The following is a 56,186-nucleotide window of genomic DNA, read 5'->3' on the forward strand; positions in this document are numbered from 1 at the left end:
CGCATGAACCCGTCAGTGATCCGTGAGATCCTGAAAGTGACCGAGCGCCCCGGCATCATCAGTTTTGCCGGTGGTCTGCCGTCCAGCAAAACCTTCCCGGTAGCCGAATTCGAAGCGGCTTGCGCCCAGGTGCTCAAAGACGACCCGGCAGGCGCCCTGCAATACGCCGCCAGCGAAGGCTACGCCCCGCTGCGCCAGATGGTGGCCGAACAACTGCGGACCAAGGCCGCTGCAGCGGGTCAGACCTGGAACGTGGACCCGGCGCAGGTGCTGATCACCACCGGCAGCCAGCAGGGGCTGGACCTGGTAGCCAAGGTACTGGTGGATGCGGGCAGCAAGATTTTGGTGGAGTCGCCGACCTACCTGGGGGCGGTGTCGGCCTTTATCCCGATGGAACCGGACGTGGTGAGTGTGGCCAGCGATGAGCAAGGTGTGGACATCAGCGACCTGCGGACCAAGGCCGCCGGGGCGCGTTTCCTCTACGTGTTGCCCAACTTTCAGAACCCCACCGGCAACACCATGAGCGAGGCCCGACGCGCCGCGCTCAGCACAGTCGCCGCCGAACTGAACCTGCCGCTGATCGAGGACAACCCCTATGGCGACCTGTGGTTTGACACCCCGCCACCCGCGCCCCTGACCGCCCGCAACCCGGACGGCTGCATCTACCTGGGCTCGTTCTCCAAAGTGCTGGCACCCGGACTGCGCCTGGGCTTTCTGGTGGCGCCCAAAGCCGTTTTCCCCAAGCTGCTGGAGGCCAAGCAGGCCGCCGATTTACACAGCCCGGGCTTCAACCAGCGCATGATCGCCCAGGTGATGCAAGGCGGTTTTCTGGATCGCCATGTGCCCAAAATCCGTGCGCTCTACAAGGCCCAGCGCGATGCGATGCTGGAGGCGCTGGCGCAGCACTTTGGCCCGATGCCAGCCCAAGCCGACGCGGCCATGCTGGACAGCCGCCTCACCTGGAACTGCCCGGCCGGTGGCATGTTCTTGTGGGCACGCCTGCCCCAGGGCCAACGTGCTGTGGACCTGCTGCCCATCGCGGTGGAGCAAGGCGTGGCCTTTGTGCCGGGCGCGCCGTTTTACGCCGATCACGGCGACGAACGCACACTGCGCCTGAGTTTTGTGACACCCAGTGTCGAAGAGATCCATCGTGGGGTGGCCGCTCTGGCGCGCGCCATGCAAGAACAGGCAGGGGTTTGAACATGCTGCACATCTGGGGGCGATTGAGCTCCATCAACGTACGCAAGGTGGTCTGGGCCGCGCAGGAAACCGGTGTGCACTTCACCCGCACCGATGCGGGCCTGACTTTTGGGGTGGTGAAAACCTTTGACTACCTGCGCCTGAACCCCAACGCCCAGGTGCCCACGCTGCAGGACGGTGAGCTGGTGTTGTGGGAGTCCAATGTGATCGTGCGTTACCTGTGTGCACGTTACGCCCCGGCCTTGTACCCGCAGGAGCTGGCCGCGCGTTTTGATACCGAGCGCTGGATGGACTGGCAACAAACCAGCCTCAACCCCGCCGGCAGCCAGGCCTTCATCCAGTGGTTTCGCACCGCGCCAGAGCAGCGCGACCAAAGTGTGATCACCAAGTCGGTGGCCACCATGACACCGCTGCTGATACTGCTGGACCAGCATCTGTCACAACGCGCCTACATGGGGGGTGACAGCTTCGGCATGGCAGACATCCCGGTGGCCTGCGACGTGCACCGCTGGTTTGGTTTGCCGCAAACCCGCCCAGAGTTGCCCAACCTGGAACGCTGGTATGCCCAGATCCTGGCCCGTCCGGCGACTCGGGGGGTGCTGGATCTGCCCCTGGCTTGACACCTTGGAGTTGTGCCCATGATCACCAGAGCCTTCACACAAGTCGACGTTTTCACCGACACCGCCTACCTCGGCAACCCGCTGGCCGTGGTGTTGGACGGTACGGGTTTGTCCAGCGCCGACATGCAGCACTTTGCGCGCTGGACCAACCTGTCCGAGACCACTTTTTTGCTGCCACCCACGCCAGAAGCTGCGGTACAAGGTGCCGACTACCAGGTGCGCATCTTCACGCCCGGCGGTGAGTTGCCGTTTGCCGGCCACCCGACACTGGGCAGCTGCCACGCCTGGCTGCAGGCCGGTGGTCAGCCCAAGGCGCCCGAGTGCATCGTGCAGGAATGTGGCCAGGGGCTGGTGCGCATCCGCCGCGACGGCACACACCTGGTTTTTGCCGCACCGCCGCTGCAACGCAGTCTGCCCAGTGCCCAACTGCTGGCCGATGTCAGCGCCGCGCTGGGCATGGCGCCGCAACACGTTCTGGCCAGCCAACTGCTCAACAACGGGCCACTGTGGTTGGGCCTCTTGCTCGATGACGAGGAGCTGCTTCTGGCGCTGGAGCCTGACCACGCCGCGCTCAAGGCTTTGGGGCAAAAAGTGGGTTTAGCCCATATAGATCAAGGGTCAACAGCTACACCACTGATAGCGCGCTCCAACCGCGAGGCCCGCGCCTTTGGTCCACGCACCAGCACACCCGGCGCAGCCCCGGGTGTGGCCCAGGCCCAAGTGCGCGCTTTTGCAGCGCCCATCGGTGTCAACGAAGACCCGGTCACGGGCAGCCTCAACGCCAGCTTGGCCCAGTGGCTGATCGCCGACGGGCTGGCCCCCAGTAGCTACATCGCCACCCAGGGCACCTGCCTGGGGCGCCACGGCCAGGTGATGGTGTCACAAGACGACCAAGGCCAGGTCTGGGTGGGGGGTGATGTGGTGACCTGTATCGCCGGGGCGGTGACGCTGTAGAGCCACACGCCGCCCGCGCCCGGATGACCCGGGCGCGGGCATTTTTCAGGTGGCAGCCACCAAAAATTGACCCCAAGCGCATCACAAGGGTGCAAAATCAAATTGTCTGACTGGCAGTGTGCGCGACACACTTCAGCACCGTGCTTGGCGCTAGCTGCTGGTCATGGAAAGCACTCGGAGCACGACCAACATGGACTACCAAGAACGATTTACCGACCGCGATTTGGAAAAAATCGTTGATGAAGGCCTGATTTACATGTGCGCCTGCCCGGCGCAGGTGGCCGATGCCATCCGCAAACTGCGTGGCCTTTACCGCTACCAGTACCACTGCATCAACGACCCGGACAACCAGTCCGAGGTGCACCAGACCATTGCCCAAAGCGCGATCCACGCCCATGCCCACCTGCAGGACTGTCTGGACCAGATCCTGACCCTCGAAAAATGGGACCGCAGCACGTTGACCATGCCCGCCAACCTGCGTGTCAGGCAGGCCAAGGCACTGCTCTCGGAATAAGCCCAGCGACACGGCGCCTGCATCAGACACAAAAAAAGCACCCGAAGGTGCTTTTTTTGTGTCCACATGGACCGGCAGGCGCGCGGCCTGCGGCACATCAGGCCTTTTTGCTGACCGCAGCGGCAGCGCTAAGGGCGTGTTCGGTCACCGCAGCGACATTGCTTTCAGCTAGGGCGAGTGCCTTTTTGGCGGTACTTTGGGCTGACTCGATGGCGTTCTGGCTGGATGCCAGAGCGCTCTTGAGCACAGCCACGGCCGACTCGGTGCCAGCCGGTGCGTTCTTGCTCAGGCTGTCCATCGCCTTGGTCATGGTCTTTTGGCTCTCTGCGGCCTGCGCTTCAAATGCCTTGGTGAACTCGGCACTGGTCTCCACGGTGATGCCGTACACATGGCGGCTGTAAGCAGCGGCTTTTTCAGCGGCCGGGCCCACCAAGCCAGTTTGCAAAGTCATGACTTGTTGCAGGTCTTTGGCAGCCAGCAGGCTTTGGGCGTGGTGGAAGGACTCGGTCAACACCGCTTTGGCAGCGGCCAGATTGAGTTCAACCAGTTTTTCGAAGCCAGAGAAGGCTTTGGTGGACAGGCCGGTGAACGCGTCCAGATTGGTCTTGTTGGCGGCGGTGATTTGGTCAGCGGTGATAAACATGGCGGTGTCTTTCAGGAAGAGGTTGATGAACCAGGGATGCTTTGCAAACTTATGTTGCAGTGCAGCATGACTGAATTATAGGAACACCTGACGTGAAAACAAGCACTTTTTGCTGCACCGCAACAAATAAGCTAGGTGACAAGCTCTAAAACCGTGGTCAGCGCCAGAGCAACAGCCCAGTGCCCACCACCGTCATCAGCGCCCCCAGCCAGGCACCCGGTGCTGGCGCACGTTTGAGCTGGAACCACAACAAGGGCAACACCAGAATCGGTGACACCGAGGACAGGATGGCCACCATGCCAATGTCACCCTTCTCCAGGGCCAGCAGCACCAGCGTCATGCCCACCCCCATGGCGACAAAACCGTTGAGCCCTGTCTGCACCAACACCCGCCATGTAGGCGCCGTGCTGGCCCGAGCAGCGCGAAAACCAGACATCAGCAAGACACCGTGCGCGACAGTGGCCACCGTCACGCGCACGGCCGAGGCCATCACCGGGTCCACCCCCAAGACCATCACCGGCTTGGCTGTCAGCGAACCCACCGCCTGGCACAACGCGGCCAGCAAGGCCAGCGCCACACCCAGCCCAACATGACCTTGATCGGCCTCCCAGGCGTGGTTTTCGTCCTTGTGGCGGCCCAACGCCATCGCGGTCATCACCCCGGCCAGTGTCAACACTGCACCCACAAACGCCTGCAAACTCATGCGCTCAGTGAACAACCAGAAGCCCAGCGCCGCACTGAAAGCCGCGTGGGTGGCAAACAACACCCCGGCGCGGCGCGGCCCCAGGCGGTTCATGGCCGAAAACAGCGCGGTATCACCGATAAAGATGCCCACCAGCCCGCTGACCGCCATGGCACCAAAGTAGCTGGTCTCAAAACCACGCCAGCTGCCAGTCACTGCCACCACCGACCACAACATCACCGCCACCATGGCCATGCGCCAGCGCGTGAAGGCAAACGCACCGAGGTGGCGCGAGGGTGTGACCGACATCACACTGCCCATCGCCCAGCAACCGGCGGCGCCCAGCGCCAACAAATCGTAAGCAAGCATTGGGGAACTAGCTCCGCGCAGTCCGGTTTGTCAGGGTGTCAGCGGGAAGCTGGTCGACTTCAGCCAGCAGCTGCGCCAAGGCACGGCCAGCTGCCTCTACCAGGGCATGGCCCTTGTCGGCTGTGGCCGCAGCGGCGTTGCCGACCGCACCAGCCGGGTTGTAGTCCTGCATCTGCCAACCGAGCTTGGCGCTTTTTCCGTTGCCAAGAATCGCAAACTGTTCAGCACGGGTTTGCGAGGTGGAGGCAAATTTCTGCGCCTGATCCATGGCCACATGCGCTGGGTCCAGCGCCAGCATCATCGAGGTTTCGATGTCACCGGCGTGGATGCCAAAGCGGTGTTCATCGGCAGAAAACAAAGCATTCACGTCCTGCCCTTGGGCATCGAACAGCGGCAGGTTGAACCAGCTCACGCTGTACACCAGCATATCCAGCCGTGCACGCAGGTCACGCGCCACCAGGTCCATCACCCCGACATGGCCACCATGGGTGTTGAACAGCACCAGCTTGTGGATGCCGCTGGCGGCGACAGACTCACCGATGTCGGTCCACAGCCGCAAGATGGTCTCGTTCTTGAGCGTCAGCGTGCCAGGAAAACGGGCATGTTCGGGGCTCAAGCCCACGGCCTGGGTGGGCAAAAACAGCACGGACAGGTCTGGTGCCAGGTGCGGCAAGCTGGCCGCTACGATGCCATTGACCAGCACCGTGTCCACACTGACCGGCAAATGCGGACCATGCTGCTCGGTGGCGGCCACCGGCAACACCGCGATGGTGCGCGCCGCCTCGCCACTGGCCGACAAGGCGGCAAAGTCACGGGTGCTTAGGTCGGCCCAGTAGCGTGATGGACTGCTCATGGTGCGTTTTGGAGGGTGGGGGCTTGCTCGACTCAGGCCTTTTTCATGAACTCGGCTTTGAGCATAAAGGCGCCCTGGTCGGTCTTGCAATCGACTTCGTGGTCACCCGCGCCTTCGGGCAGGCGGATGCCTTTGATCTTGGTACCTTTTTTGAGCACGATGGACGAGCCTTTGACCTTCAGGTCTTTGATCAGGATCACCGTGTCACCAGTGGCCAAGGGGTTGCCGTTGGCATCCACCACCGGGCCGCTGGCGGCATCGCCCTCTTCCGCCGCAGCGGTTTGCGGCCACTCAAAGCCACAGTCCGGGCAGATGTAGTTGCCATCGTCTGGATAAGTGTTTTCTAGGGTGCATTGGGGGCAAGCGGGAAACTGGGGCATGGTGAAAGTGCAAAAAAATGGTGGGGTCAACCCAAGGGTGACAAGTGTACGAGGCCTATCCGGCTACGGGCAGCGTGGATCACGCTTCAGTATCATGTGCGGATGACACAAGACCTCTTCCGCACCGACGCTTATCTGCTTGACACCACCGCCACGGTGACTGCTATCACACCGCAAGGCATTGTGCTGGACCGCACCGTGTTTTACCCGCTGGGCGGTGGCCAGGCCGGGGACAGTGGTGTGCTGGTGCTGGCCGATGGCACCGACATCGCCATCGTGGACACCCGCAAGGGCAAGGCCGAGGATGGCAGTTTTACACATGAAATATGCCACTTGCCTTCGTCAGACGTGCTTGAGCAGCTATTAACTCCAGAGCAAACCCAGCTCGCCGTGGGTGCCACGGTCACAGCCCGCATCGACTGGGCGCGACGCCACCGGATGATGCGTTTTCACACCGCCACCCATTTGTTGTGCCACATCGTGCCGCAGTTGGTGAACGGCTGCTCGATCACGCCCGACTACGCGCGGCTGGACTTCAACATGACCGACGCGCTGGACAAAGAGGTTTTGACAGCCGAAATTGCCAAGCTGGTGGGCGCCGCCCACCCGGTGACGGTGGGAGCCATCACCGATGCTGAACTCGACGCCAACCCCGCGCTGGTGAAAAGCATGTCGGTGCAACCACCACGCGGCAGCGGGCAGATCCGCACGATACGGATCGGCGACGAGACCTTGATCGACCTGCAACCCTGCGGCGGCACCCATGTGGCCAACACAGCTGAGATTGGGGCCATCATCGTCACCAAGATCGAGAAGAAGTCTGCCAGCACCCGCCGTGTGGTGCTGGGTTTTGCGCCATGAGCCGGGGCCAGATCAAAAACATCACCGGCGACTCCTTTTTTGCCTGGGACGGCGATGTCCTGGTGGTCAACATCCTGGGCAAACCCAGTGCCAGCAAAGACGCGATTGGCAAACCACACGGCACCCAGCTCAAGGTCAGCGTGACCGCCAAACCGCTGGGTGGCAAAGCCACTGACCACATGGTGCGTTTTCTGGCGCCACTGTTTGGGGTCAGTGTGTCGGCCATCGAGGTGGTGTTTGGCCAGGAAAACGTCAACAAGCAGCTGCGCATCACCGCGCCCACCAAATTGCCGGCGGTATTTACCCAGGACGCATCAGACTGAGCCGAATGGTGCGCCGCCCGGAACGCTCAGACGCGGGCTATTTGAGTTTACCCAGAGATACCCGGATCGCCTCCAGCCGCGCCTCGTAGTCAGTCGCATCACCGTAGTCCAGAAACTGGCTGTAGCGGGCATGCGTGCCCATCACTTTTTTGGCGTGTTTGATCGGGCAAAAATAGGCTTCGGTGCGCGCCAGAATCTCGCGCCAATAACCCACCAGCCCGTTGCCGTATTCGCAGTAGGTGCAGTGAAACTTCTCGATGAAGTTCAGATACTGCAGCTGGCGGCGGTCAAACACCAGGTAGTCGGCGCGGCGCACCTTGGTGATGCCGTAAATCGGAAAACAGCTCCACTGGTAGAAGCTGACGCACAAGTCCAGCAGCACCAGCGGAACAATCATGCCGTAGATGATCGGCCCGGTGATCAGGTTTTGTGGGCGAAAACTCACCAGCCATCTGAAAAAATTCATCTTGAGCTTGCGGTGTGCGGCTTTGACCGAGCTCTCAAACTCCACCCGTTTGCCCTTGATCTGGAAAAACATCCGACTTTGCTGCTCGTGCATCGCGGTAACGAGTTCGGCCTCCAGGGTCGCCATTTGGGCCAGTAGCTGGCTGATGCGTTCGTTCATGGTGTCCTTTCTGGTGCGGGAGCTTGGTTCAAAGCTTGTCCGGCCAATATACGCCCACGCAAGTCAGACCCCAGGCCAGACAGCAGGCACCCATGGGACAATCCGGCGCATGCACCTATTATTTGAAGAAACCGGCAAATTCCTCGCTGGCCGGATCCTGTCCGAGGCCGACGCCTCGGCGCAGGTCGAACTCGACAGCGGCAAACGTGTCAAGGTCAAAGCGGCCAACATCCTGCTCAAGTTTGAGAAGCCCGAACCAGCCCAGCTGATGGCGGCCGCCCAGGCCGTGGCCAGCGGCATTGAGCTGGACATGGCCTGGGAATTTGCCCCCGAAGACGAGTTTGGTTTTGCCGACCTCGCACGCGACTATTTCTCGGAACAAGCCACCCTCAGTGAACAGGCTGGCATGCTGCTGGCGTTGTTTGAGGCGCCGCACTATTTCCGCCGCGCAGGCAAAGGGCGTTTTCGCAAAGCCAGCAAAGAGATCCTGGCACAAGCCCTGGCCGCCATCGAGAAAAAGAAACAGATTGCGCTGCAGATCGAGGAGTGGGTCAAGGAGCTGAGCGCGGGCACCTGCCCGGCCGCGATCCGCGAGCAGCTCTACAAAATCCTGTTCAAACCCGACAAAAACGCGCCCGAGTACAAGGCGGTGGTGGAGGCCTCACGCGCCACCCATCTGGGCCCGCTCGAGCTGCTGATCAAAGCGGGAGCGATTGACTCGCCCTACCAGTTCCACTGGAAACGCTTCTTGCTGGAGAACTTTCCCAAAGGCACGGCGTTTCCCAAACTCGAAGCACCACGCATCACCGACGAGCTGCCGCTCTCAAGCGCCCGCGCCTTCTCAATCGACGACTCGGCCACCACCGAAATTGACGACGCCTTGTCGGTACAAGGCCTGGGCAGTGGCACGGTGCTGCTGGGCATCCACATCGCGGCACCGGGCTTGGCGATCCAGCCCGGCAGCGCGATTGACCAGCTGGGCCGCGCCCGCCTGTCCACCGTCTACATGCCCGGTTACAAGATCACCATGTTGCCCGACGAGGTGGTGCAGGCCTACACCCTGATGGAAGGCCAAGACTGCCCGGCAGTGTCGCTCTACGTCACGCTCGACGAAGCCACGCTCGAGATCAAAAGCAGCGAAACCAAGTTGGAGCGCGTGTTCATCGAAGCCAACCTGCGCCACGACCAGCTCGACGCGGTGGTCACCACCGACTGGCTGGAAAACCCGGCCTTTGAGCATGAAATCGACCCTAAGCCCTTATGGGATAAGCGCGAGCAGCTCTCTTTTTTACACCGTCTGGCCAAAGACCTCAAAGCCAAGCGCGAGGTGGTGCGTGGCAAACCCGAGACATTCAACCGGCCCGACTACAACTACCGCCTGGTCGGTAACAACGGCGCCGAGCCCAAGGGTGATGAACAGGTCGAGATCAGTGTGCGCCAGCGTGGTGCGCCGCTCGATTTGATCGTCTCCGAGGCGATGATCCTGGCCAACAGCAGCTGGGGCAGCTGGATGGCCGAACTAGGTGTGCCCGGCATCTACCGTAGCCAGGCCAGCCTGGCGCCGGGTGTGAAAGTGCGCATGGGCACCAAGGCGCTGCCGCATGCCGGTATTGGTGTGAAAAGTTACGCCTGGAGCAGCTCGCCGCTGCGCCGTTACACCGACCTGGTGAACCAGTGGCAGATCATCGCCTGCGCCCGCCACGGCAACACCGCCGCGTTGGCCGCGCCGTTCAAACCCAAGGACGCCGAGCTGTTTTCGATCATCTCGAGCTTTGATGCCACCTACGCCGCTTACAACGGCTTCCAGAACGCGATGGAGCGTTTCTGGGTGCTCAAATATGTGCAGCAACAAGGCATCACCGAGCTGCCCGCCTCGCTGTTCAAAGACAACCTGGTGCGCGCCGATCATCTGCCGCTGGTATTGCCGGTGGCCGGGGCTCAGGGTCTGCCGCGCTGGGCGCAGGTGATGGTGCGCCTGGGCGACATCGACGAGGTCTCGCTCGACATCCACGGCACCGTGACCGCGCGGCTCGACGGTGGCCCGGACGACAAAAGCGCAGGCGAATCGGCCGAGGCGCCAGACGACGAGTCCGACGACGACACCCTGGCCGGCCCGATTGCGATTGCGGTGGACCTGGGCGAAGGCGACCCGGCACCCGGCGATAATTCCGCCCCGTGAAACTGCGGTCTTTCAGCACCCTCCAACTCGCCCTGGGCGTGTCCATTGCCGTGCACGCAGCGCTGCTGACGGTGCGGGTGGTCGACCCCGAGGCCTTCAACCGGGTGTTTGAAGACACCCCGCTGGAGGTGATCCTGGTCAACGCCCAGACCAACGAAAAACCGAGCAAGGCACGCGCCATCGCCCAAGCCAACATGGCCGGTGGTGGTGATGCGGCCAAGGGCCGTGCCACCAGCCCGCTGCCGCCCGCCCTGGTGGCCATGCCCGGTGAGGCCAGCGAACACGACCGCGAACGCCAGGTGCGCGAGATGCAGGAGCAGCAGAGGGTGCTGCTGTCCAAGGTCAAATCGGTGCTGGCCGCCATGCCACCGACCGACCCGCTGCAGCAAAAACTCAACCCCGACGATATCCAGCGCGAGGAAAAACGCCGCCAGCTGATTGACCTGCTGGCCGAAATCGAGCGGCGTATCCAGATGGAAAACGAGCGCCCGAAAAAGCGCTACATCAGCCCGGCCACGCGTGAAGCGGTTTACGCCATCTACTACGACCGGCTGCGCCGCGCCATCGAGGACAAAGGCACCGAAAACTTTCCCGAGGCCAATGGCCAGAAGCTCTATGGTGAGCTGACCATGATCGTCACCGTCAATCACGATGGCAAAGTGTTGGCCACCGAGGTGGTGCAAAGCTCGGGCAACAAGCTGCTGGACCGGCGCGCCCAGGCCATTGCCAAAAGCGCCGGGCCGTTTGGCAACTTCAACCGCGAAATGCGCCGCCAGGCCGACCAGATTGCGGTGGTGTCACGCTTCAAGTTCACCCGCGACGACACCCTGCAAACCCGGCTCAATGCCCCTTGAGACACCGTCTCCCTCAAGAAAGACCTCCACCATGAGCACCGACCTCTACTGCGTGATGGGCCACCCGGTGGCGCACAGCCAGTCGCCCTGGATCCACACCCGCTTTGCCGAACTCACAGGGCAGGACATGCTCTACACCAAACGTGAGATCCCGCTGGACCACTTCCCCGGCAGTGTGCAGGCCTTCATCGACGAAGGTGGGCACGGCTGCAACGTCACCGTGCCTTTCAAGTTTGAGGCGGCCTTGCTGGCCACCCACACCAGCGAACGCGCCAAGCTGGCCCAGGCCTGCAACCACCTCACCTTCAAGCCCGGGCAGATCCTGGCCGACAACACCGACGGCATCGGCCTGGTGCACGACTTGCTGCACGGTGCCGGTGTGGTGCTGGCGGGCCAGCGCGTGCTGTTGATGGGGGCCGGTGGTGGCGCCGCAGGTGTGCTGGGCCCGCTGATCCAGGCCAAACCCGCCCAGATCTGCGTGGCCAATCGCACCCTGCCCAAGGCCGAGCAGCTGGTGGCGCGCCACCTGCCCCTCGCCGCGCTACACAATGTAGAGCTGTCAGCCCATGATTTACAAGGTCTAGAAGCACAATTTGACATCATCATCAACGGCACGGCGAGCAGCCTGGGTGGCCAGGGGGTACCGGTGAGCGCGCATGTGCTGGCGCCCGGCGCACTGGCCTACGACATGATGTATGGCGCTGCCGCCAAACCCTTCCTGGACTGGGCACACAACCACGGCGCAGTGCCGCGCGACGGCCTGGGCATGCTGGTGGCGCAAGCCGCCGAGGCCTTTGCGCTCTGGCGCGGTGTGATGCCGCCAGCGGCGCAGGTGCTGGCTGAACTGCGGGTACACCTGGGCCACTGAGTGGAGTGACATGAAGGCGTTGTGGCGATGGCTGTTTCTGGTGCTGCTGGCGGGTCTGCTGCTGCAGCTGTTTTTTGTGGTCCGGATCGCGGCCATGGTGGTGATCGACCCGCAGTCGACCGCGTTTGAACGCTCGGAGGCCTGGCGTCTGCTCACGGAAAAGGGTGAACTGCGCTGGCGCCAGCAATGGGTGCCCTACAGCGCCATCTCCAACCACCTCAAACGGGCGGTGATCGCCAGCGAGGACGATGGTTTTGTCAACCACGATGGCGTCGACTGGGACGCACTTGAGAAAGCCTGGCAAAAAAACGCCCTCGCTGAACAACGCCTGGCCAAGGCCCAGGAACAAGCCGCCAAGGCACAGGCCCGCTCAGCCAGCAAAAACCCGGCCCAAGCCGCCGCCACACCGCCCAAACCCGTGAAAGCGCCCAAGGTGATTGGAGGCTCCACCATCACCCAGCAGCTGGCCAAAAACCTGTTGTTGTCGGGTGAACGCACCTTGTTGCGCAAGGGCCAGGAGTTTGTGCTGACCCTGCTGCTGGAGGCGATGCTCGACAAACAACGCATCCTCGAGATCTACCTCAACAACGTCGAGTGGGGTGACGGTGTGTTTGGCGCCGAGGCCGCCGCCCAGCACTACTTTCGCAAACCTGCGGCCCAGCTCAGCAGTTACGAGGCCGCGCGGCTGGCGGTGATGTTGCCGCGCCCGAAATACTTCGAGAAGCTGCCCAACTCCAGTTATGTGGCCGGGCGCGCCCGCGTGATCGCCAACCGACTGGACAACGCCGAACTGCCCTGACCCGGCACACATCTGCGAAAACGGAAACATTGTCATGATGAAACGTGTTGTGCTCGACTGGGTGGCGGTGCTCGTGAGTTATTTCCTGCTCGGGCTGATCCGCATCCTGACCGGCTCCCAGGCGCGCTGGTGGGGCTGCCCGCCCAAGGCCTTGCAGCGCATCTATTTCGCCAACCACCAGAGCCATGCCGACCTGGTGATGATCTGGGCCGCGCTGCCCAAGGAGCTGCGCCACAACACCCGTGCGGTGGCGGCGCGCGACTACTGGACACGCACCCCGTTCAAACACTGGCTCACCAGCGCGGTGTTCAATGTGATCTACGTGTCACGTGATCGCCAGGCCAGCGAGGACCCGCTGGAGCCGCTGATCGAGGCCATGAGCCACGGCGACTCGCTGATCCTGTTTCCCGAGGGCACCCGCGGTTTTGCCGACGAACCCCAGGCCTTCAAGGCCGGGCTCTACAACCTGGCGCTCAAGTTCCCCGAGGTGGAACTGGTGCCGGCCTGGATCAACAATGTGCAGCGGGTCATGCCCAAGGGTGAGGTGGTGCCGGTGCCGGTGCTGTGTTCGGTGACCTTCGGGGTGCCGATGCAGGTCTTGCCCGGCGAAGACTGCCCAACTTTTTTGCAGCGTGCCCGCCTGGCGGTGCTGGCGCTGCGCGACGTTTGAAAGTATCAGAACCATGCATCGGGCCCTGAGAAACCTCAACCCCACCGAACAGATCGGTGCGCTGTTCATCATCGTGTTTGGCCTGCTGATGGTCGGCGGGCTGGTGATTTTTTTGCGCTCCATGCGCGAGTTTGACGACCCGCAGCAAGGCGCACAACACCGCGACGAGCTGGACCGGCTGACCCAGCTGCTCAAAACCAGCTGGCTGCTGGTGTTTGTGTTCTGGCTGGCCTGGCTGGCCGGGGACATCTCACGCCTGGTCTTGTTTGCGCTGGGTTCGTTTTTTGCGCTGCGCGAGTTTCTGACACTCTCACCCACCCGCCATGGCGACCACCGCAGCCTGGTGCTGGCGTTTTTTGTCATCCTGCCGTGCCAGTACTGGCTGGTGGGCACCGGGCAGGTGGCGCTGTTCACGGTGTTCATCCCGGTCTATGTGTTTCTGGCGCTGCCGGTGACCAGCGTGCTGGCCAACGACCCCAAACAGTTTCTGGAGCGCAACGCCAAGCTGCAGTGGGGCATCATGGTGTGTATTTACGGCATGAGCCATGTGCCGGCGCTGCTGCTGCTCAAGTTCCCGCACTACAACCACAAAAACGCGTTTCTGGTGCTGTTTCTGGTGCTGGTGGTGCAAACCTGCATGGTCACCCAGCACCTGGTGTCACACCGGCTGATGCAGCTGGGCAAACGCCCGGCGGTGCCCGCCATCAGCCAGAGTTTCATCTGGCGCGCCTGGCGGGCGGGCATGGCCGCAGGCAGCCTGATGGGGGCCTTGTTGTCGGGCATCACCCCCTTTGTGCCGGGCCAGGCGTTTGCGCTGTCTTTCATTGCGTGTGCCGCAGGCAGCATGGGGCACCTGGTGATGAAGGCCCTCAAACGCGACCGGGGTGTCCCGATGTGGCGCGGCCAGCGCACCGCCGTCACTGGCGCAGGCGGTATGCTTGACCACATCGACGCGCTGTGTTTTGCAGCGCCCGTGTTTTTCTACTCCGCCAGATGGTATTTCAAGCTCTAGCCCTTATTCAATAAGGGCATAAAGCTATATATCTTGCAGCAAACCAGAGCCCCATCACCATGAGAATCCTCGGCATTGACCCGGGCCTGCGCACCACCGGTTTTGGCCTGGTGGACAGCGACGGCGGCACGCTGAGTTATGTAGCCAGCGGCACCATCAGCACCATCCACATCGAAAAAGACCAGCTGCCCGCACGCCTGAAAGTGCTGTTTGACGGCGTGCGTGAGGTGGTGGCGCGGTACCAGCCGGATGCGGCCTCGGTCGAGATTGTGTTTGTCAACGTCAACCCGCAGTCCACCCTGCTGCTGGGCCAGGCGCGTGGCGCCATCGTGACGGCGCTGGTCTCGGCCGACCTGCCGGTGGCCGAATACACCGCCTTGCAGATGAAGCAGGCGGTGGTGGGTTATGGCCGTGCCGACAAGACCCAGATCCAGGAAATGGTGCGCCGCCTGCTGGCCTTACCCGGCCTGCCCGGGCCAGATGCAGCCGATGCCCTGGGCCTGGCCATCACCCACGCCCACGCCGCCACCTCAATGGCCCGTCTGGCCCAGGCCAAAGGCGTCGGTGGGGTGCAGCAGCAGACCCAAAAGGCGGCTTACAAGGGCGGGCGCAGCCGCTGAAGCTGCACACCGAGGTCATGCGGATGCCACACAAACGAAGCATCTGCACACCACAGCCTGTCAGGTCCCTGCCGACTCTGTCGAAAAGTAACGACGCGGCTCCATTCCCAGCGCACGCTTGAACATCGCGGTGAAAGCGCTCGCACTGCGGTAACCCAGTTTTTCGGCCACCCGCGCAACAGGCACGCCGTTGGCCAGGTGGCCGAGTGCTTCGACCAGGCGGGCCTGCTGGCGCCACTGCCGAAAACTCATCCCTGTTTCACTCTGGAATTGCCGTGCCAAAGTGCGACTGCTGACGGCTTGTTGTGCGGCCAGCGTCTCCAGCGTCTCGTGACTGTCCGGGTTGGCGACCAGCTCCTGGCACAGGCTGTGCATGCGCGTCTCACCCGGCATCGGCAGATACAACGCCGGAATTTTCAGGAAACGCAGTTCCAGCAAGATCAATTCAGCGATGCGCCCCGCCCGGCCAGCGCGCTCGTAGGCCAATGGCTCGTCAAGCAGGGCCAGGATCAAAGCCCGCAGCAGCGGGCTGACCTCGAGCAGACAACAGGTTTCGGGCAAGTCGGGGGCCGCATCGCTACGGATGTAGAGCGTGCGCATTTCCACACTGCCTAGCATGATCACGCGGTGCGTGGTGTTGGCTGGAATCCAGACGCCCCGCACCGGCGGCACCACCCAGCAGCCGACTTCGGTCTCAACGCGCATGACGCCGCTGCCCGCATAGATCAACTGGGCACGCGGATGGCTGTGCGCCGGTGTTTCGCCACCCCGGTAATTGCGCGCCTTGGCGGTGACCGGGTGCGGCAGCGTCTGGTGCTCATCGTCATGGGCCCAGCTCGCGGAATGCTTGGAAGATGTCCAATTCACGATATATTTTGTCAGGACAACATGGAATCGGTCATTCTAGACTCGCGCCTCCTCCCTGAATTGAGCGTCTCTCCATGGAAATAAAACTTGCGACGGCCAACGCCAGCTTCCCGATACCGCCCGCACCCGATGCCCTGAGCCGCACCACCTACCCGGTGATTGCGGCCATCAGCTTCTCTCACATGTTGAACGACATGATGCAGTCGGTGCTGTTGGCCATTTATCCGATGTTGAAGCTCGGCCTGCACCTGAGCTTTGGCCAGATTGGGCTGATCACGCTGGTGTACCAAATCACCGCGTCACTGCTTCAGCCGCTGATCGGCCTCTACACCGACCGCCGACCCATGCCCTACTCTCTGAGCGTTGGTATGGGCTTCACCCTGGTGGGACTGCTTTCATTGGCACATGCGAGCAGCTTTGTCTCGGTCTTGATGTCAGCCATGTTGATTGGCATGGGCTCATCGGTGTTTCACCCTGAATCCTCCCGTGTGGCACGCATGGCGGCTGGCAGTCAGCCCGGTTTGGCGCAGTCGCTGTTCCAGATTGGTGGCAACCTCGGTTCGGCCATCGGCCCGCTACTCGCCGCGTTGATCATCGTGCCGCATGGGCAAGGCAGTGCGGCCTGGTTCTCGCTGGCAGCTTTGGTCGGCATCGTTGTGCTCAGTTTTGTTGGCCATTGGTCCAAGCAACATGGGGCCAACTTCAGGAAGCGCATGCAGGCGCACACCGGCAATGGCTTGAGTCGCCGCCAGATCGGCTGGTCACTGGCGATCCTTGGCCTGCTGATGTTCTCGAAGTTCTTCTATATGACCAGCCTGAGCAGCTACTACACCTTCTACCTGATGGAGAAGTTTGGCCTGCCAATCGACGCCGCACAGCTTTACCTGTTTGCCTTTCTTTTTGCTGTAGCAGTTGGCACCGTGCTGGGCGGACCAATCGGTGACCGGATAGGACGCAAGTGGGTGATCTGGTTATCGATCCTCGGCGTTGCCCCCTTCACCCTGCTGCTGCCGCATGTCAACCTGTTCTGGACCGGTGTGCTCTCGGTGATCATCGGCGCGATTCTGGCCTCCGCCTTCTCGGCCATCCTGGTTTATGCCCAGGAACTCGTTCCGGGCAAGGTGGGCGCCATCTCTGGACTGTTTTTTGGTTTCGCCTTCGGCATGGGGGGTATTGGCGCTGCACTGCTTGGCCAACTGGCCGATGCCACCAGCATCGAAACGGTTTACCGGGTCTGCGCCTTCCTGCCACTGATCGGTCTGCTGACGGCCTTTCTGCCAACCATCAAGAAACCGTGATCCCCTGGCTGCGGCTGGCGTCCTCAACAAACTGACGCCGTTACGCCAAACGCTCCAGGATCAGCACCGCAAAAAAGCCAAACGCGGCCACCAGCGTCCATTTGAGCACTTTGAGCCCCCAGAGCCGGTAACGCTGCTGGCCAGTGCCGATGTAGAACACAAAACAGGCGACTGCCGAGAGCAGCAGCAACAGGATGGTCCAGCGAAACAGCAGCATGGTGACAGGCTAAGCGGTCTTCACCAGGCCCGGGCCAGTTTGGCAAAACCCTGTGGCGCGTTTTTCTCGTCGTCAAAACTCACCACGTCCCAGGCCTCGGGGTGGTTCAGCAACTCACGCAGCAGCAGGTTGTTGAGCCCGTGGCCGGAGCGAAACGCGCTGTAGGCTGCCAGCAGGGGTTTGCCCAGCAGGTACAAATCGCCCATCGCGTCCAGGATTTTGTGTTTGACAAACTCGTCGTCATAACGCAGACCACCGGCGTTGAGCACCTTGTAGTCGTCCATGACGATGGCGTTGTCCAGGCCGCCACCGAGCGCCAGGCCATTGGCACGCATCATCTCCACATCCTTGGTGAAGCCGAAGGTGCGCGCACGTGCGATGTCTTTGGAGTAAGAACCCGTGCCCATGTCAAACACCACACGCTGGCCGGTGGAGTCCACCGCCGGGTGGCTGAAGTCGATCTCAAAACTGAGCTGGTAGCCGTGGTAGGGCGTGAGCCGGGCCCACTTGACGTTGTTGCCCTCACCCTGGCGCACTTCCACTGGCTTGAGGATGCGTACAAACCGGCGTGGCGCGTTCTGCAACTCGATGCCCGCACTTTGCAGCAGAAACACAAACGAGGCGGCAGAGCCATCGAGGATGGGCACCTCTTCGGCGGTGATGTCGACATACAGGTTGTCCACCCCCAAGCCAGCACAGGCCGACATCAGGTGTTCCACCGTGTGCACCTTGGCCTGGCCATGCGAGATGGTCGAGGCCATACGGGTGTCGGTGACGGCCTGCGCCGACACCGCGATGTCCACCACCTGCGGCAGGTCGACCCGGCGAAACACAATGCCGGTGTCTGGCTGCGCCGGGCGCAAGGTGATTTCCACCCGCTGCCCGCTGTGCAGGCCTACACCCACGGCGCGGGTCAGGGATTTGAGAGTTCTTTGTTTCAGCACGGCTTGATTTTACGTTTGAGGGCACAGCCCCACGCCAAGTCGGGGCGACTACAAGTGCTGCGGCGCGGCCTGCTTACATGCCCAGGGAGCGCAGCAACTCCTCATGGTTGACGGCGTCTGCGTCGCTCACCGCGGTGTCCGGAGCGGTGTTGCGCCCGGCATTCACTTCAGCCAGCACATCGTCGGGGTTGACTTCCTTGGCATCAAAGTCGTGTAACTTGATAAATTCGGCGCGGTCCACCGCCAGTTCCAGGTAGAAGATGTTGTTTTTGCCGGTGTAGAAGGTCACCCGGCGGGCTTCCGGGTTGTCGAGCTGGGTGTCGACACTGAGCATCACCTGTTTGTTGAGCACCAGCATCTTGGGCTGGTTCTGGGTGATGTGGGTCTGCAATTCCCGACGCACCTTGCCGGTGAAGTCACCCACAATCTGGTTCATCAGCTCACCCATGATGTTGCTGACCTCATCAGCGGTGTGCGACATGGCCAACTCACTCTTGGGCATGCCCATGTTGATCATGTAACTCTCGTACAGCTCCATCGCGGTTTGTGAGGAGAAGTTCAGCACCACCAGGCCAGAAAAGCCGCCGTCAAACAGCACAAAACAGCCAATGTCCGGCTTCAGGCAGGTTTTGGTGATGCGCTGGACCATGCCGGAATAGTTGATCTGGCAGTTGGTGGCGACATTCAGCACACGGGTGACTGAATTGCACAAACTGATCAGCAGGTCCTCGGTGCCATAGACCACGTCACTCACTTGCTCTTGCTTGCTCATGTCAAACCTCTCGGATCAAAACAGGGACTGTACAGCAGCGTCTGCCGAACCACACGCCGGTGGCCAAGTCAATTTGGCCACCCGCAGCATGCGCTGGCGGGTGACCCGCCGGGCTCAGTCCGCCTGCTTGCGCAAAAACGCCGGGATCTCGAAGTCATCCATGCCACCGCTGGACAAGGCATCCACCTTGGCGGCGGCACTGGTGCGGTCACGCGTGCGCCAGACACTGGGGGTGGCCATCGAGCCATAGTCAGGTGCGCTGCGACCCAGCGTGGTGGAGGCCAAACCGGTGACCTGGTTGCTGCTGACCGGGTTGTCCAGCGTCGGCACATTAAACGGCACGTCATGGGTGCCGGTGCGCAACTGAACCTGCTGCTGCGGCGGTGCCACCACCAGCTTGGGACGCACACCCTGGCGGCTCAGGCCGGTGGCCACCACGGTGACCCGAATGTGGTCACCCAAGTGGTCGTCATAAGCGGTGCCGTAGATCACATGCGCGTCGGGCGAGGCGTAGGCACGGATGGTGTTCATCGCCAGCTTGGATTCACTCAGTTTGAGGGAGCCCTTGGCGGCGGTGATCAGCACCAGCACGCCCTTGGCGCCCGACAGGTCGATGCCTTCGAGCAGCGGGCAGGCCACCGCCTGTTCGGCAGCGATGCGGGCGCGGTCCGGGCCAGCGGCCACGGCGGTACCCATCATCGCCTTGCCGGGTTCACCCATGACGGTGCGCACGTCTTCAAAGTCGACGTTCACATGGCCAGGCACATTGATGATCTCGGCAATACCACCGACGGCGTTTTTCAGCACATCGTTGGCGTGGGCAAAGGCGTCGTCCTGCGTGGCGTCGTCGCCCAGCACTTCGAGCAGCTTTTCGTTGAGCACCACAATCAGGGAGTCCACATTGGCTTCGAGCTCGGTCAGGCCGCTGTCGGCGTTGGCCATGCGGCGGGCGCCTTCAAACTCGAACGGCTTGGTCACCACCCCCACGGTCAGGATGCCCATCTCACGGGCGACGCGGGCAATCACCGGTGCCGCACCGGTGCCAGTGCCACCACCCATACCGGCGGTGATGAACAACATGTGCGCGCCGTTGATGGCTTCGCGGATGTGCTCCACCGCCAGTTCAGCGGCGTCACGCGCCTTGTCGGGCTTGCTGCCTGCGCCCAGGCCGGTGCTGCCGAGCTGGATGATGCGGTGCGCGTCACTGGTGGACAGCGCTTGTGCGTCGGTGTTGGCGCAAATGAACTCAACGCCTTGCACCGCACTGGCGATCATATGGGCCACGGCGTTGCCGCCGCCACCGCCCACACCAATCACCTTGATTTGTGTGCCTTGGTTGAATGTTTCTTCGTCAATGAGTTCGATAGGCATGGTGTGCTCCTTGGGGGTGAATGCTGAAAAAGTTGTCAAAAAAATCTGGGTTGATGAAGGGGGCAGGATCGGGTGGCGGATCAGCACATCGCCATCGTCGTGACAGGCTGCCTTGCAGTTGGGAAGGGGGGTGCTTCATGCTAAAAATTACCTACAAACCAATCTTTGATGCCGCTGAACGCGGTTTTCATCGAACCGTTTTTCTGCGCCACCTTGAAACCACGCAGACGCGCCAGGCGGGCCTCTTCGAGCAGCCCCATCACGGTGGCGGCACGCGGCTGGGCCACCATGTCGGACAGAGCACCGGTGTATTTGGGAATGCCACGGCGCACCGGTTTGAGGAAGATGTCTTCACCCAGCTCGACCATGCCCGGCATGACACAGCTGCCACCGGTGAGCACAATGCCGCTGGAGAGCATTTCCTCAAAACCCGATTCGCGCATCACCTGATGCACCAGGCTGAAAATCTCTTCGACACGCGGCTCGATCACACCAGCGAGTGCCTGGCGGCTCAGCATGCGCGGGCCCCGGTCACCCAGGCCGGGCACCTCCACCTGCGCTTCGGGGTCGGCCAACAGTTGCTTGGCAAACCCGTTTTCGACCTTGATTTCTTCGGCGTCCTTGGTGGGGGTGCGCAGCGCCATCGCAATGTCACTGGTGATCAGGTCACCGGCAATCGGAATCACCGCAGTGTGGCGGATGGCGCCGTTGGTAAAAATGGCTAAATCCGTCGTGCCCGCCCCAATATCGACAAGGGCGACACCCAATTCGCGTTCGTCTTCGGTCAGCACCGACTGGCTGCTGGCCAGTGGGTTCAACATCAGTTGCTCCACCTCCAGGCCACAGCGGCGCACACATTTGATGATGTTCTCGGCAGCACTCTGAGCACCGGTGACGATGTGCACCTTGGCCTCCAAGCGGATGCCGCTCATGCCGATGGGCTCTTTCACGTCCTGGCCGTCGATGATGAATTCCTGCGGCTCCACCAGCAGCAGGCGCTGGTCGGTCGAGATGTTGATCGCCTTGGCGGTTTCCACCACCCGGGCCACGTCGGCGGCGCTGACTTCACGGTCCTTGATGGCAACCATGCCGTGGGAGTTGATGCCCCGGATGTGGCTGCCGGTGATGCCGGTGTAGACGCGTGTGATCTTGCAATCGGCCATGAACTCGGCTTCTTTCAAAGCCTGCTGGATGCTTTGCACGGTGGCGTCGATGTTGACCACCACACCGCGTTTGAGGCCGTTGCTGGGCGCCACGCCCAGACCCGCCAGTTTGAGGTGGCCGTCGGGCAACACTTCGGCCACCACCACCATCACCTTGGCGGTGCCGATGTCCAGACCAACAACCAAATCTTTGTACTCTTTTGCCATGATGTCACCTGTTGTCTTGCATTACTGTTGTTTGCTGGCCGTGCTGTCGAGGGTGGTCACCCCCTCCAGCCGCATCGCATAACCGTCTGTGTGGCGCAGATCGACCGAAGCCAGTTGCTCGGGTCGGCGCTGGTACCGTGCGGTGACCTGGGTCACGGTGGCCAGAAAACGCTCGGCACGGGCCACCAGTTCGGGGGCCTCGCCGCTGCCCAGCTCCACCTCGGTGCCGGTATCGAGTTGGGCGCGCCAGCCACCCCGGGGGGTGAGCTCCAGCGCATCAATCGTCATGTCCAGGCGCGCAAACAGCGGCTGCAGCGTCTGCTGCATGGCCAGCACCCGGGCCGACTGATCGTCTGGGCCACTCAGGCGCGGCAGGTTGTCCTGCTCGAGCTCGCCCACATTGGCGTCAAACACCTCGCCAAAACTGTTGACCATGCTCGAAGAACCCTCCGGCCCCCAGAACGCTAGGGCTTGGTGCTCCTGTAATTGCACATTCAGGCGGTTCGGGAACTCGCGCCGGACAATCGCCTGGCGCACCCACGGGATGGTCTCAAACACCTGGCGTGCCGCCGCCACATCGAGCGTGAAAAACGTGCCCTGCAGCCGCGGGATCACATTGGCACGCAAGGTGATGGCGTTGTAGTGGCTGACATCCCCGGTGACGCGCACCTCGCGGATGGCAAACGCAGGCAGTCGGGCCCCCCAGGCCAGCAGCGCGCTCAGGCCCGCCAATGCCGCAGCGGCAAACAGCAGGCTGGCCACAGCATGCATCAGGCGAACGTCCATCGGCAGGGGGGTGGTCTGGCTCATGCGAGGGCGTGGTCCAGGGTGGCGGTCTGCAGCACCTGCAGACACAGTTCGGGGTAGCTGATGCCAGCGGCCTTGGCCGACATCGGCACCAGCGAGTGGCTGGTCATGCCCGGCGAGGTGTTGATCTCCAGCAGATAGGGTTTGCGGGTGGCCGCGTCAATCATCACGTCGGCACGTGCCCAACCGCGGCAACCCAGGCTCTGGTAGGCGCGCAGCACCAAGGCCTGGATCGCGGCCTCTTCGCCCTCGGGCAAACCGGCGGGCACTAGGTAACGCGTGGTGTTGGTGTAGTACTTGGCCTGGAAGTCATAGTTGCCGTCCAGCGCCTGGATGCGGATCACCGGCAACACCCGCGCTTGGGCACCACTGCCCAGCACCGGCACGGTCACTTCATCACCCGCGATGAACTGCTCACACAGCACTTCTTCATCCATGCCCGCAGCCAGCGCATAAGCGGCGGCGCACTGGTCAACACTGGTGACCTTGCTCAGACCCAGGGTCGAACCTTCCCGCGCGGGTTTGACAATCATGGGGGCACCGGGCTGGGCCAACTCGGCATACGCGGCTTCGGTGGCCTGGGCGCTGGCCACCAGACGCCAGGCGGGTGTGGGCAGGCCGTCTGCCAACCACAGGCGTTTGGTCATGATCTTGTCGATGGCAATGCTCGATGCCATCACGCCCGGGCCGGTGTAGGGGATACCCAGCAACTCCAGCGCGCCCTGCACCGTGCCGTCTTCACCAAAACGGCCATGCAGCGCGATGAAACAGCGGGTAAAACCCTCTTTCTTGAGTTCACTCAGGTCGCGCTGACTCGGGTCAAACGCGTGGGCGTTGACACCCACCGAGCGCAAGGCCTCCAGCACACCAGCACCCGACATCAGCGACACCTCACGCTCGCCGGACTGGCCACCCAGCAGCACGGCGACTTTCTCGGTTTTTAGATCAAATTGGCTCATAGCCCTTATACCTCCTGCGCTGTTAGCTCTTGATTCGAGAGCAAATCAACCACCTTGCCACTCACCGCCCCAATGGAACCTGCGCCCATACACAACACCACATCACCGTCGCGGGCGTTGTCGGCAATGGCTTGGGGCAGGTCGGCCACCTGGTCCACAAACACCGGTTCGATCTTGCCGGCCACGCGCAGGGCGCGCGCCAGGCTGCGGCCGTCGGCGGCGACGATGGGGGCTTCACCGGCGGCATAGACCTCGGTCAACAAGACCGCGTCGGCCTGGGCGATGACCTTGACGAAGTCGTCAAAACAGTCACGGGTGCGGGTGTAGCGGTGCGGCTGGAAGGCCAGCAGCAGGCGCCGCCCAGGGAAGGCGCCGCGCGCCGCCGCCAGCGTGGCCGCCATCTCGATCGGGTGGTGGCCGTAGTCGTCGACCACGGTGAAGCTGCCACCGTTGCGCGCGGGCAGGTCGCCATAGCGCTGAAAGCGCCGACCCACCCCTTTGAACCCGGCCAAGGCACGCAGCAACGCGTCGTCGTTGATGTTGAGTTCGGTCGCCACCGCAATCGCCGACAAGGCGTTGAGCACGTTGTGGCGGCCTGCCAGGTTCAGCACCACGGGCAGGTCGGGCAGTACCTCGCCGTTGCGGCGCTGCACGGTGAAGTGCATCTGTCCGTCCACCGCGCGCACATCGACCGCGCGCACTTCGGCGCCTTCCTCAAAACCGTAGCTGGTGACCGGGCAGGTCACCTGCGGCACGATGGCACGCACCGCCGGGTCGTCGGTGCACAGGATGGCGGTGCCGTAAAACGGCATGCGGTGCAGGAAGTCGACAAAGGCCTTTTTCAAGTTTTCGAAGTTGTGGCCATAGGTTTCCATGTGGTCGGCGTCGATGTTGGTCACCACCGCCATCACCGGCAACAGGTTCAAAAACGACGCGTCCGACTCGTCGGCCTCGACCACGATGTAGTCGCCCTTGCCCAGGCGGGCGTTGGCACCCGCGCTGTTGAGGCGCCCACCGATGACAAAGGTCGGGTCCAGCCCGGCCTCGGCCAGCACACTGGCGACCAGGCTGGTGGTGGTGGTTTTGCCGTGGGTGCCAGCAATCGCAATGCCGCGTTTGAGGCGCATGAGTTCGGCCAGCATCAGCGCACGTGGCACCACCGGGATGCGGCTGTGCCGGGCCGCCAGCACCTCGGGGTTGTCGGCCTGCACCGCGGTGGAGGTGACCACCGCGTTGGCACCCTGGATATGCGCGGCATCATGGCCGATGTAGGTCTGGATACCCAGGCTGGCCAAACGCTGCAAGGTGGCGCTTTCGGCCTGGTCCGAGCCGGAAATGGTGTAGCCCAGGTTGAACAAAATTTCGGCAATGCCGGACATGCCAACCCCGCCGATGCCGACGAAGTGGATGTGTTTGATGGCGTGTTTCATAACTTCTTTTCTCCCACCACGTGGGTTGTCCTGGCCCGCTCAAGGGGGGCGTAGCGAGGGCCAGAGAAAACGGTCCGCATCAGCGTCAGCCTCGTCATGGGCTCACCTCTACACATGCGGCCACGATCTGCTCGGTGGCCTCCAGTTTTTGCAATTTTTTAGCCTCTAGCCCTTGATTCATCAGGGTAGATCGCTCCATTTTTAATAACATGTCAGCCAGCTTCTGCGGCGTCAGTTCGCGCTGCGGCACCAGCCAGCCCGCGCCCTGATCGACCAGGAAGCGGGCGTTGGCCGTCTGGTGGTCATCCACCGCATGCGGCAGCGGCACAAACAAGGCAGCGGCGCCCACGGCGGCCAGCTCGGTCACGGTGCTGGCACCGGCGCGGCAGATCACTAGGTCGGCCTCGGCAAAAGCCTGGGCGGTGTTGTCGATGAAAGGCGTCAACTCGGCAGCCACACCGGCCTGGGCGTAATTGGCACGCAGGGCGTCGATCTGCTTGGCGCCGCTTTGGTGCAGCACGCTGGGGCGTTGGTCTGCTGGCAGCAGCGCCAGCGCCTGCGGCACGATGTCGTTGAGCGCCTTGGCGCCCAGACTGCCCCCCACCACCAGCAGTTTGAGGGGCCCGCTGCGCCCGGCAAAACGCTGCTCCGGCGCAGGCAGGTTCAAAAAGGCGGCACGCAGCGGGTTGCCAACCCACCGGGCGCCCTTGAGCACCTTCGGGAACGCGGTGAAAACACGGTCTGCCACACCGGCGAGCACCTTGTTGGCCAGCCCCGCCACCGAATTCTGTTCGTGCAGGATCAGCGGTTTGCCCAGTGCCACCGCCATCAGACCGGCCGGGAAACTGATGTAGCCACCCAGGCCCACCACCACATCGGGTTGGACCCGGCGCAGCACCTGGATGCTCTGCCAGAAGGCCTTGAGCAGACGCAGAGGCAACAAGGCCACCGTGCTCAGGCCCTTGCCACGCAAGCCCCCAAATTCAATTGCCTCAAAGGCAAAGCCCTGCGGCGGCACCAACTGGCTTTCCATGCTGGGCTGGCCCGGTTGACCGCGACCACCAAGCCAGTGCACGCGCCAGCCCTGCTCGCGCAGCGCCTGAGCGACTGCCAGCCCCGGGAAGATGTGACCACCTGTGCCACCGGCCATGATCAAAGCGCACTTGCTCATACACGGCCTCCGTGCATCAACGTGCGGTTCTCTTGGTCTATTCTCAGCACCACTGCGATGGCAGCGAGGTTGATCAGGATGGCGGAGCCGCCGTAACTCATGAGGGGCAAGGTCAGGCCTTTGGTCGGCAAGGCGCCCAGATTCACACCCATGTTGATGAAGGACTGAAAGCCCATCCACACCGCCACACCCTGCGCCACCAGGCCGGCAAACACCCGCTCCAGCGCAATCGCCTGGCGGCCGATGTACATCACCCGGCGCACCATCCACAAAAACAGGCCAATCACCAGAATGACACCCACCAGGCCAAATTCTTCACCAATCACCGCGAGCAGGAAGTCGGTGTGGGCCTCGGGCAGCCAGTTAAGCTTTTCCACGCTGCCACCCAGACCCACGCCAAAAATCTCGCCGCGCCCAATGGCAATCAGCGAGTGCGTCAGCTGGTAACCCTTGGCCAGGGCATTGGTTTCGCTCCAGGGATCGAGGTAAGCAAAAATGCGTTCGCGCCGGAACTCGCTGGTTGCGATCATGGTGCCAAACGCCAGCAGCAGCACCGCCACAATCAGGAAGAACATGCGCGCATTCACGCCACCCAGGAACAGGATGCCCATGGCAATCACCGCAATCACCATGAAGGCGCCCATGTCGGGTTCGGCCAGCAGCAGCACCCCCACCACCGCCACCGCCGCGCCCATGGGCAACACCGCGCGCAGGAAGCGCTCTTTCACATCCATCTTGCGCACCATGTAGTTGGCGGCATACAGCAGCACGGTGAACTTGACCATCTCGGAGGGCTGAAAACTCAGCGGTCCCAGGCTGATCCAGCGGCGTGCGCCATACACCTTTTTGCCCACACCGGGCACCAGCACCAGGGCCAGCAGCACCAAGGACACCACAAACAGCCAAGGTGCGGCTTTTTCCCAGGTCGCCAGCGGCACCTGGTAGGCCATCAGCGCACCCACAAAGGCCATCACCAGCCACATGCTGTGCCGCACCAGAAAGTAGGTCGGTGTGTATTGGGCAAAACGCGGGTTCTCCGGCAACGCAATCGAGGCTGAATACACCATCACCAGCCCCCACAACAGCAACGCCGTGGTGACCCAGAACAGCGGCTGATCAAACCCCTGCGCCCGCACCGGTGCCGAGCCGGTGGCACCCAGGCGCACCGGCAACACATCACCGGCAGGCCCGCCCAGCGTCCACAAACGCAGACGCTGACCCAGGGGCAGGCTGCGGCTGCTCATGCGCCTGCCTCCAACATCACACCGGCGTCGCTAGCCAGTTGGGCCACCGACTGCACAAACACCTGGGCGCGGTGTTCGTAGTTGTCAAACATGTCAAAACTGGCGCACGCCGGGGACATCAACACCGCATCACCCGCTTGTGCCAGGGTACTGGCCTGGGTCACCGCATCCATCATCGAGCTGGCGTCCAACAGCGGCACACCGGTATCCAACAATGCGGCACGGATCTGTGGTGCGTCGCGCCCAATCAGCAACACAGCACGCACATAACGGCGCACCGGCTCGGCCAAAGGCGCGAAGTCCTGGCCCTTGCCCTCACCCCCCAGGATCACGACCACCTTGCGGTCGGCGCCCAGGCCCATCAAGGCGGCCACGGTCGCGCCCACATTGGTGCCTTTGCTGTCGTCAAAATACTCCACGTCGTTGACGGTGCCAATCGACTGCACGCGGTGCGGTTCACCGGTGTATTCGCGCAGGCCGTACAACATCGGCGCCAGTGCACACCCTGCCGCACTGGCCAGGGCCAGCGCCGACAAGGCGTTGATGGCGTTATGGCGGCCCCGGATGCGCAAGGCGTCAGCCGGCATCAGCCGCTGGATGAACAGCTCGTCGGCCGCTTCGCTGCGTTTGCGTTTGGTCTCGTCCGCATCCTGCGCCCGCACCAGCCAGGTCATGCCGTTGACCGACTCGATGCCAAAGTCGCCCGGGCGCCGGGGCAGATCACCACCAAACAGGATGCACGGGCGCTGCTGGGGTTTTTGTAATTTCACTTTGACCGGGGGCGGCAACATGGCCATCACGGCCTCGTCTTCACGGTTGAGCACCATCAGGCCGGTTTGGCCAAAGATGTGGGTCTTGGCCTCGGCGTAGGCGGCCATCGAACCATGCCAATCCAGATGGTCCTGGGTGATGTTGAGCACCGCGCCAGCGGTCGGCTCAAAGCCGGTTTCGCCATCGAGCTGAAAACTCGACAACTCCAGCACCCAGACCTCGGGCAGGCTGTTGCTGTCCAGATGCTGCGCCAGGGTGTCAAGCAGGGTCGGGCCGATGTTGCCCGCCAGCGCCACCGTTTTACCGGCACGCTCAACCAGCTGACCAGTCAGTGAGGTGACCGTGGTTTTGCCATTGGTGCCGGTGATCGCCAGCACAGCAGGTGTGTAGCCGCGTTCAACCTTCAACTGGGCCAGCGCCTGCGCATACAAGCCCAATTCGCCTGCAGCCCAGATACCGACTGCCTTGGCAGCTTCAAACACAGGAGCAACCTCGGCCGGGCTCAAACCCGGGCTCTTGAACACCGCACGCAGATGGGTGCCCTGCACCAGCGCCGCAGTGAAAGCACCACCCACGAACTGGACACCGGGCAGCTCGCTGTGCAGCTTGGCCAGCTGCGGCGGTGCGCTGCGGGTGTCGGCCACGGTGACCTGCGCACCACAGCGGACACACCAGCGCGCCATCGCCAGGCCAGAGGCGCCCAGGCCCAGGATCAGCACAGGCTGGTCTTGCAGCGGGTGTGGGTTGCTGGCGGGTTGCTCTGTGACGCCAGCCGCTCCTTCAATGGGCACAGCCGCCGTTGACGTGTCCGGCCCGCAGGCCATCGGCTGGCCGTCGCCCGGCTGTCCCAGAACGGCCAAAGCCCCCTCGGGGGGCAATGCGGTGATCGTGGTGTCAAGGGGTGTTGTTGTCATGGTCACCTCAGCTTCAAGGTGGACAGGCCAATCAGGCACAACAACATGGTGATGATCCAGAAACGCACCACCACCTGGGTTTCTTTCCAACCGGTTTTTTCAAAATGGTGGTGCAAGGGCGCCATCTTGAGCAGGCGTTTGCCGCTGCCAAAACGTTTTTTGGTGTACTTGAAGTACGTCACCTGCAGCATCACTGAAACCGCTTCGGCGACAAAAATGCCACCCATGATGGCCAGCACAATCTCTTGCCGAACAATCACCGCGATGGTGCCCAGAGCACCACCGAGCGCCAGCGCGCCCACGTCACCCATGAAGACCTGGGCCGGATGCGCGTTGAACCACAAAAAGGCCAGCCCGGCTCCGGCCATCGCGGCACAAAAAATCATCAGCTCACCGGCCCCGGGGATGTGCGGCAAAAACAGGTAACGGGCAAACACAGCGTTGCCGGTGACGTACGCAAAAATACCCAGGCAGGCACCGACCATCACCACCGGCATGATCGCCAGGCCGTCGAGCCCGTCGGTCAGGTTCACCGCGTTGCTGGAACCCACAATCACCAGATAGGTCAGGATCACAAAACCCAGCACACCGAGCGGGTAGCTGATTTCCTTGAAAAACGGCACCATCAGCCCGGCCTTGGGCGGCAGGCTCAGATCGAACCCCGACTGCACCCAGGTGAAGAACAGCTCCAGCACACGGTAGTTGGTGTTCTCGGAAATGCTGAACACCAGGTACAGCGCAGCGGCCAAACCAATCAGCGACTGCCACAGGTATTTTTCGCGCGAGGGCATGCCCTCGGGGTCTTTGTTGACCACCTTGCGCCAATCGTCCGACCAGCCAATGGCGCCAAAACCCAGCGTCACCAGCAACACGATCCACACGAACCGGTTGCTCCAGTCAAACCACAGCAGGGTCGAGATCGCGATGCTCAGCAAAATCAGCACCCCGCCCATGGTCGGTGTGCCACTTTTGACCAGGTGCGACTCCATGCCATAACCACGCACCGGCTGGCCGATCTTGAGTGCGGTCAGGCGACGGATCACCCAGGGACCGGCGGCAATGCCCATCAGCAGCGCGGTCATCGCGGCCATCACGGCGCGGAAGGTCTGGTACTGGAACACGCGCAAAAAGCCCAGTTCGGGCGAGAGGGTTTGCAACCATTGGGCCAGCCAGATCAGCATGTGGCCCCCTGGGACGCGTCAGCGGTCGCCACCAATGCCTCCACCACCCGCTCCATCTTCATGAAACGCGAGCCCTTGACCAGCACGCTGGCCACCTCCGGCAAGGTGCTGAGCACCGCCGCTTGTAAATCCATCATCTCGGGGTACACCTTGATCTCTTCAAACTTCATAGCTGCCTGCCCAGTCTGTATACCGGTCACAAGCACTTTTTCTATATTCTTCTGGCGAGCATGGGCCAACGCCTCGGCATGGAACTGCGGGCCCTGGTCACCCACCTCACCCATGTCACCAAGCACCAGCAGACGCGGCCCGGGCAGGGCCGCCAACACGTCGATGGCGGCACGCACCGAGTCCGGGTTGGCGTTGTAGGTGTCGTCCACCACGGTGATGGCGCGCCCCAGGTGCTGCAACTGCAGCGCCCGGCTGCGGCCTTTAACCGGTTCAAACGCACTCAAACCCTGCGCGATGGCGGCCAGCGGCACACCAGCGGCCAGCGCACAGGCCACCGCTGCGAGGGAGTTCTTGACGTTGTGGGCACCGGCGATGTGCAGGCTGTAGGACAACTCACCTGCGGGTGTGCTGGCGCTGACCTGCCAGGCGGCGTCTTGCCAATTGGCGTGCAGCGCAACCACATCGGCACCCGCTTGGGCCTGCGCCGCAAAGGTCAGCACTTTGCGCTGACGCGCCAAGGCCGCCCAGACCGGGCTGTAAGCATCATCGGCTGGGAACACCGCCACACCGTCCTCAGGCAGCGCACGGATCACCGAGCCGTTTTCCTCAGCCACAGCCTGCACCGTGTGCATAAATTCGAGGTGCTCACGCTGGGCGTTGTTGACCAGCGCCACCGTGGGCTGGGCAATGGCCGCCAGCGTGGCGATTTCGCCGGGATGGTTCATGCCCAGTTCAACCACCGCTATTGAGTGGGCAGGCGTCAGGCGCAGCACGGTGAGTGGCACGCCGATGTCGTTGTTGAAGTTGCCTTGGGTGGACAAGGCGGCATCCCCCTGGTGGGCGCGCAGGATCGCCGCGACCATCTGGGTCACCGTGGTTTTGCCATTGCTGCCGGTCACCGCGATCAGCGGCAGCACAAACTGGGCGCGGTGTTGGGTCGCCAGTTGCGCCAGCGCCAGCCGGGCATCGGGCACCACCAGGCCGGGCAAGCCCGCTTGCGCCAGTTGTGCCGCAACGCCCTCGCCCTGGCAAATGGCCGCCACCGCGCCTTTGGTCTTGGCCTCGGCCAGGAAAGCATTGGCGTCAAAGTGCTCGCCACGCAGCGCCACAAACAGGTCACCAGGCTGCAGGCTGCGGGTGTCGCTGTGCACGCGGGCAACCGCCACCAGCACAGTCGCGTCCATTCCCACGGCTTGCGCCTGATCCAGCCAGCTGGCCGCTTGTTGCAGGGTCATCAGGCTGCTCATGCGGCCACCCCGTTGGCGTTTGGGGCACGTTGCGCCAGCGCCTGGCGGACATGCGCCAAGTCCAGGAAGGGATGGCGCTGACCGGCGATCTCTTGGTAATCCTCGTGGCCTTTGCCCGCCACCAGCACCACATCCGCGGCGGCGGCTTGCGCCAGCGCCTGCGCGATGGCGCGGGCGCGGTCCGGCTCCACCATGACATCGGGCACGCCGCTCAAGCCCAGCAAAATCTGGCAGATGATGGCGTCGGGCGCCTCGCTGCGCGGGTTGTCACTGGTCACCAGCACCCGGTCGGCATGGCTGGCGGCCACCGCGCCCATCAGCGGGCGTTTGCGGGTGTCGCGGTCACCGCCGCAACCAAACACACACCAGAGCTGGCCACCCCGTTGCGCCGCCACTGGCTTCAGAGCATCGAGCGCCTTGGCCAGTGCGTCAGGGGTGTGGGCGTAGTCCACCGCCACCAGCGGCTGCCCCAGCAGGTTGACACATTCCATACGCCCCGGCACCGGGGTCAAGGCCGAGCAGGCATCCACCGCCACCGCCAGCGGCACACCCAGGCTGCGCAAAGTCGCGATCACACCTAGCAGGTTGGCCACGTTGTAGTCACCAATCAGGCCGGTGGCCAGTGGCAGCGCCTGGTCAGCTTCCACCACCGTGAAACGGGTTCCGCCCTGGCTGTAGTCAATCGCCTGCGCCTGTAGGCGCGCGCTGTTGCCCGCACCGGGCAACATCGAAACACTCCAGAGATCCAGTGCGCTGCCCGCCAGGGTGTGGGCCAGGTCGGCGCCGTAAGCATCATCTACATTGACAACCGCCGCGCGCAGGCCGGGCCAGGCAAAAAGTTTGGTCTTGGCCTGCCAATAGGCTTCCATGCTGCCGTGGTAGTCCAGGTGATCCTGCGTCAGATTGGTCAGGATCGCGGTGTGGATCTGCGTGCCGTCCAGGCGGTGTTCTTCGATGCCAATCGACGAGGCCTCAATGGCGCAGGCACCAAAGCCCTGAGCCACAAAACGCGCAAACGCCGACTGCAAGGCCACCGGGTCGGGCGTGGTCAGGCCGGTGCTCACCACATCGGGCGGCACACCAATGCCCAAAGTGCCTACCAGCCCGCATGGAATGGGCGCCACCTGCTTCAAATTCGAGAGTACCTGGGCCAACCACCAGGCGGTGGAAGTTTTTCCATTGGTGCCGGTGACAGCCAGCACGGCCAAGGCCTGGCTGGGCTGGTCAAAGTAGAGGCTGGCCAGCGGACCGCTGGCGGCCTTGAGACCGCTGTAACTGGCGATACGTGGGTCATCAAAAGCAAAGGCCTCGGCACCACTTTGTTCCACCAGACAGGCCGCCGCACCGGCTGCCAGCGCAGCCGCCACATGCTGGCGCGCGTCCACTGCAGCACCAGGCCAGGCCAGAAAACCGTCACCGGGCTGCAGTTGGCGGCTGTCGGTGCGCAAATGGCCACGCACCTGTGCGCGCAGCCAGGACACGGCCTTTTGGGGACTGGACAGATGCCGCATCAGAAGGACTCCTCGACGGTCTCGGTGACCACCTGGGGCACCACCGTCATGTCGGGTGCAATGCCCAGCACCCGCAGGGTTTGTTGCACGGTTTTGCTGAACACCGGCGCGGCCGTGTCGCCCCCGAAATATTTGCCATTGCTGGGCTCGTCAATCATCACCGCCACCACAATCCGTGGCGCGTCGATCGGTGCCAGACCGGCAAACACGCCCCGGTAACGGTGACCGGCATAACCCCGGCCCTCCTGCTTGTGGGCGGTACCGGTTTTGCCACCGACCGAATAACCCATGGTTTGCGCCTTGGAGGCGGTCCCACCGGGGCCAACCACCATGTGCAACATGGTGCGCACATCGCGTGCCACCTTGCTCTGGAACACCGGCTGGCCGCTGACCGGGTTGTCCACCTTGAGCATCGAGATCGGTGCCAGGTCGCCGTCACGGCCAAACACCGTGTAGGCATGGGCCAGCTGCATCAGGCTGACCGACAGGCCGTAGCCGTAGCTCATGGTGGCCTGCTCAATCGGCCGCCAGCCTTTGTAGGGGCGCAGGCGGCCACTCACCGCACCCGGGAACGGCACTTGCGGCTTCTGACCAAAACCCACGTTGCTGAACATCTCCCACATCTCGCGCGCGGGCATTTGCAGCGCAATCTTGGCGGTGCCGATGTTGCTGGACTTCTGGATCACCTCGCTGACACTGAGCACACCGTGAGCATGTGAGTCGGAAATGGTGGCGCTGCCAATGGTCAAACGCCCAGGTGCGGTCTGGATCGGGGTGTTGGGGGTGACGCGCCCGGTGTTGAGCGCCAGCCCGATGACAAAGGGCTTCATGGTCGAACCCGGCTCAAAACTGTCGGTCAAGGCCCGGTTGCGCAGCTGTTCACCGCTGAGGTTCTGGCGTTTGTCCGGCACAAAACTCGGGTAGTTGGCCAGCGCCAGCACCTCGCCAGTGTGCACATCGAGCACCACCACGCTGCCGGCTTTGGCCTTGTGTAACAACACCGCTTCCTTGAGGGTCTGGAAGGCAAAAAACTGCACCTTGCTGTCGATGCTGAGCTGCAGGTCACGGCCATCCACCGGGGCAATCTGCTCACCCACGGCTTCCACCACCCGGCCCATGCGGTCCTTGATGACCCGGCGCGAGCCGCTGCGCCCACCCAGGTCCTTGTTGAAGGCCAGCTCGATACCCTCCTGGCCCATGTCTTCGACACTGGTGAAGCCCACCACATGGGCGGCAGCCTCGCCTTCCGGGTACTGGCGTTTGTATTCCTTGCGCTGGTAGACGCCCTTGATGGCCAGTGCCTCGATCTCTTTGCCAACCGACTCATCGACCTGGCGCTTGAGCCAGACAAAACTCTTGTCCTCGTCTTCGAGCTTCTTGTTGAGATCGGTCATGGTCAGACCCAGCAACTTGGCCAGCTTCTTGAGCTTGACCGGATCGCGGTCCACATCCTCGGGAATCGCCCAGATGCTGGGCACCGGGATGCTGGAGGCCAGAATCACCCCATTGCGGTCCAGAATGCGTCCGCGGCTGGCCGGTAGCGCCAGCGTGCGGGCAAAACGCACCTCCCCTTGCCTCTGGAAAAAATCGTTTTCAAGCACTTGGATGTAGACCGCCCGCCCGGCCAAACCGGCAAAAGCCAGGGCAATCGCGGCCACGATGAACTTGCTGCGCCAGACCGGGGTCGGGCTGGCCAGCAAGGGGCTGGAGTTGTAGGCGATGCTGCGGCTCATCTCAGCTGCCCGCTGCTGCTGGGGTTGGCAGGTTTACCGGCGCCAGGCTGCTCGTTGGCGCCGCCTGCATAGGCCACATAGGTGGTGATGGCCGGGTTGGCCGGGCGCATCTGCAAGCGCGACTTGGCCAGCCCCTCGATCCGCGCCGAAGTGGATTGCGCGCGTTTCTCCACCTGCAGACGCTCGTTTTCAAGTTCCAGCTTGTGCGCCTGGGCACGGGCACGGTCAAGCTCAGAGAACAGATGGCGCGACTCGTACTGCACATTCACCAGGTACAGGGCACTGAGCACCACCCCCAGCAGCAACAACATGTTCAAGCGCATCATGCGTGCCCCCGGATCGGTTCAGCCGTGCGTTCGGCAACCCGCATGATCGCACTACGGGCGCGCGGGTTAGCCGCCACCTCGGCAGCACTCGGGCGACTGCGACCCAGCGCCTTGAGGTGCATCACCTGGGGTGCGGCAAACGGAGCACGGCGGTCGTACACCTCTTTTGCGTGCTGGGTGATGAACTGTTTGACGATGCGGTCTTCCAGCGAATGGAAACTGATCACCACCAACCGCCCACCGGGCTGAAGCACCTTGAGTGCGCCGTCTAACGCCTGTTGCAGCTCTTCAAGCTCGGCGTTGATGAAAATCCGAAAAGCCTGAAATGTGCGCGTTGCAGGGTTCTGACCCGGCTCGCGGGTTTTGACCGTGTCAGCCACGAGCTGGGCCAGTTCAGTGGTGGAGACAAGGGGGCCCCGAGCCTGTCGGCGCGCAACAATCGCCTTTGCAATGGGGCCAGCAAACCGTTCTTCGCCATAGTCACGAATCACCTCCGTTATTTGATCAACTTCCGCGTGGGCCAGCCATTGCGCCACCGAGGTGCCGCGGGTGGTGTCCATGCGCATATCCAGAGGACCTTCGAACCTGAAACTGAAACCCCGCGCCGGGTTGTCCACCTGCGGCGAGCTGATACCCAAATCAAGCAAAACCCCGGCCACACTGGCCTCAGGCAACTCATCCAGATGACTGAAACCCTGGTGGCGAATCGAAAAACGCGGGTCGGTGATGCTGGCCGCCTCCGCCAGGGCATCGGGGTCTTTGTCAAACGCAATCAGCCGCGCTTCTGCAGCCAATCGCGACAGAATCAGGCGGCTGTGGCCACCCCGACCAAAAGTGGCATCCACGTACACCGCTGGCGCCGGGCTGGGGCCAGTCGTGTCAGCACTGCCAAGCAAAGCGTCGACTGCTTCGCCCAACAACACGGTGGTGTGTGTCCATGCGTTGTCCACCGCCAGCCTTCAGAACGCAAAGTCTTTGAAAACATCGGGCATGCCGCCCTGCATGGCCTGGGCTTCTTTGGCATCGTAGGTCGCTTTGTCCCAGAGCTCAAAGTAGCTGCCCATGCCGAGCAACACCGCTTCCTTGGTGATGCCGGCGGCCGCGCGCAGTTCAGGCGACACCAGCACACGACCGGTGGCATCGATCTCCACATCCATGGCATTGCCCAAAAAGATACGTTTCCACCACTGTGCCGACATCGGCAACGAACCAATGCGTTCGCGGAACTTCTCCCACTCGGGCCGCGCGAAAATCATCAGGCAGCCGTCAGGGTGTTTCGTGATGGTGAGCTGGCCACTGGCGGTGGCACTCAAGACGTCACGATGCCGGGTCGGCACAGACAGCCGACCCTTTGCATCCAGACTCAATGAGGAAGCCCCTTGAAACACTTGAAATGACCTTTTTGGATAAATCAGTTGAGCAAACGCAGAGAAAAGGCACTTTCCACCACTAAATTGCACTTTTTTGCACTGTATCAGCAAAATTGTTTCCCGCAAACACACGGACTACAAATTTTTACAATGAAATCAACAACTTAGCAGCGACTTTGAAGGCGACAGCCTGACAAAATCGTTGTAAATTAAGCACTTAGAAGACGCACTGAAAGTGATGCTTGAGGATGAAAAACATCCTCAAGAAACGTGCAAAGTTACCGGATGACGGTCGGCTGCCGAATGGGAATTACAGGATGTAACGGCTCAGATCTTCGTTTTTGCTGAGTTCTGCCAGGCGAGACTCAACATAGGCGGCATCCACCTGCACCGTTTGACCGCCCAGTTGGCTGGCGTTGAAACTCACCTCATCGAGCAGGCGTTCCATCACCGTGGACAACCTGCGTGCACCAATATTCTCTGTGCGCTCATTCACATCAAAGGCGATCTGCGCGAGGCGTGTGATGCCCTCATCGGTGAACACCACAGCCACCTGTTCGGTGGCCAGCAAAGCCTGGTATTGCTTGACCAGCGAGGCGTGGGTTTGGGTCAGAATCGCGACAAAATCCGCCACCGAGAGCGACTGCAGCTCAACACGGATCGGAAAACGCCCCTGCAACTCGGGAATCAGATCGCTGGGTTTGCTCAGATGGAAAGCACCCGAGGCGATAAACAGGATGTGGTCGGTCTTGACGGTGCCGTATTTGGTCGACACCGAGGTGCCCTCCACCAGTGGCAACAGGTCGCGCTGCACGCCTTGGCGTGACACCTCGGCACTGCCACTTTCTGCGCGCGAGGTGACCTTGTCGATCTCATCAATAAACACAATGCCGTTTTGCTCCAGCATTTGCAGCGCCTGGGTCTTGATGTCGTCGTCGTTCACGAGTTTGGCGGCTTCCTCGTCAGCCAGCAGTTTGAGCGCTTCGCTGATCTTGAGCTTGCGGGTCTGTTTTTTGGCGGTGTTGAGCTGACCAAACATGCCGCGCAGCTGTTCTGCCATCTCTTCCATGCCCGCCGGGCCCATGACCTCCAGGCGAGGTGAGGCCTGGGCGACATCGAGTTCGATCTCACGGTCGTGCAACTGCCCCTCGCGCAGCTTCTTGCGAAAGGTCTGGCGTGCGGCGCTTTCGGGCTCCTGCGCTTCCATCACGCCAAATTCCTTGCGCGGCATCGGGATCAGGATGTCAAGCACGCGGTCCTCTGCAGCGTCTTCGGCGCGGGTCCGCACTTTTTGCATCTCGGCCTGGCGGGTTTGCTTGACCGCCACATCCGCCAGATCACGGATGATCGAATCCACGTCTTTGCCAACATACCCGACCTCGGTGAACTTGGTCGCTTCCACCTTGATGAACGGTGCATCGGCCAGACGTGCCAGGCGCCGCGCAATCTCGGTTTTGCCCACGCCCGTGGGGCCAATCATCAGGATGTTCTTGGGGGTGATTTCACCGCGCAGATCGCTGTGGACCTGCTGCCTGCGCCAGCGGTTGCGCAGCGCAATCGCCACGGCCCGTTTGGCCTGCTGCTGGCCAACAATGTGTTTGTCGAGTTCAGCGACGATGTCCTGGGGGGTTAAAGATGACATGGTTCAATCAGTGAAAGGTGCAGCCGTCCGGCTGCTGAGGTTCAGGCCAGTGTGCTGGCGTTCAGAGACTCTCGATGGTGTGGTTCATGTTGGTGTAGATACAAATCTCACCAGCAATTTCCAAGGATTTTTTGACCATCTCGGTGGCTGACAACTCGGTGTTGCTGAGCAAAGCGATCGCCGCAGCCTGTGCATAGGCGCCACCTGAGCCAATCGCCACAATGCCGTTTTCGGGCTCCAGCACATCACCATTGCCGGTGATGATCAGCGAGGCCTCTTTGTCGGCCACGGCCAGCATGGCCTCCAGGCGACGTAACACGCGGTCGGTACGCCAGTCCTTGGTCAGCTCGATGGCGGCTCGCACCAGATGCCCCTGATGCTTTTCCAGCTTAGCCTCAAAACGCTCGAACAGGGTGAAGGCGTCGGCCGTGGCGCCCGCAAAACCGGCCAGCACCTTGCCATGGTAGAGCTTGCGCACCTTGCGTGCCGTGCCCTTGACCACGATGTTGCCCAGGGTCACCTGCCCGTCACCACCAATCGCCACCTGGACACCGTCTGGTGTCTGGCGACGCACGCTGATGATGGTGGTTCCGTGAAATTGTTCCATAACGCGTTGTGTATCCTAGTTGCTGCGGGCGGTCACCCGCGCATGTTCGTTGATGCCGATCAGGTTGAAAAACGCCGCCACCAAATGGGGCAAACGCGCAAACTCGATCTTTTTGCCGGTCGCCTGTGCACTGGCGACCCAGTTCAGAATGCTGCCGGCGGCGGAAAAGTCGACACGCACCAGCGCGTCGCAGGTGATCAGCACATCCCCCTTGGCCAACAAGGCTTGCTGCAAGGGCTTGAGACCTGCAGCCACGCTGCCGAGAAGTTCACCGGCCAGCTCCATGCGGCTGGCATTGGCATCAACAAACGGTGTGCGCTCGGTCAGGGGATCGGCCAGCGTCGACACCTGGTTCAGTTCGTCGCGCCAGTCGAACCCCATGGTGCCCACGCTCTGAGCCAACACATGCTGACAACGCGCATCCTGCCAGGCCGGCGGCGAGATGTCGTAGGTCACGCAGTAGTCCATCGACACCAGCTCAAACTCTTCGCGCGAGCCCAGCACACGCAAGGCATGCAGGCGCAATTGCCACCAGAGCTGGGCAACTTCCCGGTCACCCAGGGGCGTGTTGGCACGCAACTGCGCGTCCAGACGGTCCAGGTTGTCAAATTGCAGGGACAAAGCTTGATCACACCACTGCCGCATCACCGCCGCCAAAGCGACCGCCGCGTCCGGGCTGATGTTTTCCAGCAGACGCCAGTCCAGCCGGTGAAGGTTGCCCCCCGTTGTGACACTGGCTTGCAAATGCGCGACGGCCAGCTTGTCGAGCATCGCGGGCGACTGCCACCGTGCCACTGCGGGGCTGCGCTGGGCTTGAACCTGCGCCAGTCGCTCGTACAGGGCGACCTGGCCGGTGGATCGGTACAGGTCCTGCAAGGCGGTGGTCCACACCGCCTTGGCACTTGGATCGGCGGCTTCCCCTTTGAGCGCCAGCGTCAGCACCGACTCGGCACCGGCGTCATCGCTGTTGGCAAAACGGATGGCCGCATCTTCGATCACCGGATCAGAGGACACCTGCCCCATCTCGACCGAGACCATGTTGGAGCAGGAAAAGTCGCTGTAATCGGTGGGCTCAAAACTGGCCACACCGACCGGCATAGTGAGCTTGGCGCGCGACTTGGCCGACCACGCCTGATCCTGAGCAGCGCTGATGGGCAGCTGCGGCGTCAAGGCCTCCAGACTGGTCGGCATGGTCGGTGCAAATGCCAGACGGGTGTCGATCTGCGACTCTACCCCCGCTGTGCTGGAGAGGCTGCTCCCGGTGGCAAGCGCTGGCGTACGCGCCACGGAGGAGGCTGAGGTTGTTGATGGGATGGTGCTGGGTGGTGCCGTTGCTGCGGGTTCCCCCTGCTTGCGCTGCTGGCCGTTCCACCACTGCCTGGACATCTGGGCTTCGATCTCGTCGATCTTCTTGAGGGTCGAGGCACGTGTTTCAGACTCTGGAAACCCCGAACTGTCTTGGTAGAACGAGGCGCGCGCCGCCATCTCAGACAAGGCCGACGGCGACACTTCGCGCAATTTGCGCAGCTGGCTGAACTCGCGCTGGCGCACCGCATCGTTATGCGCCTTGCGCTCAACCATGCGTTTGATCGCCAGCTTGCCCAGCTCACCCTGTTCCGCCGCAGCCGCACCCTGCGGCGGCAGCACATCACTCACCGGGCTACGCACAAAATTGGCAACCCTGGCCAACAAACCGGTAGGAGTGTCTTTGGTTGCCATCACTCAGCCTGGTGTTATCAGCCCAGCCAACACGCCGTCTCAGTCCCCAAACATTTTCTGCTTGAGTTCACGGCGTTGTTGTGCCTCCAGCGACAAGGTGGCGGTCGGGCGGGCCAGCAGTCGGCCCACACCAATCGGCTCGCCGGTTTCGTCGCAGTAGCCATAGTCACCCGCGTCGATGCGGTTTATGGACTGCTCGATCTTCTTGAGCAATTTGCGCTCACGGTCGCGGGTGCGCAACTCCAGGGCGTGTTCTTCCTCGATCGTTGCCCGGTCGGCCGGATCCGGCACCACCACCGTGTCTTCACGCAAATGCTCGGTGGTTTCACCCGCGTTGCTGAGGATGTCGGTCTTGAGCGCCACCAACTTCTGACGGAAAAACGCCATTTGGGTGTCGTTCATGTAGTCATCATCCGACATGGCAATGATTTCGGCATCCGTCAGTTCGGCCACCGACTTGGTCTTCCAGTTGTTGGCCAGCTTAGGGTCTTTTTTGATGGCCGAGGCCAGCGGCGACACGATCGGCTGCACCGAGGTCATCTGGGTAAAACTGGCCTTGGCCGCTGTGGACGCCACCGACTGCGCCATCGACGGAACAGTCAACTGTGCCAGCCGCGAGGACGGGCGCCCAGAACGCACCGGCACGCCCAGCGGCGTGAGTTGCGCCACAGCGGCTGGTTTGACCGCTGCCACCGACTCGTTGGGTTTCGGGGCTCTGGTGAATTTGGGAGTAGAGGTCACGGTTGCGGTTTGATCGAGAGTGGTCACAGATAAAGGCTTCTTTGGGGAACGGGATGGCGCCGGTTTTGGCTCCGGCGCTGCTTTGGCAGTTTCGGTTTTTTTAACCGCTGCTGCCTTTTTAACAACCGCCACAGGCGTGTCCGCTGCTTTGGTTTTGGCAGCTGGCTTGGCCGCCGGTTTGGCTGGAGAGGCCACCACCGCCTTCTTGGTTGGCGCCGCTTGACTGGCTTTGGCCGCAGGGGCGGGCTTGGCGGCAACAACCGCTTTGGCGGGTACAGCTTTCTGTTTCACGACTGGCGCTTTCACAGGTGGTCTCCTGGCGGGGTTTTTATGAGCTTTGGCAGAGGAAACTGTTGTTTGTACCGTCGTTGGCAACCTGGAAACGCCGGTTGGCGCTTTTTCTTCGGCGCGCGAGTGTACTGGCGCAGCCTTCGAAAAACCCATCAGTTGCAAAAGAGAGACAAACATCAGCCCTCCGGGGCGGGGTTAAAAGACAGGCTCACACAAGGCTTGCTCCATACCTTGCAGGAAAATGTCCTGGGGCAGATCGATACCAATAAATACCATTTTGCTACAACGTTTTTCGTCTTTGGCCCATGCGGGGCCCAGGTCACTGCCCATCAACTGGTGCACACCCTGGAAAATCACCTTGCGCTCGGTGCCCTGCATGTAAAGCACACCTTTGTAGCGCAACATGCGCGGGCCATAGATGTTGACCACCGCACCCAGAAAGTCTTCGAGTTTGGCCGGATCGAACGCGCGGTCTGAACGGAACACAAAACTCTTGACGTCGTCATCGTGGGCGTGGTGGTGCCCATCATGCAGGTGCGACGGGTGGTCGCAATGCTCACCATGTGCGTGGTCATGGTGTTCGTGATGATCGTGGTCGTCTTCCTTGAGAAAGTCCGGGTCAATGTCGAGTTTGGTGTTGAGGTTAAAACCACGCAGGTCAAACACCTCACTGAGCGCCACCTCACCAAAATGCACGGCTTTTTGCGGCGCACGCGGGTTCATGTGTTTGAGGCGGTGCTGCAAGTCCGATACCTCTTCGGCCGACACCAGATCGGTCTTGCTGAGGAAAATCTGGTCGGCGAACCCCACCTGGCGGCGGGCTTCCTGGCGGTCGTCGAGCTGCTGGTTGGCGTGTTTGGCATCCACCAGGGTCAGGATCGAGTCCAACAAGTAACTCTCGGCGATCTCGTCGTCCATGAAAAAGGTCTGCGCCACCGGGCCGGGGTCGGCCACACCGGTGGTTTCGATCACCACCCGGTCAAAGTCGAGCAGGCCCTGGCGCTTTTTGGCCGCCAGCAACTGCAGGGCTTCACGCAAGTCTTCGCGGATGGAGCAGCAGATGCAGCCATTGCTCATCTGGATGATCTGCTCCTTGGAGTCGGTCACCAAAATGTCGTTGTCGATGTTTTCCTCACCAAACTCGTTCTCGATCACAGCAATCTTCTGGCCATGCGCCTCGGCCAGCACACGTTTGAGCAGTGTGGTTTTGCCGGAGCCGAGAAAACCGGTGAGGATCGTGGCAGGAATCAGAGACATGGTAGAGCGGGGATTGGAAAGGCAGCGAGTGTAACGACGAACCGGCTGCAGCTCACTTACGCATGACCACCAGACCTTTGAGGTATTCCCCCTCAGGGAAATGGATGGTCATCGGGTGGTCGGGCGCACCGCCCATCCGTTCGTGGATGAAACCGTCCACCCCGGCATCACAGCCGGCCGAGGCCACAATTTTGTGGAACAGGTCGGCGCTGATGCCACCCGAGCAGCTGTAGGTGAACAAAACACCCCCTGGCTCCAGGATCTTGAAGGCCAGGCGGTTGATGTCTTTGTAAGCCCGCGCGGCACGTTCGGCATGTGCCACTGTGGGTGCAAACTTGGGCGGGTCGAGCACGATGGCGTCAAACGTGCGGCCCTGTTCGGCAAACTGGCGCAGCGAGGCGTTCACATCGGCATCCATGAAGCTGGCGCGCTCTGGCGCCAGCCCATTGAGCGCCACATTGGCCGCAGCCTTGGCCAACGCCGGGCCGCTGGAGTCGATCGAGGTGACATGCGCCGCACCACCCTGCAGCCCGGCCACGGTGAAGCCGCCGGTATAACAGTAACAATTGAGCACGCGCTCAAACCGGAGCCGTTGGCAGTAGTCAAAAAAGCGTTTGCGGCTGTCGCGCTGGTCCAGGTAAAAGCCGGTTTTGTGGCCTTCGGCGATGTTCACCGCGAGCTGCCAGCTGTGCTCCTGCAGCAGCAGTTCCACTGCACCCTCACCACGCAGCCAGCCGGTGGTCTCGGCCAGGCCTTCGAGTGTGCGGCTGCTGGCGTCGCTGCGCTCGTACAGTTTGGTCAGGCCCGTGGCGGCGAGTAGTGCGTCGGCAATCACGTCTTTCCAACGCTCGACACCGGCACTGGTGAACTGCGCCACCAGCGTGTCTGCGTAGCGGTCCACAATCAGCCCAGGCAAACCGTCAGACTCGCCGTGGATCAGGCGCACACCGTTGCTTTGAATGCCAAATCGGCCCCTGGCCCTTATGGCGTTTGAGCAAGTAGCTACAAAAAACGATGCATCGATGCGTTGTTTTTCATCAAAACTCCAGGCCCGGGCGCGGATTTTGGAGCTGGGGCTGAACGCCGCCCAGGCCAGAAACTGGCCCTCGCTCGATTCCACACGCACGGTTTCACCGGGGTCGGCACTCCCGCGGGCGATGGCCAACTCAAAAATCCAGGGGTGTTGGCGCAGGAGGGAACGCTCCTTGCCAGGTCGCAGACGGATAACTTTCATTCAATAAGTGATGGCCATGGCAGGCACATCCACACGGATCATGGGTTTGCCCAGCGCCGAACTCACCGCGGCCACGTAGCCAGCGGCCCACTTCGGGTCCTTCAACAGCGCGGCACCGGCGGCTTGGGTCACCACCAGCACCTTGTCAGCGGTCAGCACCTTGCCGCTGGCGCGCAGCGGCTCACATTCCAGCTCAACGAACTGTTTGTCAAGCCAGGCACGTGCGGCGTCGTGCGCCAGAGGGGTGCCGTCGGGCACGGGGAAAGTCAGTTCAACTCCTTTGTCCAAGACAACGCTGATTTGCTTTTGCATAGGGCACCTGTTGATGAGAAGTTGAGGGGAAAGTCGCTATTTTGAACTACCCGGCTTGAGGCGCGCGCGCGGGTGCGCCGCATCATAGGCCTTGGTCAGGTGGCCAAAGTCCAGCCGGGTGTAGATCTGGGTGGTGCTGATGTTGGCATGGCCCAGCAACTCCTGCACCCCACGCAGGTCGCTGCTGGACTGCAGGACATGGCTGGCAAAGGAATGGCGCAGCATGTGCGGGTGCACCGGTGCGGCCAGCCCGGCCAACAGGCTGCGTGACTGCAGCCGCTTCCAGACCGACTGCGCCGACAAACGCGTGCCGTTGCGCCCGATGAACAGCGCGGCCTGTACTTCGGTGAGAGCGGCACCCGCCGCCTGTGCGCGCCGGGGCAAACCCTGATCCCGCACAGCCAGCCAGCGCTGCACCGCAGCCACCGCCTGGCTGCCGACCGGCACAATCCGGCGTTTGCTGCCTTTGCCCAGCACATGGGCCTCACCCGCTTGTAAATCGAGCCAGCCGCGTGCGCTGGCGCTGGCCACCACATCCAGACCGGTGACCTCCGCCAGACGCAGGCCGCCGCCGTAGAGCAACTCGACCAGGGCCGCGTCACGAGCTTCCAGCCAGGGGTTGTCACTCTCATTTTGGAAGCTGGCGAGTTGCACCGCATCATCTACGGTGAGCGCCTTGGGCAAGGGTTTGGCGGCTTTGGGTGCCCTGACATTGAGCACCGGGTTGACCTGCACCAGGCCTTCATGGCCCAGCCAGGTATAAAAACCGCGCCAGCCCGACAGAATCAGCGCAATCCCCCGGCCACTGCGGCCAGCGCTGTGCATCTGCGCCGCCCAGCGCCGGATATGGGTCGGCTGGACCTCGGTCAGCCCCACACCAGCTGTGGCGGCCAGTTCCGCCAGTTTGGCCAGGTCCAGGCTGTAAAGCGTGGCCGTGCGCTCAGCCAGGCGTTTCTCAAAACGCACATGGTCCAGGTAACGCTGAACCAGGGGGTCGATCATGCGCGGAACAAGCGGTGCAACAGAGACTAACGCAGCGGCGAGAGCGCTGCGCTGGCCAGCTCGGAAATACGCGCCAGGAAATCGGTGCCCATGGTGCTGGCAAAACGTTGTGCGTCGGGTGAGGCCAGCACCAGCAGACCAAACGCTGGCGCCACACCGCCGTGTGCGCCGTTGGCGTCCGGCAAACCACGCAGCGGCAAAATCGCCAGCGACACCGCCGCCTGCGGTTCGGGCAGCCAGTTGATCGCCTCCAGCCCGGTGTTGACGCCGCAAAACGGCTCAGTCAGCGAGGTGGCAAAGGACTTGGCATCGTCGCTGACGCCGGTGGCGAACTCGCAGGACGCGTACTGCGGCGCCACACCCCAGACCTTGATGCCGACCTGCGGCACCGAAAACTGGTCGGCCAGCTCGTCGGCAATCAGCTGCGGCAATGCCTGCACATCGGTGTTGAGGAACAGGGTGCGCGCCCAATACAGCAGCTTGTCGGACAACACCATGTTTTCGTTGACGTTGCGGATCATGTCCATGATGCGCTGCTCCAGCATCCGGATTTTTTCGCGCAACAAGGTGGCCTGGCGCTCCTGCAGGCTGACCGCACGCTGGCTGTGCGGGCTGGTGAGCTGCACGGCGGCCAGCAACTCAGCATGGCGTTCAAAAAAATCAGGGGTGTTGGCCAGGTAGTTGGCGATGTCGTCTTCGGTGATCGGGCTGCCAATGGCGCTGGGGAGATGAGAGGTGGGTGACATGTTTGCCTTCAGTTCGGGAGTTCAATTTCGCCATCAAAAACCACGGTGGCCGGGCCAGTGAGCAGCACCGGCTCACTGCCGCCCTGCCAACTGATGGTGAGGGTGCCACCGTGAGTGGCCACATCGACCGTGGCGTCGAGCAAGCCCAGACGGATGCCAGCCACCGCCGCCGCACAGGCACCGGTGCCACAAGCCAAGGTTTCACCGGCGCCGCGTTCATACACGCGCAGGCGGATGTGGTTGCGATCCAGCACCTGCATAAAACCCACATTGACACCACGCGGGAAAGCGCCCTGCTGTTGCACCAGCGGCCCCAGGGTCAACACCGGGGCCGTGTCCACATCGTCCACCAGCATCACCGCATGGGGGTTGCCCATGGACACAAGCGCTACTTTAACAATAGTATTCTGCCCTTGATTATCAAGGGCTAGAGGCCATTTTTCCCAAGAACCGGAGGGGTCGGCCTGCAAACCAGTGGCGTCAAACGGCAGGTGGGCCAGCGCAAAGTCCGGAGCCTCCATGTCGACCGTGACCCGGCCATCGGGCTGGCGTTGTAACTGCAAGACGCGGTTCATGGTCTGCACCGTCACCACGTCTTTGGCGGTGAGGCCCTGACGGCGCACAAAAGCCATGAAACAGCGCGCGCCGTTGCCGCAGTGCTCGACCTGGCCACCGTCGGCGTTGTGGATGACGTAGGAGAAATCCATGTCGGGGCTGGTGGCCGGGCGCACCGTGAGGATCTGGTCGGCGCCCACACCAAAGTGGCGGTCGGCCAGAAAGCGGTATTGCGCGGGGGTGAGGCCGTAGTGGGTGCGGGTTTCGTCCAGCACCACAAAGTCGTTGCCAGCACCTTGCATTTTGGTAAAGGGGATTCGCATGGTCGGCATTATCTATGGGAGCGCCGGGACCGCATCTAGGATCGTGTGATGCTCTCGGGCGGTGTGTTCACGGTTGAACTCGTCGCCGCATCAGTTTTGACCCGGGACGTGGACCGCGCAGAGGCCGGGGGCTCATGACGCTTCGCTTTTTAAAATCGCCCCCGACCTCCGCCCGATCCGCGACCCTGGCGCCTCAGGTCTTGGACATCCAATTCGCCCGCCTTCCGCATGGTCCGTCTGCACATCCACCAAAGCGTCATACCGAGTCGATATCATTTCCCCATGCCACGCCCCAGCCAACAACTTCACCCCCACCGCGAACCTGCGCCAGCGCGGCTGGCGGCCACGGTTTTGCTGCTGCGTGATGGTGCTGACGGATTGGAGGTGCTGATGACGCGGCGCTCGGACAGCGCCAGTTTTGCACCGGGCGCTTATGTGTTTCCGGGCGGCGGTGTCGACGCGGCCGACGCCTTGCACCATAACCTGTCCACCAGACGCCCAGGGCAACAGAACGAACCCCTCACCGAAGCCATTGCCGCCATCCGCGAGAGTCTGGAAGAGCTAGGTGTGTTGCTGGCGCGCCACCCGGATGGGCGCTGGGCCGACCAGCAGGACAATGACACCCTGGACCGCCAGCGCAACTTTTTTGCCCAGGTGGCGGCACGTGGTCTGAGCCTGGCGGCCGACCAGGTGTTTGTGCTGGCGCGCTGGACCACCGACCGCCAGCTACCCCAGCGTTACGAGGTGCCGTTTCTGGTGGCGCGTATGCCCGAGGGCCAAGTGCCGGTAGCCGATGAAGCTGAGCAGTTCGAGCCGGTCTGGCTACGCCCTGCGGACGCGCTGGCGCGCCATGCGGCGGGCAATTTTTTCATGATCTTCCCGACGATTCGCACGCTGGAGCGGCTGCGGAACTTCCCCGACGTGGCGTCGGTGTTGTTGGCCTGCGCCGAGACCGAGGCACCGCTGTGGGTCAGCTGCCCCCGCACTGGACTGGTGGGTGGGCGCGAAGTCCGTTACATGGAGTTTGAGAGCGCCTTTGGTGAACTGGCCCTGATCTGCCCTGATGGCCAGGTGCTGCATCCACTCGATTGGCAGAGTGAACGTGTGGTGCCGTTGCTCAAAAACGTGCAGCGCCTGACCGCACCCAACCCCGGCGCCATGACCGGCCCGGGCACCAACAGCTACCTGGTGGGTGACCCAAGCACCGGCTACATCGTGATCGACCCCGGCCCGGCCGACCCGCAGCACCTGGAGCAACTCTGGCGCGCAGCGGGTGGCGACATCCGGGCCATCGTCTGCACCCATTCCCACCCCGACCACGCCCCGGGCGCCTGGCCATTGCAGGCTTTGTGCCAACCCAAACCACCGGTTCTGGGCCTGCCCAGTGCGCCCACGGCGCGTGCCGCCAGCCACTTCGTCCCTGATAGGTCACTACAACATCATGAGCTACTGACCCTTTATCCAAAAGGGCTGGAAGGTGATTTGGCTTATAACGCTGGCCACACGCTGCAGGTGATCCACACGCCCGGCCATGCCGCCAACCACCTGTGCCTGGTGCTGCTGCAGGACGGCCTGCTGTTCTCGGGCGACCACATCCTCAACGGCAGCACCACGGTGGTCGACCCGCCCGATGGCGACATGAACGACTACCTGGACTCGCTGGATCTGCTCAGCCGCAGCTGCACCGAGCTGGGCGTGCGCTACATCCTGCCCGCCCATGGCTATGTGATCGGTGGCTCCGAGGACGAGGCACAAACGGCCATCGCCCGTCTGAAAGCCCACCGCCAACAGCGCGAAGCCAAGGTGTTGGCGGCAATGCAAAGCCTGCCCGATGGCACCCCCGACGACTGGCTGGCGCTGGCCTATGCCGATGTCCCCGAACGCATGTGGCCGGTCGCCAAACGCTCGCTGCTGGCGCACCTGGCGCGTATCACCGCCCACGTGCGCTGAAAAACGCCCGCCAGCCGCAGGGGCACGCGGTTAACATGCCCGGCATATGACCTTGTCCCGACCACCACGCAACGCCGCCCCCAAACGTCCCACGCTCAGAGTTCCAGCGCGCGCGCCAGCGCCTGCCCCACTTTCCCACAGCGCCCCCCCCAACTTGGTGGCTCGCGCCCCGGCTCCTGCACCCAAACCGGCTCCTGCCAAAGCGCCCCGCCCTGTTTCCGCCAAAACCCCGAGCCAAGCACGCACGCGCCAAACCTCGCCCGCTGGCGCCCCCATCAAGCCACGCCTGCACAAAAACACACCACCACCTGCCCCGGAAGCAGCGGGTGTACGCCTGTCCAAACTGGTAGCAGCGCAGGTGAACTGCTCACGCCGCGAGGCCGAACAGATCATTGAAGGCGGCTGGGTGCAGGTCAATGGCAAGGTGGTGGAGGAACCGATGGCGCGGGTGCTGGACCAGACCGTGGTGGTCGACCCGCAGGCCAACCCGATGGCTTTGAGCGAGGTCACGCTGCTGTTGCACAAACCCCCAGGTTTTGAGGCCATGGCGCCCTTGGGTGCCGCCAACAAACGGCTCAAGCCCGCACACACCCTCTTACAAGCAGCCACGCACTGGGAGCAGGACGAGTCGAACGAGCGGGTGCTCAAACGCCATCTGGCCAAACTCACCGCGGGTGTGCCGCTGGAGCTGGCCGCCAGCGGTCTGATCGTGTTCACCCAGGATTGGCGCGTGTTGCGCAAACTGACCGAAGACGCGGCGCAGATCGAACACGAGTTGGCGGTGGAGGTGCAAGGTGAGGTGTCCCCCGAGCAGTTGCAGCGCATGAACGTGCCGTCCACCAATGCGGCCAGCACGCTGCCGCCGGTCAAGGTCAGTGTCAACAGCACCGGTGAGACCTCGACCCGGCTGCGTTTTGCGGTCAAGGGTGCCCACCCCGGGCTGGCGGCCTACCTGTGTGAACGCGCCGGGCTTCAGATCCTGAGTGTCAAGCGCCTGCGTATTGGCCGCGTTACGCTGGCCCATTTGCCCGAAGGGCAATGGCGCTACCTGCTGCCACACGAGCGGTTTTAAGCGCTCAGGCCAGCAACGCTCGGCCTTCGACCTCATCGCTCAGCTGCAGATAACGGGTGGGCTCGGGCAGGTTGTAATGCCACCACTCATGTGGGTGGTGCGCCCAGCCCGCTGCGGTCATCACATCGAGCAACAGGCGCCGGTTGTACTGCGCTTGTTCTGATATGTCGATGCGGCCATGGCGTGACTGCTCGGTCATCTCGTCAAACTCGGTGCCCATGTCCAGCGGCTCACCATCGGCCAGGCACAACGTCAGGTCCACCGCCACACCACGCGTGTGCATCGATCCGATGCGCGGGTCGGCCACAAACATCGGGTTGGGCAACACCGCCCACAGCCGCCACTGCGCGGCCGAGGGCCGGTACGCATCAAGCACACACAAGCGCAGACCCTGCGCCTGCGCCAAGTCGGCGGCGGCCACCAAGGCGGCCAAGGCGTCTTTGTGCAAAAAGGCGACGGCGTGCTGGTAAATCGGGATGCCGGTGAGGTTGTTGGCCGTGGCGTAACGTAAATCGATGTCGATAGCGGGGTGGGAGATTTCTTGCAAAGGCATGGGTGTGCATTATCCCGGCAGCATTTGCGGGGACTTACAGATTGAAAAGTTGCCCCCGGGCGGCGTCGGTGATCGCCTGCACACAAGGGTGGCTGATGCGCCGCTCCACCGACACCGCATAAAACTCCTCCACCAGCTCATCGGTGCGGCCAATCACCGACACCCCGAACTGGGCGCAGGTCTCCTCTTCCAACACACGCGGCGCCATGAACACACCCTGGCCTTCCCGACCAAAGGCTTTCATCAGCGCGGCGTCGTCAATCTCGCCCACCACCACAGGTGCCACCTGGTGCCGGGCAAACCAGCCCTCCAGCTGGCGGCGTACCGAAGACGACGCCCCAGGCACCAGCATCGGCAAACCATCCAGGCACGCCGGAAACGGGCCATTCACCCGTGATTTCAGTCCCGGCGCGCAAAAGAAACTCATCACACTGCGGCCCAGCGCGTGGTTGAAGGCCTTGACACTGACACGCCGTGGCATCGGCTCGTCGGCAATCACCAAGTCGAGCCGATGCAGCGCCAGTGCGGCCAGCAAATCGTCAAAAGTGCCCTCACTGGCCAGCAGCTTGACCGGTTGCGCCATCGACAAGGCCGGCTCCAGCAGGCGGTAGGCCAGTGACTTGGACACCGAATCGGCCACCCCGACCCGGAAGTCCAGCCGCTTCTGCACACCACGCGTCTGGCGCAGGGCGGTCTCCAGGTCTTGCCCCAGGCTGAAGATCTGGTCGGCATACCCCAGCGCCAGGCGACCGTGCTCGGTCAGCTCCAGCTGGCGGCCACTCTTGCGAAACAGCTTGCGCCCGAGCCAGTCCTCCAGCAACTTGATCTGCCCCGACAGGGTTTGTGGTGTGATGTGCAACTGCTCCCCCGCGCGCATGATGCCGCCTGCTCGCGCTGTGACCCAGAAGTAATACAGGTGCTTGAAATTCATGTCACAGACCTCAGATGGGGTGATTGATTATTCGCTTTTATCGAAGTTTAATTGTCATAAATTCGAATTTACGCGAAGTGAGTTGAACTTTATAGTTGTTCACGTGTCATCTTCACAGACACTGACAGGAGTAATACATATGCGCTTAAGTACCAAAGGTCGTTTTGCCGTCACCGCCATGATTGATGTCGCCTTGCGCGAAAAACAAGGACCGGTGCCGTTGTCTGACATTTCCGTGCGGCAGCAAATTTCCCTGTCGTACCTGGAGCAAATGTTCAGCAAACTGCGCCAGCAGGGTCTGGTGCGCAGCACACGTGGGCCAGGCGGGGGTTACACCCTGGGTCACCGCACCGATGCGATCACGGTGGCCGACATCATCTGCGCGGTGGAAGACGCCGTGCCAGAGGTCAAGCCAGCCGAGGCGGCTGATACCAAAGACATGGCTCAGGACCTTTGGGACTCGATGAACGCCAAGGTGTTCGAGTTCATGCAGTCGGTCACCTTGCGCAGCCTGGTGCTGGAACAACTGGCCAAGGGTGTCAAGATCGAACAAAAACCCGCCGCCAACCGAGGGGTGTTCAAGAAACCGGTGCATGCACCGCTGCGCACCAGCGCACCGAACTCGGTGTTTGCCCTTGGCCAAAGCCTGCTGGCACGCAGCTGATTAGCCTCTAGCCCAGGTAGTGCCTGGGCTGAGCGCTATGAAAAAGTGTGAAGCCCACCGATAAGCCGGATTCTGTGCACCCGGGTTGCCCCGGGTGTGACTGCCATTAATCTGGGCTGTTGGTCACCCAACAGCTCGGTGCTACCTACCCGCCAACTCCGGGGGCCCCGTCAACGTTGGCCTACTTGGTATTGCTGCGCGTAGAGATTGCCCGTTTCACCCGAACTTAATCGGCTCGTCTCTGTTGCTCTGATCCTCACCTTATACCCCTGGCTTGCGCCAAAGGCTTTCAGTGGACAGCCGTTAGCTGCTACGCTGCCCTATGCAGTCCGGACGTTCCTCCAGTGCTCTGTTTCCAGAATTGCACCAGCGGCAGTCTGGCGGGCTTCACACGGGGGATTATCGCGGTAATCGGCGCGGCCTTTCCCAGTGGTTCATCAGATAGACCGCACCCAATGTGCTGGCATAAGCTTATATGCATTCGGACAGAACAACTGGTTCAAAATACTTCACCCACGCACACGCGTGACCCATTCGAGGAGCCCTGATGAAAGTCGACAACGTCCTGCAGACCATTGGTAACACGCCACACATCCGCATCAACCGCCTGTTTGGCAACACACACAAGGTGTACGTCAAATCCGAGCGCAGCAACCCGGGCGGCTCGATCAAGGACCGCATTGCGCTGGCGATGGTCGAGGCCGCCGAAAAGTCAGGGGAACTGAAACCCGGCGCCACCATCATTGAGCCCACCTCGGGCAACACCGGTGTCGGGCTGGCGCTGGTGGCTGCAGTCAAGGGCTACAAACTGATCCTTGTGATGCCCGACAGCATGAGCGTCGAGCGCCGCCGCCTGATGCTGGCTTATGGTGCCAGCTTCGATTTGACCCCGCGTGAAAAAGGCATGAAAGGCGCGATTGCCCGCGCCCAGGAACTCGCTGCCAGCACACCCGGCGCGTGGATCCCGCAGCAGTTTGACAACCCGGCCAACCCGGCCGTACACGCCCACACCACTGCGCAGGAGATCTTGGCCGACTTCCCCGAGGGTGTGGATGTGCTGATCACCGGTGTCGGCACCGGTGGCCACCTCAGTGGTGTGGCCGAGGTGCTCAAGGCCAAGTGGCCGCAGCTCAAGGTCTACGCAGTGGAGCCATCGGCCTCCCCCGTGATCTCGGGCGGCGCACCGTCACCGCACCCGATCCAGGGCATTGGTGCCGGCTTTGTGCCCAAAAACCTCAACACCAGTCTGCTCGACGGTGTGATCCAGGTCGATGCCGAACCCGCGCGTGAATACGCCCGCCGCAGCGCGACTGAAGAAGGCCTGTTGGTCGGCATCTCCAGCGGCGCCACCCTGGCCGCCATCGCCCAGAAACTGCCCGAGATTGCCCCCGGTGCCACGGTGCTGGGCTTCAACTACGACACCGGTGAGCGTTATCTGTCGGTGGAAGGTTTCCTGCCGACATAAACGTTCCCGCCAGTAGGGCTGCCCGCTTGTCGGGCGAAAAACGCTCTATGGCGTAGCGCAACATGGTGCGCGGCATGGCCCGCTGGTGCAGGCTCAGAAAGTCTTCCAAGACCGCTGCGTCACGCTTGCCAACTTCGCGCAGCATCCAGCCGCAGGCCTTGTGCATCAAATCCTGCGGGTCAGCCAGCAGCAACTCGGTCAGACGCAAGGTGTCGGCAAAGTCCTTGGCCCGGATGAAGGTCAACGTGGCCAGCACCGCGATCCGGCGCTCCCAGAGCGTGGGCGAGCGCACCCATTCATACAACACCGACCGATCCCGCGTCAGCAAGTGCCTGCCCACGATCTTGGGCGCCGAGTTGTCCACCAGATTCCAGTTGTTGATCCGCTGGCGATGGGACACGTAAAACTGGTGCACCTTGTCCTGGGTGGCTTGGTCCGCTTTGGGGTACTGCCCCACCAGAATCAGCAAGGCCAACAGCCGCTCTTCGTTATAGGGTGAGGCCAGCAAGACGTCACAGTCAGCCAATGGCAGCAGACGAAACTGCTTGGCAAGCTCGCGCACGGCGGGGACCACGACACCCAGAAAGTGATCACCCTCGCCGTACTGGCCTGGTCCGGTTTTGAAAAATCCGGCCAAGAATTTCGCTTTCTCAGGGTCGGCCCATGCCCGCAAGGCCGCTTGGGCACGCAGGCAGTCTGCGCTACCGACACATTCAGCACCGAGCGACAGGTTGGAATCGGCCGTCTTGTTCATTTTTTCGTCGCAGAGTTTGCAGAAATTCTAGATCGCAGGCTTGCGCGCTGAGCCCCCGCCAGGCCCAATCTGACAGTGCAGCGTGCCGCGCCATTTATCATCACCCCCCTGCTTGATAACCACGAGCCCGCCATGATCAGACTCTCCGAACTCAAACTCCCCCTGTCCGCCCTGCCGGTGGTGACCCGCCGCGCCGCCGATGCTCCGGCTGAAACCGACGCCGACCGTGCGCCCATCATCCACCCGTTTGAGACCCTGACGCGAATGAGCGCGCAGGCGCTGGGTGTGGACGTGATAGCCATCACCCACTTACACGTCTTCAAACGCAGTTTTGACGCGCGCAAGGCCGAGCTGCTGGCGGTGTTCATCGTCGACGTCACGCTGAGCGACCCAGCGCTGGAAGCCCGGCTGCTGGCCCAGTTCCAGGGCAACTCACACATCCAGCCCACACCCGACATGGCTTACAAGCTGGTGGCCACCGCGCCCGCCAATTTGCCGCTGCGCCCGGTGGTGGTGGGTTTTGGCCCGTGTGGCATGTTTGCCGCGTTGGTGCTGGCGCAGATGGGGTTCAAACCCATCGTGCTGGAGCGCGGCCGCAAGGTGCGTGAACGCACCAAAGACACCTGGGGCCTGTGGCGCAAACACGTGCTCAACCCCGAGAGCAATGTGCAGTTTGGTGAAGGCGGCGCTGGCACCTTTTCAGACGGCAAGTTGTGGAGCCAGATCAAGGACCCGCGCCACCTGGGCCGCCAGGTGATGACCGAGTTTGTCAACTTTGGCGCGCCGCCCGAGATTCTGGTGGAGGCGCACCCGCACATCGGCACCTTCAAGCTGGTCAAGGTGGTGGAGAACCTGCGTGAACACATCATCGCGCTCGGTGGCGAGATCCGTTTTGAGCAACGTGTGATGGATGTGGAAGTCGACACGGCCAACGGCCAACGCCAGCTGCGTGGCCTGACGGTGCTGGACCAGGCCAGCGGCCAGACCTATGACTTGCGCGCGGATCAGGTCATCCTGGCGCTGGGCCACAGCGCACGCGACACCTTTGCCATGCTGCATGGGCGCGGCGTAGCCACCCAGGCCAAACCGTTTTCGGTGGGTTTTCGCATTGAACACCCGCAAAGCCTGATCGACCGCGCGCTGTGGGGCCGCCACGCGGGCAACCCGGTGCTGGGCGCTGCGGCCTACAAGCTGGTGCACCACGCGCAGAATGGCCGTGCGGTCTACAGCTTTTGCATGTGCCCGGGCGGCACCGTGGTGGCCGCCACCAGCGAGCCGGGCCGCGTGGTGACCAACGGCATGAGCCAGTATTCACGCGCCGAGCGCAACGCCAACGCCGGGCTGGTGGTGGGCATCGAACCCGTCGATTACCCGCAGGACAGCGCCGCGTTTATTGCAGCTTTTGGGCATGTAACCGGTGCGCAATATGCGCAGGAAGCTCTGGAATTGAGAGCAAATGATCCCCAAGCCGTGCACCCGCTGGCAGGCATCAACCTGCAGCGCCAGCTCGAAGCCAACGCCTATGTGCTGGGCGGCAGTACCTACGAGGCGCCCGGCCAACTGGTGGGTGACTTCATCCGGGGCGAAGCATCGAGCCGGTTTGGCAGTGTGTTGCCCTCGTACAAACCGGGCGTCAAGCTGGGTGATTTGCATGGCGCCCTGCCCGAC

General features: G+C 62.3%; 56 protein-coding genes and 1 other RNA gene (2 of these 57 cut by a window edge). 19 read left to right on the forward strand and 38 right to left on the reverse strand.

What is annotated here, in order from left to right; all coding sequences use genetic code 11:
- From KKO72_RS07995 to KKO72_RS08010, 4 genes are all read left to right on the forward strand, one after another.
- Positions 1-1,200, forward strand: partial view of a PLP-dependent aminotransferase family protein gene (locus KKO72_RS07995; RefSeq protein ID WP_214937161.1) — the 3' portion only. The gene continues 63 nt to the left of window position 1, outside the view; 1,200 of the gene's 1,263 nt are visible here — the last part of the coding sequence; the start codon falls outside the window, past its left edge; its stop codon occupies positions 1,198-1,200.
- 2 nt (positions 1,201-1,202) lie between these two features.
- Positions 1,203-1,820, forward strand: a complete 618-nt coding sequence (locus KKO72_RS08000; protein WP_214937163.1) for a glutathione S-transferase family protein — start codon at positions 1,203-1,205, stop codon at positions 1,818-1,820.
- Between the two features lie 18 nt (positions 1,821-1,838).
- On the forward strand, positions 1,839-2,774 hold the full coding sequence (locus KKO72_RS08005) for a PhzF family phenazine biosynthesis protein (RefSeq protein ID WP_214937165.1): 936 nt from the start codon (positions 1,839-1,841) through the stop codon (positions 2,772-2,774).
- A 190-nt stretch (positions 2,775-2,964) separates the two neighbouring features.
- Positions 2,965-3,288 (forward strand): hypothetical protein, encoded by a 324-nt coding sequence (locus KKO72_RS08010; RefSeq protein ID WP_214937167.1) that lies wholly within the window; start codon positions 2,965-2,967, stop codon positions 3,286-3,288.
- Positions 3,289-3,385: 97 nt separating this feature from the next.
- Here the strand turns inward: KKO72_RS08010 and phaP are convergent, their stop codons facing one another.
- The 4 genes from phaP to KKO72_RS08030 form a co-directional block, all read right to left on the reverse strand.
- Entirely contained in the window at positions 3,386-3,931 is a 546-nt protein-coding gene (gene phaP, locus KKO72_RS08015; protein ID WP_214937169.1) for a TIGR01841 family phasin, read from the reverse strand.
- 157 nt (positions 3,932-4,088) lie between these two features.
- Complete coding sequence (locus KKO72_RS08020) at positions 4,089-4,982, reverse strand: DMT family transporter (RefSeq protein ID WP_214937171.1); 894 nt, start codon at positions 4,980-4,982, stop codon at positions 4,089-4,091.
- Positions 4,983-4,989: 7 nt separating this feature from the next.
- On the reverse strand, positions 4,990-5,835 hold the full coding sequence (locus KKO72_RS08025; RefSeq protein ID WP_214937173.1) for a creatininase family protein: 846 nt from the start codon (positions 5,833-5,835) through the stop codon (positions 4,990-4,992).
- Between the two features lie 32 nt (positions 5,836-5,867).
- On the reverse strand, positions 5,868-6,215 hold the full coding sequence (locus KKO72_RS08030; RefSeq protein WP_214937175.1) for a zinc ribbon domain-containing protein YjdM: 348 nt from the start codon (positions 6,213-6,215) through the stop codon (positions 5,868-5,870).
- Between the two features lie 102 nt (positions 6,216-6,317).
- Here KKO72_RS08030 and KKO72_RS08035 point away from each other — a divergent pair, with 102 nt between their 5' ends.
- Positions 6,318-7,076 carry an alanyl-tRNA editing protein gene (locus KKO72_RS08035; RefSeq protein WP_214937177.1) on the forward strand — a complete coding sequence of 253 codons (759 nt, stop codon included), beginning with the start codon at positions 6,318-6,320 and terminating at the stop codon, positions 7,074-7,076.
- Positions 7,073-7,399, forward strand: coding sequence for a DUF167 family protein (locus tag KKO72_RS08040; RefSeq protein ID WP_214937179.1), 327 nt, complete (start codon positions 7,073-7,075; stop codon positions 7,397-7,399). Before KKO72_RS08035 ends, KKO72_RS08040 begins: the two co-directional genes overlap by 4 nt.
- Before the next feature lie 37 nt (positions 7,400-7,436).
- Here the strand turns inward: KKO72_RS08040 and KKO72_RS08045 are convergent, their stop codons facing one another.
- Complete coding sequence (locus tag KKO72_RS08045) at positions 7,437-8,024, reverse strand: hypothetical protein (protein WP_078364360.1); 588 nt, start codon at positions 8,022-8,024, stop codon at positions 7,437-7,439.
- A 109-nt stretch (positions 8,025-8,133) separates the two neighbouring features.
- Between KKO72_RS08045 and KKO72_RS08050 the strand changes: the two genes are divergently transcribed.
- From KKO72_RS08050 to ruvC, 7 genes are read left to right on the forward strand one after another with little or no spacing between them, the layout of a single operon-like run.
- Complete coding sequence (locus KKO72_RS08050) at positions 8,134-10,203, forward strand: ribonuclease catalytic domain-containing protein (protein WP_214937181.1); 2,070 nt, start codon at positions 8,134-8,136, stop codon at positions 10,201-10,203.
- Between the two features lie 2 nt (positions 10,204-10,205).
- The gene (locus KKO72_RS08055; RefSeq protein ID WP_214937291.1) at positions 10,206-11,057 is read left to right on the forward strand and encodes an energy transducer TonB; all 852 of its coding nucleotides are present in this window, start codon (positions 10,206-10,208) and stop codon (positions 11,055-11,057) included.
- A 31-nt stretch (positions 11,058-11,088) separates the two neighbouring features.
- Positions 11,089-11,925: a shikimate dehydrogenase gene (gene aroE / locus KKO72_RS08060; RefSeq protein ID WP_214937183.1), complete on the forward strand. Its 837-nt coding sequence runs from the start codon at positions 11,089-11,091 to the stop codon at positions 11,923-11,925.
- Between the two features lie 10 nt (positions 11,926-11,935).
- Complete coding sequence (locus KKO72_RS08065; RefSeq protein ID WP_214937185.1) at positions 11,936-12,724, forward strand: transglycosylase domain-containing protein; 789 nt, start codon at positions 11,936-11,938, stop codon at positions 12,722-12,724.
- A 34-nt stretch (positions 12,725-12,758) separates the two neighbouring features.
- Positions 12,759-13,394, forward strand: coding sequence for a lysophospholipid acyltransferase family protein (locus tag KKO72_RS08070; RefSeq protein ID WP_371736847.1), 636 nt, complete (start codon positions 12,759-12,761; stop codon positions 13,392-13,394).
- Positions 13,395-13,407: 13 nt separating this feature from the next.
- On the forward strand, positions 13,408-14,406 hold the full coding sequence (locus KKO72_RS08075) for a phosphatidate cytidylyltransferase (protein ID WP_214937187.1): 999 nt from the start codon (positions 13,408-13,410) through the stop codon (positions 14,404-14,406).
- Positions 14,407-14,465: 59 nt separating this feature from the next.
- Positions 14,466-15,026, forward strand: a complete 561-nt coding sequence (gene ruvC / locus KKO72_RS08080; protein ID WP_214937189.1) for a crossover junction endodeoxyribonuclease RuvC — start codon at positions 14,466-14,468, stop codon at positions 15,024-15,026.
- 60 nt (positions 15,027-15,086) lie between these two features.
- Here ruvC and KKO72_RS08085 read toward each other — a convergent pair whose 3' ends face one another.
- A complete protein-coding gene (locus KKO72_RS08085; RefSeq protein WP_244899877.1) occupies positions 15,087-15,893 on the reverse strand; it encodes a helix-turn-helix domain-containing protein in 807 nt (268 codons plus the stop codon).
- Positions 15,894-15,967: 74 nt separating this feature from the next.
- Between KKO72_RS08085 and KKO72_RS08090 the strand changes: the two genes are divergently transcribed.
- Positions 15,968-17,191 (forward strand): MFS transporter, encoded by a 1,224-nt coding sequence (locus tag KKO72_RS08090; protein WP_214937192.1) that lies wholly within the window; start codon positions 15,968-15,970, stop codon positions 17,189-17,191.
- 40 nt (positions 17,192-17,231) lie between these two features.
- Here the strand turns inward: KKO72_RS08090 and KKO72_RS08095 are convergent, their stop codons facing one another.
- The 28 genes from KKO72_RS08095 to dapF form a co-directional block, all read right to left on the reverse strand.
- Entirely contained in the window at positions 17,232-17,408 is a 177-nt protein-coding gene (locus KKO72_RS08095) for a hypothetical protein (protein WP_214937194.1), read from the reverse strand.
- Positions 17,409-17,428: 20 nt separating this feature from the next.
- Entirely contained in the window at positions 17,429-18,352 is a 924-nt protein-coding gene (gene lpxC, locus KKO72_RS08100) for a UDP-3-O-acyl-N-acetylglucosamine deacetylase (RefSeq protein ID WP_214937196.1), read from the reverse strand.
- A 73-nt stretch (positions 18,353-18,425) separates the two neighbouring features.
- Positions 18,426-19,124: a DUF3334 family protein gene (locus KKO72_RS08105; RefSeq protein ID WP_078364369.1), complete on the reverse strand. Its 699-nt coding sequence runs from the start codon at positions 19,122-19,124 to the stop codon at positions 18,426-18,428.
- A 114-nt stretch (positions 19,125-19,238) separates the two neighbouring features.
- Positions 19,239-20,495, reverse strand: a complete 1,257-nt coding sequence (gene ftsZ / locus KKO72_RS08110) for a cell division protein FtsZ (RefSeq protein WP_214937198.1) — start codon at positions 20,493-20,495, stop codon at positions 19,239-19,241.
- 140 nt (positions 20,496-20,635) lie between these two features.
- Positions 20,636-21,865, reverse strand: a complete 1,230-nt coding sequence (gene ftsA / locus KKO72_RS08115; protein WP_214937200.1) for a cell division protein FtsA — start codon at positions 21,863-21,865, stop codon at positions 20,636-20,638.
- Between the two features lie 21 nt (positions 21,866-21,886).
- Positions 21,887-22,675 carry a cell division protein FtsQ/DivIB gene (locus KKO72_RS08120; RefSeq protein ID WP_214937202.1) on the reverse strand — a complete coding sequence of 263 codons (789 nt, stop codon included), beginning with the start codon at positions 22,673-22,675 and terminating at the stop codon, positions 21,887-21,889.
- The gene (locus KKO72_RS08125; protein ID WP_214937204.1) at positions 22,672-23,631 is read right to left on the reverse strand and encodes a D-alanine--D-alanine ligase; all 960 of its coding nucleotides are present in this window, start codon (positions 23,629-23,631) and stop codon (positions 22,672-22,674) included. Before KKO72_RS08125 ends, KKO72_RS08120 begins: the two co-directional genes overlap by 4 nt.
- Positions 23,632-23,636: 5 nt before the next feature.
- The gene (gene murC / locus KKO72_RS08130) at positions 23,637-25,061 is read right to left on the reverse strand and encodes a UDP-N-acetylmuramate--L-alanine ligase (protein ID WP_214937206.1); all 1,425 of its coding nucleotides are present in this window, start codon (positions 25,059-25,061) and stop codon (positions 23,637-23,639) included.
- Positions 25,062-25,155: 94 nt separating this feature from the next.
- Positions 25,156-26,232 (reverse strand): undecaprenyldiphospho-muramoylpentapeptide beta-N-acetylglucosaminyltransferase, encoded by a 1,077-nt coding sequence (gene murG, locus KKO72_RS08135; RefSeq protein WP_214937208.1) that lies wholly within the window; start codon positions 26,230-26,232, stop codon positions 25,156-25,158.
- Positions 26,229-27,476, reverse strand: a complete 1,248-nt coding sequence (gene ftsW, locus KKO72_RS08140) for a putative lipid II flippase FtsW (protein ID WP_078364379.1) — start codon at positions 27,474-27,476, stop codon at positions 26,229-26,231. Before ftsW ends, murG begins: the two co-directional genes overlap by 4 nt.
- Positions 27,473-29,161 (reverse strand): UDP-N-acetylmuramoyl-L-alanine--D-glutamate ligase, encoded by a 1,689-nt coding sequence (gene murD / locus KKO72_RS08145; protein ID WP_214937210.1) that lies wholly within the window; start codon positions 29,159-29,161, stop codon positions 27,473-27,475. The genes ftsW and murD overlap by 4 nt, the downstream gene beginning before the upstream one ends.
- Before the next feature lie 2 nt (positions 29,162-29,163).
- Positions 29,164-30,342 (reverse strand): phospho-N-acetylmuramoyl-pentapeptide-transferase, encoded by a 1,179-nt coding sequence (gene mraY, locus KKO72_RS08150; protein ID WP_214937212.1) that lies wholly within the window; start codon positions 30,340-30,342, stop codon positions 29,164-29,166.
- Positions 30,336-31,760, reverse strand: coding sequence for a UDP-N-acetylmuramoyl-tripeptide--D-alanyl-D-alanine ligase (gene murF / locus KKO72_RS08155; protein WP_214937214.1), 1,425 nt, complete (start codon positions 31,758-31,760; stop codon positions 30,336-30,338). The genes mraY and murF overlap by 7 nt, the downstream gene beginning before the upstream one ends.
- Positions 31,757-33,271, reverse strand: coding sequence for a UDP-N-acetylmuramoyl-L-alanyl-D-glutamate--2,6-diaminopimelate ligase (locus tag KKO72_RS08160; protein WP_214937216.1), 1,515 nt, complete (start codon positions 33,269-33,271; stop codon positions 31,757-31,759). Before KKO72_RS08160 ends, murF begins: the two co-directional genes overlap by 4 nt.
- Positions 33,271-35,004: a penicillin-binding protein 2 gene (locus tag KKO72_RS08165; protein ID WP_214937218.1), complete on the reverse strand. Its 1,734-nt coding sequence runs from the start codon at positions 35,002-35,004 to the stop codon at positions 33,271-33,273. The genes KKO72_RS08160 and KKO72_RS08165 overlap by 1 nt, the downstream gene beginning before the upstream one ends.
- Complete coding sequence (gene ftsL / locus KKO72_RS08170; RefSeq protein ID WP_214937220.1) at positions 35,001-35,330, reverse strand: cell division protein FtsL; 330 nt, start codon at positions 35,328-35,330, stop codon at positions 35,001-35,003. The genes KKO72_RS08165 and ftsL overlap by 4 nt, the downstream gene beginning before the upstream one ends.
- Entirely contained in the window at positions 35,327-36,280 is a 954-nt protein-coding gene (gene rsmH / locus KKO72_RS08175) for a 16S rRNA (cytosine(1402)-N(4))-methyltransferase RsmH (protein WP_214937222.1), read from the reverse strand. Before rsmH ends, ftsL begins: the two co-directional genes overlap by 4 nt.
- Positions 36,281-36,289: 9 nt before the next feature.
- Positions 36,290-36,718, reverse strand: coding sequence for a division/cell wall cluster transcriptional repressor MraZ (mraZ, locus tag KKO72_RS08180; protein ID WP_078364389.1), 429 nt, complete (start codon positions 36,716-36,718; stop codon positions 36,290-36,292).
- Positions 36,719-37,010: 292 nt separating this feature from the next.
- A complete protein-coding gene (gene hslU, locus KKO72_RS08185) occupies positions 37,011-38,342 on the reverse strand; it encodes an ATP-dependent protease ATPase subunit HslU (protein ID WP_214937224.1) in 1,332 nt (443 codons plus the stop codon).
- Between the two features lie 61 nt (positions 38,343-38,403).
- Entirely contained in the window at positions 38,404-38,949 is a 546-nt protein-coding gene (gene hslV, locus KKO72_RS08190) for an ATP-dependent protease subunit HslV (protein WP_078364392.1), read from the reverse strand.
- A gap of 15 nt (positions 38,950-38,964) precedes the next feature.
- Positions 38,965-40,668 (reverse strand): STAS domain-containing protein, encoded by a 1,704-nt coding sequence (locus KKO72_RS08195; RefSeq protein ID WP_214937226.1) that lies wholly within the window; start codon positions 40,666-40,668, stop codon positions 38,965-38,967.
- A gap of 39 nt (positions 40,669-40,707) precedes the next feature.
- Positions 40,708-41,541, reverse strand: coding sequence for an RNA polymerase-binding protein DksA (gene dksA, locus KKO72_RS20930; RefSeq protein ID WP_244899945.1), 834 nt, complete (start codon positions 41,539-41,541; stop codon positions 40,708-40,710).
- A 354-nt stretch (positions 41,542-41,895) separates the two neighbouring features.
- Positions 41,896-42,957, reverse strand: coding sequence for a GTP-binding protein (locus KKO72_RS08205; RefSeq protein ID WP_214937228.1), 1,062 nt, complete (start codon positions 42,955-42,957; stop codon positions 41,896-41,898).
- Positions 42,958-43,009: 52 nt separating this feature from the next.
- On the reverse strand, positions 43,010-44,191 hold the full coding sequence (locus KKO72_RS08210) for a class I SAM-dependent rRNA methyltransferase (RefSeq protein ID WP_214937230.1): 1,182 nt from the start codon (positions 44,189-44,191) through the stop codon (positions 43,010-43,012).
- Positions 44,192-44,503 (reverse strand): hypothetical protein, encoded by a 312-nt coding sequence (locus tag KKO72_RS08215; RefSeq protein WP_180129069.1) that lies wholly within the window; start codon positions 44,501-44,503, stop codon positions 44,192-44,194. It lies immediately after the preceding gene.
- 36 nt (positions 44,504-44,539) lie between these two features.
- Positions 44,540-45,505 carry a tyrosine recombinase XerC gene (locus KKO72_RS08220; RefSeq protein WP_214937232.1) on the reverse strand — a complete coding sequence of 322 codons (966 nt, stop codon included), beginning with the start codon at positions 45,503-45,505 and terminating at the stop codon, positions 44,540-44,542.
- A 26-nt stretch (positions 45,506-45,531) separates the two neighbouring features.
- Positions 45,532-46,251 carry a DUF484 family protein gene (locus KKO72_RS08225; RefSeq protein WP_214937234.1) on the reverse strand — a complete coding sequence of 240 codons (720 nt, stop codon included), beginning with the start codon at positions 46,249-46,251 and terminating at the stop codon, positions 45,532-45,534.
- 8 nt (positions 46,252-46,259) lie between these two features.
- Positions 46,260-47,129: a diaminopimelate epimerase gene (gene dapF / locus KKO72_RS08230; RefSeq protein WP_214937236.1), complete on the reverse strand. Its 870-nt coding sequence runs from the start codon at positions 47,127-47,129 to the stop codon at positions 46,260-46,262.
- Between the two features lie 282 nt (positions 47,130-47,411).
- Between dapF and KKO72_RS08235 the strand changes: the two genes are divergently transcribed.
- Together KKO72_RS08235 and KKO72_RS08240 are read left to right on the forward strand one after the other, a co-directional pair.
- Complete coding sequence (locus KKO72_RS08235; RefSeq protein WP_214937238.1) at positions 47,412-49,079, forward strand: MBL fold metallo-hydrolase; 1,668 nt, start codon at positions 47,412-47,414, stop codon at positions 49,077-49,079.
- A 52-nt stretch (positions 49,080-49,131) separates the two neighbouring features.
- Entirely contained in the window at positions 49,132-50,151 is a 1,020-nt protein-coding gene (locus tag KKO72_RS08240; RefSeq protein WP_371736848.1) for an RNA pseudouridine synthase, read from the forward strand.
- Positions 50,152-50,155: 4 nt separating this feature from the next.
- Here KKO72_RS08240 and ddpX read toward each other — a convergent pair whose 3' ends face one another.
- Positions 50,156-50,704, reverse strand: a complete 549-nt coding sequence (ddpX, locus tag KKO72_RS08245) for a D-alanyl-D-alanine dipeptidase (RefSeq protein ID WP_214937239.1) — start codon at positions 50,702-50,704, stop codon at positions 50,156-50,158.
- 34 nt (positions 50,705-50,738) lie between these two features.
- A complete protein-coding gene (nhaR, locus tag KKO72_RS08250; protein ID WP_214937241.1) occupies positions 50,739-51,635 on the reverse strand; it encodes a transcriptional activator NhaR in 897 nt (298 codons plus the stop codon).
- Between the two features lie 139 nt (positions 51,636-51,774).
- Between nhaR and KKO72_RS08255 the strand changes: the two genes are divergently transcribed.
- The gene (locus KKO72_RS08255; protein WP_214937243.1) at positions 51,775-52,299 is read left to right on the forward strand and encodes an Rrf2 family transcriptional regulator; all 525 of its coding nucleotides are present in this window, start codon (positions 51,775-51,777) and stop codon (positions 52,297-52,299) included.
- A 45-nt stretch (positions 52,300-52,344) separates the two neighbouring features.
- Here KKO72_RS08255 and rnpB read toward each other — a convergent pair.
- Positions 52,345-52,688: RNase P RNA component class A (gene rnpB, locus KKO72_RS08260), an RNA gene on the reverse strand.
- Between the two features lie 158 nt (positions 52,689-52,846).
- Here rnpB and cysK point away from each other — a divergent pair.
- The gene (gene cysK / locus KKO72_RS08265) at positions 52,847-53,764 is read left to right on the forward strand and encodes a cysteine synthase A (protein WP_214937244.1); all 918 of its coding nucleotides are present in this window, start codon (positions 52,847-52,849) and stop codon (positions 53,762-53,764) included.
- Here cysK and KKO72_RS08270 read toward each other — a convergent pair.
- Positions 53,709-54,518, reverse strand: a complete 810-nt coding sequence (locus KKO72_RS08270; RefSeq protein ID WP_214937246.1) for a DNA alkylation repair protein — start codon at positions 54,516-54,518, stop codon at positions 53,709-53,711. The two genes, cysK and KKO72_RS08270, sit on opposite strands and share 56 nt — an antisense overlap.
- A 132-nt stretch (positions 54,519-54,650) precedes the next feature.
- Between KKO72_RS08270 and KKO72_RS08275 the strand changes: the two genes are divergently transcribed.
- Positions 54,651-56,186, forward strand: partial view of an NAD(P)/FAD-dependent oxidoreductase gene (locus tag KKO72_RS08275; RefSeq protein WP_214937248.1) — the 5' portion only. The gene runs 264 nt beyond the window's last position; only the first 1,536 of its 1,800 coding nucleotides appear in the window; it begins with the start codon at positions 54,651-54,653; its stop codon lies beyond the right edge, outside the window.

The sequence above is a fragment of the Rhodoferax sp. U11-2br genome (assembly GCF_018619435.1).
Lineage (GTDB): Bacteria > Pseudomonadota > Gammaproteobacteria > Burkholderiales > Burkholderiaceae_C > Rhodoferax.

Excerpts from the sequence above, each read along its gene's own strand:
- ftsL (WP_214937220.1), bottom strand. The coding sequence starts at position 35,330 with ATGATGCGCTTGAACATGTTGTTGCTGCTGGGGGTGGTGCTCAGTGCC.
- mraY (WP_214937212.1), bottom strand. The coding sequence starts at position 30,342 with ATGCTGATCTGGCTGGCCCAATGGTTGCAAACCCTCTCGCCCGAACTG.
- murF (WP_214937214.1), bottom strand. The coding sequence starts at position 31,760 with ATGAGCAGCCTGATGACCCTGCAACAAGCGGCCAGCTGGCTGGATCAG.
- KKO72_RS08255 (WP_214937243.1), top strand. The coding sequence starts at position 51,775 with ATGCGCTTAAGTACCAAAGGTCGTTTTGCCGTCACCGCCATGATTGAT.
- KKO72_RS08105 (WP_078364369.1), bottom strand. The coding sequence starts at position 19,124 with ATGAGCAAGCAAGAGCAAGTGAGTGACGTGGTCTATGGCACCGAGGAC.
- KKO72_RS08045 (WP_078364360.1), bottom strand. The coding sequence starts at position 8,024 with ATGAACGAACGCATCAGCCAGCTACTGGCCCAAATGGCGACCCTGGAG.
- KKO72_RS08270 (WP_214937246.1), bottom strand. The coding sequence starts at position 54,518 with ATGAACAAGACGGCCGATTCCAACCTGTCGCTCGGTGCTGAATGTGTC.
- cysK (WP_214937244.1), top strand. The coding sequence starts at position 52,847 with ATGAAAGTCGACAACGTCCTGCAGACCATTGGTAACACGCCACACATC.
- KKO72_RS08095 (WP_214937194.1), bottom strand. The coding sequence starts at position 17,408 with ATGCTGCTGTTTCGCTGGACCATCCTGTTGCTGCTGCTCTCGGCAGTC.
- nhaR (WP_214937241.1), bottom strand. The coding sequence starts at position 51,635 with ATGAATTTCAAGCACCTGTATTACTTCTGGGTCACAGCGCGAGCAGGC.
- KKO72_RS08195 (WP_214937226.1), bottom strand. The coding sequence starts at position 40,668 with ATGGCAACCAAAGACACTCCTACCGGTTTGTTGGCCAGGGTTGCCAAT.
- aroE (WP_214937183.1), top strand. The coding sequence starts at position 11,089 with ATGAGCACCGACCTCTACTGCGTGATGGGCCACCCGGTGGCGCACAGC.
- KKO72_RS08065 (WP_214937185.1), top strand. The coding sequence starts at position 11,936 with ATGAAGGCGTTGTGGCGATGGCTGTTTCTGGTGCTGCTGGCGGGTCTG.
- KKO72_RS08125 (WP_214937204.1), bottom strand. The coding sequence starts at position 23,631 with ATGAGCCAATTTGATCTAAAAACCGAGAAAGTCGCCGTGCTGCTGGGT.
- ftsW (WP_078364379.1), bottom strand. The coding sequence starts at position 27,476 with ATGAGCAGCCGCAGCCTGCCCCTGGGTCAGCGTCTGCGTTTGTGGACG.
- KKO72_RS08090 (WP_214937192.1), top strand. The coding sequence starts at position 15,968 with ATGGAAATAAAACTTGCGACGGCCAACGCCAGCTTCCCGATACCGCCC.
- KKO72_RS08165 (WP_214937218.1), bottom strand. The coding sequence starts at position 35,004 with ATGAGCCGCAGCATCGCCTACAACTCCAGCCCCTTGCTGGCCAGCCCG.
- KKO72_RS08000 (WP_214937163.1), top strand. The coding sequence starts at position 1,203 with ATGCTGCACATCTGGGGGCGATTGAGCTCCATCAACGTACGCAAGGTG.
- KKO72_RS08005 (WP_214937165.1), top strand. The coding sequence starts at position 1,839 with ATGATCACCAGAGCCTTCACACAAGTCGACGTTTTCACCGACACCGCC.
- hslU (WP_214937224.1), bottom strand. The coding sequence starts at position 38,342 with ATGTCATCTTTAACCCCCCAGGACATCGTCGCTGAACTCGACAAACAC.
- ddpX (WP_214937239.1), bottom strand. The coding sequence starts at position 50,704 with ATGCCTTTGCAAGAAATCTCCCACCCCGCTATCGACATCGATTTACGT.
- murC (WP_214937206.1), bottom strand. The coding sequence starts at position 25,061 with ATGAAACACGCCATCAAACACATCCACTTCGTCGGCATCGGCGGGGTT.
- KKO72_RS08235 (WP_214937238.1), top strand. The coding sequence starts at position 47,412 with ATGCCACGCCCCAGCCAACAACTTCACCCCCACCGCGAACCTGCGCCA.
- KKO72_RS08040 (WP_214937179.1), top strand. The coding sequence starts at position 7,073 with ATGAGCCGGGGCCAGATCAAAAACATCACCGGCGACTCCTTTTTTGCC.
- KKO72_RS08035 (WP_214937177.1), top strand. The coding sequence starts at position 6,318 with ATGACACAAGACCTCTTCCGCACCGACGCTTATCTGCTTGACACCACC.
- KKO72_RS08020 (WP_214937171.1), bottom strand. The coding sequence starts at position 4,982 with ATGCTTGCTTACGATTTGTTGGCGCTGGGCGCCGCCGGTTGCTGGGCG.
- KKO72_RS08010 (WP_214937167.1), top strand. The coding sequence starts at position 2,965 with ATGGACTACCAAGAACGATTTACCGACCGCGATTTGGAAAAAATCGTT.
- KKO72_RS08205 (WP_214937228.1), bottom strand. The coding sequence starts at position 42,957 with ATGTCTCTGATTCCTGCCACGATCCTCACCGGTTTTCTCGGCTCCGGC.
- phaP (WP_214937169.1), bottom strand. The coding sequence starts at position 3,931 with ATGTTTATCACCGCTGACCAAATCACCGCCGCCAACAAGACCAATCTG.
- ftsZ (WP_214937198.1), bottom strand. The coding sequence starts at position 20,495 with ATGCCTATCGAACTCATTGACGAAGAAACATTCAACCAAGGCACACAA.
- KKO72_RS08225 (WP_214937234.1), bottom strand. The coding sequence starts at position 46,251 with ATGTCACCCACCTCTCATCTCCCCAGCGCCATTGGCAGCCCGATCACC.
- KKO72_RS08075 (WP_214937187.1), top strand. The coding sequence starts at position 13,408 with ATGCATCGGGCCCTGAGAAACCTCAACCCCACCGAACAGATCGGTGCG.
- ftsA (WP_214937200.1), bottom strand. The coding sequence starts at position 21,865 with ATGGCAAAAGAGTACAAAGATTTGGTTGTTGGTCTGGACATCGGCACC.
- ruvC (WP_214937189.1), top strand. The coding sequence starts at position 14,466 with ATGAGAATCCTCGGCATTGACCCGGGCCTGCGCACCACCGGTTTTGGC.
- KKO72_RS08215 (WP_180129069.1), bottom strand. The coding sequence starts at position 44,503 with ATGCAAAAGCAAATCAGCGTTGTCTTGGACAAAGGAGTTGAACTGACT.
- KKO72_RS08025 (WP_214937173.1), bottom strand. The coding sequence starts at position 5,835 with ATGAGCAGTCCATCACGCTACTGGGCCGACCTAAGCACCCGTGACTTT.
- KKO72_RS08030 (WP_214937175.1), bottom strand. The coding sequence starts at position 6,215 with ATGCCCCAGTTTCCCGCTTGCCCCCAATGCACCCTAGAAAACACTTAT.
- KKO72_RS08160 (WP_214937216.1), bottom strand. The coding sequence starts at position 33,271 with ATGCGGCATCTGTCCAGTCCCCAAAAGGCCGTGTCCTGGCTGCGCGCA.
- KKO72_RS08220 (WP_214937232.1), bottom strand. The coding sequence starts at position 45,505 with ATGATCGACCCCCTGGTTCAGCGTTACCTGGACCATGTGCGTTTTGAG.
- dapF (WP_214937236.1), bottom strand. The coding sequence starts at position 47,129 with ATGCGAATCCCCTTTACCAAAATGCAAGGTGCTGGCAACGACTTTGTG.
- KKO72_RS08070 (WP_371736847.1), top strand. The coding sequence starts at position 12,759 with ATGATGAAACGTGTTGTGCTCGACTGGGTGGCGGTGCTCGTGAGTTAT.
- murD (WP_214937210.1), bottom strand. The coding sequence starts at position 29,161 with ATGACAACAACACCCCTTGACACCACGATCACCGCATTGCCCCCCGAG.
- murG (WP_214937208.1), bottom strand. The coding sequence starts at position 26,232 with ATGAGCAAGTGCGCTTTGATCATGGCCGGTGGCACAGGTGGTCACATC.
- KKO72_RS08210 (WP_214937230.1), bottom strand. The coding sequence starts at position 44,191 with ATGAAAGTTATCCGTCTGCGACCTGGCAAGGAGCGTTCCCTCCTGCGC.
- hslV (WP_078364392.1), bottom strand. The coding sequence starts at position 38,949 with ATGGAACAATTTCACGGAACCACCATCATCAGCGTGCGTCGCCAGACA.
- KKO72_RS08050 (WP_214937181.1), top strand. The coding sequence starts at position 8,134 with ATGCACCTATTATTTGAAGAAACCGGCAAATTCCTCGCTGGCCGGATC.
- KKO72_RS08120 (WP_214937202.1), bottom strand. The coding sequence starts at position 22,675 with ATGAGCCAGACCACCCCCCTGCCGATGGACGTTCGCCTGATGCATGCT.